We start from the raw sequence: 56587 nt of genomic DNA on the forward strand, positions 1-56587 counted from the left end.
ATTTCAGCGAAGAAATAGTGCGAGCCTTGCAGCATTTCCCTACGTTCCCAAATGCATTCAGTCTTACTTCTCTTGTTCTCCATTGATTAAAGGACGCCGCCTTCCAAACACTATTCCCTGCAAAGCGAACACCCTCAAAAGCACATTAAAAGGAATAACCGGTGCGTAAAAAAAATCTTACTCTGCTGACCGGGTTATGCCTGCTTGCCAGCAGTTCACTGGCGTTGGCCGGCACCATTGAAGCCATCAATCACACCAAATGGGCCATTAACCGCTTTAGCGTGGACGGCCAGTCCGGTATCGATGTGATCAGCCCCTTTCAGGGCGGCGGCGGCGGATGTTGCTATATGGCCCCTACCCAATGGAAACCCGGCATGACCGTCCGCGTGGACTGGGAAACCGGCGTGGCCTTTGCCGATGATGTACCGGAAATACCTAAACCTAAAAGACCGATTGAAAATGGACAGACTCGCGAAACCTGGCATCAGGAATGGATGATTTACCATGAAAAAATGCAAGTTTGGAATGCAAAAATTAAGGCAATGAGCAGAAAACATACCCAGCTGGTGCCGCTTCCTCCCTACACTTCGGGCCAGAAAAAGTGTGGCATTACCGTCCACTTCCTGCCCTGCGATGCCGTCAAGGTCACAACCAGTTGCGCTGACTATGGCTCCCCTGACTACCCAATTAAAGAGCCCGTCTATATGAAGGAGCCGGCCGTATGTCCGAAATAACGCTTAGTCGGGTTTGGTACCCGCCCGAATTCCCAGAGCAAGGACGGCTGCCGTCCGATGCCGAGCTTATCATCCAGAACTACGCGAAGCAGGAGAGCCTTGAGCGGGCCTACCACAATGCCCTGTGTCTGGCCGCAAACCGCCGGGTGGCACCCCCCTGCTGCAAGACCCTGCATATCAGCCTGTTTTTTGATGGCACCGGCAATAACCTGAACCATGACCTCTATCAGGCCGTTCCGCCCCATCCCACCAATATTGCCCGCCTGTTCCGGGCCACCATTGGTCAGGGCTACGCTGCCGGGCTGGGCAAACTGAACGAGGCCTTGACGGATCTGCCCGACAGCGGCGGCAACCGGTTCTACAAATATTACATCCCGGGTGTCGGCACTCCCTGCCCGGAGATCATGGATCTTGATTTCAGCCTGACCGGACTGGCCTTTGCTGCCCACGGTGAAGAGCGGATCAACTGGGGCCTGCTGCGCATTATTGATGCGCTGCGGCGGACGACCGGGTTGGGCAGGCTTGATGATGGCGTATGTTGGGCGTCACTCAAAAAGATGACCAACTTAGGGATCATGCCCGCCATGAGTGGCTACTGGAACCGACAGGAAATGTTTGAGCGCCAGCTGAAACAACCGGATCTGTATGACCGGCTGCGCGTTGCCCTCAACCCGGCCGAGCCGGGCAAAATCAGGCTGCTGGGTATCAAACTCTATGTCTATGGCTTCTCACGCGGCGCGGCCGCGGCCCGGGCGTTTGTTAACTGGCTCGGCGAGCTGTTCTTGGAGCCGTTTGCTGGCGCAGAGAAACCAGAGCAGTGCCTGCGCGTTGGCGACCTGAAAATCCCCCTCAGCATCGAGTTTCTGGGCCTGCTGGATACGGTGGCGTCGGTGGGCGTGCCGCATATGGCCCCGGTGGCGGAGGGCCATATGGGCTGGGCCGATGGCAATCAGGAGCTGCCGGCGGAGGAGACCTACGGCGGCCTGATAAAGCGTTGCGTGCATCTGGTGTCGTCCCATGAACAGCGCCTCTGTTTTCCGCTGGACTCTATTCGGCGCACGGATGGCACCTACCCGGCCCACAGCCTGGAGGTGATCTACCCTGGTATGCACTCGGATATCGGCGGCGGCTACCCGCCGGGCGATCAGGGCAAAGCCAATGGAAAAGATGACAGCCTGCTGCTATCGCAGATTGCGCTGCACGAGCTGTATGCCGCGGCCTTTACCGCCGGCGCTCCGCTCAAGGTCAGTCGGGATGCGCTGCCAGAAGATCTGAGAAGAGAGACATGGCGCGTGCTGCCGGAAGATGTCAGACAGGAATATGAAATATCACCAACCCTTGTCACCCGTTTTAATGCATGGCGGGCATTGACGCTCAATCTCCCGCCGTCAGCAGAAAACATCAGTGCAAAAGAGGCGACCACCTATCAGCCTATCCAGGCTGCCGACACCCTGGAGGCCGCGTTAGACGCACAGCTGGGCTGGCTTACGGCCTGGCGTATCCACCGCTATGCCAACGGCACCTGCCAGACCCAGCGTTTCTTTATCGATGCGGCCGCCGACGGGCTGGACCGGCACCGTGACCCGGCCATTCGCCAGGCCGATGAGGCGGCGCGTGAAAGCCGACAGGACGACATTGAACGCACGCGCCAGCAGCTGCTGGCGAGCGCGCCGCCAAAACAGTTTGTCTTGCTGCCGCCGGGTGAAAAAGATTTTGATGCCGCCCTCGGTCAGACCCAGCTGCGGCAGGCTGCCGTCGAATTCAGGCAGGACTATCTTGGCCTCGCGCGTGACCATACCCAGACCTGGTACGTCGAGCCGCTCTATGCCCTAAAAAGCACCATGTTTCTGCTGAACACCGATGACGAATATAGCGAGTGGCTGCGGATGAAAACCGCCGGTGAAAGCCGGCTGCGCGTGCTGTTCCCCGCCGCCGGGGAGGCCAGCAATGCCGCCCAGCCTGGTGGCCTGGTGCGGGCGCTGTTCGATGACCAGGTGCATGACTCCCGGGCCTGGTTCATGCACAGCGCGCTGGGGGCACGTGAACCCTGGGGCAGTTACTTCCGCTACCGGATGGTCTACTTCGGCGAGCGGTGCAGTAAGCCGCTATCGCCGCTGATGGTGGCCGGTGTCGTGGTGGGTGCCGCCACGCTGGTCGAAGGCATCACGTTTATCATCAAGCAGAAAAAAGTCCCGCAGGCAGTGCTGGGCGCAGCGGGCATGCTCGGCGCCCTCACCCTGGAGGTCGAGGCCATCGAGGTGCTCTCCGGGCAGCCTGTTCCCTTACTGCCGGAGGCCGCCCAGTTGCAGGCCTTTACGCAGCAGCCCGGTGCCGTGGTGATACAGCAGAAAAAGGCGATCAGCGACCTGTGGATTGCGCGTGCGAAGCAGGTGATCCGGGCAATCTGCAATACCTCTCAAGTTTCTTGAGATCTCAGAACTGGCGCAAAGAGGCCATTCGTGGTCTCTTCTGCTTATGCCCCTACTATCCTGTTGAATTCTTTTGTTAACACCTAAGCCAAACATTACACTTGTTAATATAATGTTAAGTTTGTTGTAACTAATATCGGTGGGTGAATAAGGCGCCTTGCGGCGCCTGAGTTATTTGAAGTCGGCGTAGGGGGTCAGTGGATTAGGCGGGAGATCCAGGTCGCCCTGCCAGCCGCCGGCGGAGTAGCGGATGTAGATCTGGGCGTGGCTGGGGGTGTAGTCCTCCGCCTGCTGGATGTCGATGCCGGCACCGAGCGTCCAGTGGGAGGTGAGCCGGCGCTCTACAATCGCCTGCACCGTATAACCAAAGCCGGTGCTGCTGCTGCCCTGCTCGATGGCGTCGCGGTCGGCGTAGCTGGCGGGCACCAGTCCCTGTAACGGGTAGCGTGCCTGATCCTTGGTCTTCGAGTAAGACCAGGAGACCGAGCCGCCCAGTTGCCATGACCAGTTGTCACTGCGCTGGCGATAGTTGACCGGCACCGCCAGCGAGAAGTACTGCTGCGGGCTGTAGTAGCCGCCCTGTCCCAGCGAGTAGCCGCTCAAATCCTTCTGGTAGTGCCATAACATGCTGTTCAGGCCGATGGTCGCCCGGCGGTTGTCTTCGTTGATCACCTTGTAGTAGTAGCCGCCCATCAGCCGGGTGCGCTGGTTGTCCGCAACGTTCTTGCCGGTGATCTGGTGGTAGCTCAGGTCAGTCCAAACGCCGTTCGCCCCGCCCTGATCATAGCTGCCGCTGAGGCTGACGCCGGTGGCGCGCACCCCGCCCCAGGTGGTGCCGGTGTTCGGGTCTTTGGTGCCAGCGAAAGAGAGCAGCGAGCTGGAGATGGGTCGCCGCGAGGCGCTGGCCGTCCAGCCAATCTGCCGCCAGTCGCCGCTGTAACTCAGGCCGCCGACCCAATCGACCACCTCAAAACCGAGTGGCGTGGTGCCGATGTCAGCGTTCCAGCGATCGTTGCGCCAGCCAGCGGCGAGGCTGGCACCGCGGGCGGTCTGGTGCTCATCGCCCTGACAGGAGACGCTGTCACAGGTGCCGAAATCCTCGCTGTAGCGGCCATCGCTGGTGTCAAAGGTGCCAGCGTCCATCTGCACGTAGTCGCTGCGCAGGAAGGCGCGGCCATCGCCGAGCGGCATATCGGCCTGCAACATGGTGGTGTTGGCCGATAGGTCTGAGTAGCCGCCGGTGCCGCTGGAACCCCAGTAGTCATGGCCGAGGGTGAGCGTTACCTCCTGCTGGCGGTAGGCGTCGGCAGCATCGGCACGGATGCCGCGCTTCAGCCAGTCATCCCCGGCGTGGTTGCGCGTCAGGCGGGTGTAACCCTCGTTGTCACGCGGGGTGGCGGGCGTGATGCCGCTGGAGACCATCGCCTCACCGAAATCCTCACGCGCCTGCGGGTAGTCGCCCCGCTGCTGCGCCAACCGCGCGCTGTCGCGGAAAATCAGTGCGCTGGTCAGCCCCGGCCCCGCCTGACGGGCGGCGGGCTTGAGGCGGGCGAGCAGTGTGGCGGCACGCTCCGGCTCGCCAACGCCCTGCCAGGCGGTGGCGATGCGCCGCTGCTGGTTGAGGGTCAGGCTCTCCGCTGGCATCTTGCCCAGCGGCTCCAGTTGGCGGCGCGCGGCCGCCAGATCGCCGGTGGTTAGCGCCGTCTCGGCCAGCCCCAGTCGGGCATCGGCATTCGTCGGATCCTGTGCCAGCACGCGGTTAAAACCGGTACGCGCCGCCGTATAGTCGCCATCCTCCTGCGCCCACTCCGCCAACGTCAGTTCAATGCGTGGCTGGGGCGGCAGGCTGCGCAACAGCCGCGCCGCACCGGCCTTGTCACCCCGTTCGCGCAGCGCCAGCGCCCGGTTGATCGCCTGCTCCTGCTGCAACCGCTGCGCCAGTTCACGCATATTGTCCGACCACTGGTCGCGCGGCAGTTGGTTGAGCACCGCAATCGCCTGATTGTCACGATCGCGGGAGGAGAGGTAGAGCGCATAGGCGTAGTTCTCCTGTGCGCCGGGCGGATGGGCAGCGATAAAGTCGCGGAACAGCCGGTCGCCCTGCGCACCCTGCCCGATCTGTTGCAGCGCGCCCGCCTGACGGTAGACCAGCCAGACATCATCCGGCGCATAGCGGCGGGCGGCGGCATAGGCCTCCGCCGCCTCACGCCAGCGCTGCTGTTGGTTAAGCTGGTCAGCTTGCGCGCTGAGCAGATCGCCCTGCAAGCGGTTGAGGGTGTCGGTCAATCCCTTGCGCTGGCTGGCAGGCAGGCTGTTGAGGAAGGCCAGCGCCCGCTCCGGGGACTGCTTCTGGTAGACGTTGGTCAGCCCGCGTAGCGCGCTGCCGTTGTCCGGCTCAATGCGCCGCGCCTGCTGGTAGAAGCGCTCTGCCGCCGGCAGGTCGTTGCGCGCCAGCGCCACATCACCCCGGCCAAGCAGCGCGTAGGGGTCGTCGCTCTCCAGCGGCACCGCCTGCTGGTAGAAGGTGTCGGCCGCCGCAAAATTATTGGCTTTAAGGGCCTTATCGCCCTGCTCAATCAACAGCCAGTAGCGGTTGCTGTTGATTAGGCTGGTCCACTTGCCGCTGTGGAAGCCGTCGGTGTCCACCTTCTGCGCCTGCTCGAACAATCCGATCGCCTTGGCACGGTCGCCGGAGCGCGCCCACGCCACGCCGAGCGCACCGAGCAGATCCGGGTCATTGGGGGTGGCACGCAGCGCCTGCTCCAGCACCGGGATCGCCTCGCGGCTGCCGCCCTGATCAACCTGCGCCAGCCCACGCAACCGCGCCTGATAGGCCGGGTCGGCCAGCTGGGTCTGCTGGCGTGCCAGCTCCTGCCGACCGGCGGTGGCGGCATTGCCGCTGTCAAACACCGTCAGGAAGCGGTTGAGCGCCGCCACGCTCTCTGGCGTCACCGTCATGCGTTTGATGCGGTTGAGCCAGATATCGCCAGCGGCCTCGCGGGAGGCGGCATCCTTCGCCACCTGCTCCAGCATCGCGTAGCCCTCCGGCTCGCGGTTTTGGCTGAAGAAGAGTTGGGCCAGCGCCATTCGCACCTGGGTGTCACCGGGCGTGGCGCGATCGATGGCCTGTAACTGGCGGGTGGCCTCCGGCGCCTGCTGTGGCATCCGCGCCACCAGTTGCCAGTACTCCACCGCCAGCTCCGTGCTCGGCGGCGGCCCCTTGAACACCGAGTCATAGGCGGCGCGCGCATCGTCGAGTCGACCAGCGGTCGCCAGCAGCCGCGCCTGTTGCAATTGCTGGCGCTGGTCAGGCTGGGTCAGCCCCACCAGCACCTCCGCCTGACGAAACAGCGCCGAGCCGGGCGCGACCTGTTGCAGCCGCGCCAGCTGTTGCTGTGCCAGCGTGGCGTTGCCCTGACGCAGCGCCAGCCGCAACCGCGCCATGATCACCTGCGGGTTGGCCGGTGACATCAGCTCCAGCCGGTGCAGCGACTGCTCCACCAGCGCATCCTGATGAGTGGCCTCACCCAGCCGCACCTGGCCCAGCAGCCATGCCTCGGGTGACACTGCCTCACCGGCTGGCGGCGAGAGCGCCTGCTCCACCGCCGGTGCCAGGGGGGAGAGCGTCAGGCTCAGGGCCAGCGGCAGCGCTGGCCGCAGAAAGGTTTTACGCATGGTCAGTCCTGATGGTCATCATGGGTCATCACACGACGGCGGCTCAGGCTGCGCAAGGCCATCCACAGCAGCAGCGCCACAATCACCACCAGCACCGCAGCCATCACCGCCAGCCAGCCGGGATGGTTCGCCAGCGTGCTCCATGCCTGCTCCCACCACGGCAAATGGCCCACGTAGTAGACGTCGCCGACGCGCAGGCTATTGACACCCGAGGCGCGCACCACCGCCACCGAGCCACTCATCGCCGCGCGTTTGCCGCTATCCTGCAAGGCATCGTTCATCAGGCCCTGCCCCTCGGCGTTATTCGCCAGCAGCGCCACAATGCTGCGTTGATCGTTATTGGGCGACTGCACCCCAACAATCGCCGCCATCGGCGCGGACGCCGTGATGGTCGTGCGGCTATCGGCGGTGGTATCGCCCTCCCCGGCCACGCTATCCGGCAGCGGCAGCGGGCGGCGCGGTTGGGTCACCCAACTCTGGGTGGCGTCCACCAGCACATTGAGCTGTTTGTCATTCTGCAAGTCAGGCGGAATGGCACCAATCATCAGGATATCGTCATCGCTCTGTTTGGCCTGCTGCCAGTTATCACTGATCTTCACCCCCAGCGCCGGATAGCCGGTCAGGGAGCCGATGCGCCCGAGCGTATCGAACAAGGTGGTCAGCTGCACCGGCTGGGGCTGCGGGTTGACCAGCACCAGCGTCTGCGACAGGTCGGCCATGCGGCTGAATGGGAAACCGGCATTGACGAAGGCGCGCAGGTCAGGCATCGGCATATAGTGGCGATAGCCCGAGAAGTCGATGGTGGAGCTATCGTCAATCACCACATGGTTATTGACGGTGGTAAAGGTTTCACAGCGATCGGTACGGCTACTGGCGATCAGCGAGGCGTACTCGAAATCGAAGCGCATCTGGTTGATGGCACCGAGTTTCAGTGCCGGGATATTGACCTGTTGCCCATCGTCAAACAGCCCCAGCAGCGGCAGGCGCAGCAGCTGTGCCCCCTCGCGGGTATCGGGCTTCAGCGGGAAGGCGTGGGCAAACTGGTTATTGAGGTTAATGCTCAGGTGCGAGGTGCTCGCCTGTGCCGGTGGCGTATAGCGATACTTCAGCTGCATGGTAATACCGGCATTGCGCACCAGATAGAGATCGGGCGGCAGGTTGAGGTTCACCGAGATCGGATAGGGCTGGATGCCGTCGGCCTGTAGCTGCTCCGGGAAGGTCTTCAATTCGCCGAAGGTGGTCGGCCGATCCGTATGCACCCAGAATGGCGCGTCATAGGGCTGGCGTGGCGCGAGCTGGTCAACCTTGGTCACTGCCACCTGTTGGCCGCGGAACAGAATATTGCCCTGCGCGATGCCGGTTACCGCCTGCACCAGATCCTTGTCATCGCGTCCCTGTACCACCAGCAGCTTCACATAGGGGTTATCCGGGTGGGTGATCATCTGCACCGTTGGCCCGGTAGCGGGCGGCAGGTCGCGCAGGAAGTCCGGGCGACGGTCATTGGTGGCGAACACCACCGCATGGCGATCCGGCAGTTGGTTATAGAGCACCGGGAAGTGCTGGCCGCGCCATTGGGCCTGTGTACCAAACCAGGAGGCCAGTTTGGCGGCCGCCTGCTGCATCCCGAGATCCGGCTGGCCAGCAAACACCATCGGCAGCGTCAGCGGCTGGTTGTCCCGTTTGTCGAAGAACGGCTCCGGGAAGTGCGCGAGATCGTTATCCACCGGCAGTTTCTGGACGCGCAGGTCGAGCGAGCTGGCCTTGCCGATATCCACCCACAGCGTGGTATTCGCCGGATTCTCACAGATGCGCTGATAGTGGCCAATGAACGACAGCTTCAGCCGGTTGAAGTCGCTGATGTAGCGCGGGTCAATCGGCAGCTGGATCTGGTTGGCCTTGCCGAGCTGGTCGGCGGCGATGGACACCACCCCCATTAGCTGGTCATTCAGGTAGACCTTGATCTGTGACTCCACCGGGATCAGCGAGGGCGACGGCGTATATTGGAGGTTAAGGGTCGCCTGTGTCACCACCTCATCGCTGCGCACGCCAAACTCAATCTGCCCCTCCGGGGCGAGGCCACGCAGGGTAAAGGTGCCGGGGGGTGGCGCCAGTTGGGGAAAGCCCAGCTGCATGTCGCGCACCGGGGCCGACGGGTTGCTGGCCGCCGGGGCATCCGGGGTGACCAGCGGCGTCACGGGCAACTGGGCCTGAGCGTTCATGCTGACCAGCGTGGTCAGGCTAAGGGCAACGGCGGTATAGCAGGTCAATAGTCTAATCATCGGTGTCATCATCTTGGTGAGTTCACAGCCTGGGGCGCCCCATGCGCCGCAGGAAGGGCCGTTACGCTACGGGGGGCCAATGAGATCAACCCGGCAAGCAGCGCATTGATCAGCCGCACGGGCGATCTGATCACTGCCGGCAAGTGGTCGGCCATCCGCACATAGCCGCGGATGCCCAGCAGCATCACTTCCCGCAGGCTGGCGAGTGGCCGGTCTTCCGGGAAGCTGTCCCCCTGCACCACCCAGGTATCGGCGCGCGCGAAGGTACACTGCACGAAGTCAATTTGCTGGCGCACGCTAAGGTTGTCGGTGCGCATCCCCAGCCGGTTGCCGAACTGGCGGGTAATGACGCAGGGGAAACTGAACTCCTGATTGCCGCGCCGTAACAGCAGATGCAGGCTATCGTCGCGGCGGAAGTGGTCGGCGGCGTTCTCCAACTCGACGCCCACGCCGCCGTCGGAGTAGTCCACCAGCGTACAGGGGAAGAGGTGCCCGTCGGCGCGCATCAGGGCGGCGGGCAGCGCGATCTCCACACGGTGCGCCTGGCGAACCTGTTTCGCCTCAAAGGCCACCGCCGTCGCGCCGCCGAGGATAATCATGTTGTAGAGCACCCACAGCAAACTGACCACCACGGTGAGGCGCTCATCAGGGATGCCATCCACCAGCCGCCAGATCCCCACCAGCAGGCCAAACAGGTTGAGCAGCATCAGTACGCGGTAGGGTTTGGAGATATTCCAGTCCACATAGGACTCCTCCACCAGCCCTCCCTTGGCGGTGACGTCAAACACGCCGCCGTGCGGGCGGAACAGCGCCACCGTGGTGGGCCGGGCGATATACCACGCCAGCACCGTCTCGTAGATCTCGCTCCAGAAGGAGTGGCGGTATTTCCCTTGGATGCGCGAGTTGGTCAGGCCAGCGTGCACCATATGCGGGAAGACGTAGAGCACAATCGCCAGCGCGGGCGCATAGATGATGTAGGCGTGGAACAGCAGGAAGGCCAGCGGCGCAAGCAGGAAGATCAGCCGCGGCACGCCCGCGAGGAAGTGCATCATCGCATTGACGTAGCAGAGCCGCTGCGCCAGCTTCAGCCCTTTGCCAAACAGCGGGTTGTCGAGCCGGAAGATCTGCACCATGCCGCGCGCCCAGCGGATGCGCTGGCGGATATGCGAGGAGAGGCTCTCGGTCGCCAGCCCCGCCGCCTGCGGGATGCGGATATAGGCGGAGGTGTAACCATGCCGGTGCATACGCAGCGAGGTGTGCGCATCCTCAGTCACCGTCTCCACCGCAATGCCGCCAATCTCATTCAGCACGTCGCGGCGCAGCACCGCACAGGAGCCGCAGAAGAAGGTGGCGTCCCACAGGTCGTTGCCATCCTGTACCAGCCCATAGAACAGCGCGCCCTCATTGGGGGCCTGACGGAACCGCCCCAGATTGCGCTCAAACGGGTCAGGCGAGAAGAAGTGGTGCGGCGTCTGCAACATGCTGAGCTGCTTATCCTTGAAGAACCAGCCCACCGTCATCTGGAGGAAGGAGCGGGTCGGCACGTGGTCGCAGTCAAAAATCGCCACCAGATCGCCGGTCGCCTGCTTCAGGGCGTTATTGATGTTCCCCGCCTTGGCGTGCTCATGGGTCGGCCGGGCGATGTAGCGGATGCCAATCTCCTCGGCAAAGGCACGGAAGGCCGGGCGGTTGCCATCATCCAGCAGCCAGACATCCAGTTTGTCCTTCGGCCAGTCCATTCCCAGCGCCGCATAGAGGGTCGGCTTCACCACGCTAAGGTCTTCGTTATAGGTCGGCACCATCACATCGACGTGCGGCCAGGTGGAGATGTCCTCTGGCATCGGCACCGGCTTGCGGTTCAGCGGCCAGATGGTCTGGAAGTACCCGAGCACCAGCACCAGCCAGGCATAGGTCTCCGCCACCAGCAGCGTGACGCCAAAGAACAGGCTCAGGGGATCGTCCCAGTTCAGCGTTTCGGTATAGCGCCACCACAGGTAGCGGCAGGAGACGGTCAGCGACAGCACAATCAGCATCAGCGTCGGCAAACGGCCGGGGATGTTGCGCACCACCATCGCGATGCCCCACAGCAGCAGCACAAACACAAACTGGGAGAACAAACCAAACGGCTGGGAGATACAGAACCACGCCAGCACCAGCGCCACCGCGCAGCAGGCCAGATAGAGCACGCGCCGCAGCAGGCGGTTCATGCGTGCCAGCCGACGGATGGCCTGACGTTCCAACTGGCTGGAGGCCACGCGCGTCGGCAGGTGCGCCAGTTGGGCAATCATCTTCTGCCGCCAGCGCGACAGAATCGGCACCACGCGCCGCTCACGGGGGGTGCGCACCCGCCGGCCCGGCAGGGTCAGCAGCAGCCACCCGGCCTGCAACAGGTAGCGCAGGCCATCCAGCAGCCGTGGCTTGTGCGGCGCGATGTGCGGGAACCAGTGGCGCGGATGGGCGCGCAGCGGCTGCCAGGCGGGCGACTCCAGCCGCAGAAACAGCCAGGCCAGCGCCACCCACATGGTCATCAGCGCGCTCGCCAGCACCCCGGCGCGATGGCGGCGGTAGTCCTGATAGCGCTCGCGCAACGCCTGCGTCACCGGCGGCAGCAGAAACAGCCTCAGCAGCGCACTCATGCCGTGCCCCCCTTCAGGTTGATCAGGCACCAGTTTGCCAATATCACCATCTCATTGGCCGCCAGACTCTGCGGGCGGTACTCCCCCACCGGCTGCTTGGCGGCCAGCGCCTCGCTCACCGCCTCATCGCGGTGAAGGGTCACCGGCACCAGCCCGGTCAGGCTGTGCTGCCACAGCAGCAGCAGATCCTGTTGCAGCTGGCTGGTGGGACTGAATTGGTTGACCAACAGCACGCTCTGGGGCGCGGTCGGTTGCTGGTGCAGGCGGGCATGGCAGTTGGCATCGGGAGCCAGCACCCGCAGCAGCCGGTCAGGCTGCGCCAGCGCCTGCCAGACCAGCGGGTCACTGCCGCTGGGGGTATCCAGCAACACCCACTGGTAGTGCCCGGCGCGGGCCAGCGCAGCGACGTCCGGCAGTGTGCCGGTATCACTGTGGCCGAAGGGCAGCAGATCCAGCCCCGGCAGGTAGCGCAATGCCGCCTGTTGCCAGGGGCGGCCCGCCTGCCCGGCCTCGGCCCAGCCGCGGCCGTCATCAAAGGGGACGTTGAAGTGCAGGCGCAGCAGGTTACTGGGGCTGGCGTCCACCACCAGCACCCGCTCCCCCAGACTTTGCAGCGCCCAGGCCAGCCCGGCGGTCACCGCACTGGCCCCCACGCCGCCGCGTATCCCCTGTATGGCAATCACCGGCATCTAGACGGACTCCCCATCATCTGGCCGGGCGCTCAGCTCACTGAGCAGCGGCCAGCGCGCCAGCAGTTCCGGGATACGTGCCTGCCGGGCAATATCCACATAGTGGAAGGCCGGTAGCCCGAAGGTGCGGTGCAGCGCTAAAAAATCATCACTGATGGGTGGGATAGCCGAAATGGGCTTATGTTGATCGCTGTTATCCATGCCTCATCCCTTAAACGGATCATTACCGATAACTCACTAAAAAATAGGAATTCCAGCCGTTATCACGCGCCGTCATCCACTATTTTTTATGTGTAAAGTTTGTGTTTACAAATGCCAATGTTAGACTGACTTATAGGTTTTTTCCTAGTTTTCACTGGCAAACTTACTCACTAAGCAGAAAATTTCATGGCGCTATCATTTCCCTTTGGCATTGCCCATCTTTGGGATGAATTATCCGTAATGCAGGCACGGGGCGGTTACTGGGTAAATGTGGATACCCAGGAAAATGCGCGCCAATTATGCCGGCAAGTGCTGCGGATGCAGCCGGAGAATAACCCTATCTCACTGATTTGTAGCGAAAATGACCCAGACGTGGTGATTGGTGAGCTGCCGGGCGCGGCCCTGCGCCGCCTGCCGTTATATACCTTCCCGGCAGAGGCAAAGGCATTACGCCACCTGCCGCGCGATCTGTGGAAAATAATCGCCCGCCGCCCATCACTGGTTATTATTTACTTCCCTGCCGCGCTGGCGCTGCAATTGCCAGCCGATGAGTGGGTGGAGTGGCTGAAACAATTGCGGCAGGTGATTAATAAGGCCGGTAGCACAGTTCTTATTATTTGCCACGGTACGGGAATAAATAAAATAAAAGGCCAGCTTATGTCACAACATCGCCTTTTATTTGGCTTTGCCTCCCTCGCCCATGAGGTGGAGAGACCGGCCTACCAAGTGGCATGGTGGGCGGCAGATCTCGGTATTATCACCAACCAATCCTTTACCCTGCGGCCCCTGCCCGAAGGGGGCTGGACGCTGCATGAGGAGCAACAGATCGGCGGCCAGCACGGGGGCGACGAGGGGTGGTATCTGGCGGAGCGCAGTGTGCTGGAGGGCGCGCCGCCGCTCTCTTCCCAGTGGCAGCTATTTGATGACAACACGCTGCTGGCGCAACGGGGCGCGGTGCTACAGGCCGCCACGCTGATCTTTGCCCTGCACAGCAATCAGGAAGTACCAGCGCTGGCGCGGGAGATCCACCAGGTACGCCGTCAGGGCGGCAATGGGCTGAAGATTGCGGTGCGGGAGATGACCTCCAGCCTGCGCTATACCGATGAAAAGCTGTTGCAGGCCAGCGGTGCCAATCTGGTGGTGCCGCACGCCGCTTCGCTCTCCGCCTTCCTGACCCTGTTGGAGGGCATTCAGGGCAGCCGCTACGCGCGCCCACTGCCGGATGACATCGACCGGCTGATCGCTGGGATGCGCCCGATGCAGGTGCGCGGGCCGATGGCGCGCCTGCCGTTCTGCAATACGGTGGATACGCTGCTGGCGTCGAGCCTGCTGCCGGAGGATGCACGGGGCATTTTGCTCTCGCTGCGGCCGGTGCCGGGGCTGTTGCCGCGTCAGGCGCTATCGCTCTGCACCCTGCGGCGCGACGGCGATCTGGTGACGGTAGATGCCCATCACCTGCACCTGTTCCTCTCCAACTGCCGACTGGCGGATCTGGAGATCGCGCTGCGCTCGGTCTTCCCGTTGCCCGTGACGGATGCCTTCACCAGCCGCCGCGAGTGGCATGAGGACACGGCGATTCTGGAGCAGCTGCACCGCATCGCCCAGGACGCGCCCGACAGCGAGGAGCCACCCTTGCCGGTGACCGAGACCGACAGCGTGGCGGCCTCCGCGCCTGCGCCGGAGCGCCGCCTGCCCACGCCACTGACGCTGCCAATGGTGGAGGGAACGCCATGAGTGACCTGCTTCAGGTGGCGCTGATCGCCGCCATTCTATTTTTTATCCTTGGTTGGCTGGCGTGCCGCAGCCTGCCCGCCCTTTGGCGCCGCTTTCAGGCCCGACTCTTCCCCACCCGCTACCTAAAATCGGCTGGCGTGTGGGTGCGTAATGGAACCAGCAAAGAGAAACGAACCCCATGAGCGAACACCTCTCCGCGCGGCAGACGCCCGCCGACCGCCCCTCACTCTGGCGTCACTGGCGCGGGCTGGGCGCGTGGAACTACTACTACCTGCTGAAATTCGCCCTGCTGTGGCATGGCTACCTGAACTTTGACCTGATCAGCAACCTGATCTTCGTGGCGTTCCTGCTCTGCCCGCTGCCCTCGGCGCGGCTGCACCGGATACGCATGTGGGTGGCGATCCCGATTGGGCTGGGGCTGTTCTACCACGACACCTGGCTGCCAAGTTACCAGTCCATCCTGTCGGAGGGATCGCAGGTCGCCGGTTTCTCGCCCGCCTACCTGCTCGATCTGGCCAACCGCTTTATCAACTGGCAGTGGGTGGGCATCGCCTTCGCCATGCTGGTGGCTTACCTGTTTGTGTCGCAGTGGATCCGTGTGACCACCTTTACGCTGGTGGCGCTGGTCTGGCTGACCGCGGTGCAGGTGCTGCCGGAGCGGGTCACCAGTGCCGCGCCCAATGCCGCCGTGGTGACCACCGCCCCGGCGGGCGGCGCGCCTGCGGTAGGTGCCGGGGCAGCACCGGGTGCCGCGGGTGCCGGGCCAGCGCAGACCCTGCCGCCGACCAATGCCAACCTGACCGCCTACCTCAACCAGTTCTACGATCAGGAGCGCTCGCGCGCCACCAGCTTCCCGGCCCAGTTGCCAGCGGATGCCCAACCGTTTGACGTGCTGGTGATCAACATCTGCTCGCTGGCCTGGGCAGACATGCAGGCAGTGGGTCAGGACAGCTCGCCCTTCTGGTCGCGGTTTGACATCAAGTTCGACAACTTCAACTCCGCCACCGCCTACAGCGGCCCGGCTTCCATCCGCCTGCTGCGCGCCAGCTGCGGCCAGCCATCGCACCACGATCTCTACCAACCAGCCGGCCAGCAGTGCTACCTGTTCGACAATCTGGCGAAACTGGGCTTCACCTCCCAGCTGATGATGGACCACTCCGGGGTGTTTGGCGGCTACATCGATGATCTGCGCAAAGAGGCCAACATGCAGGCACCGTTGATGTCGCAACAGGGCATCGGCCATGAGATGACCTCCTTTGACGGCGAGCCGATCTACAACGATCTGGAGATCCTTAACCGCTGGCTGAACACCAAGCAGGAGACGCCGCGCAGCGCTACCTTCTTCAACCTGATTGCGCTGCACGACGGCAACCGCTTCATTGGCGAGAACAAATCTGCCGACTACAAAACCCGCGCCACCACCCTGCTCAACCAGCTCAACACCTTCTTTGACGAGCTGGAGAAGTCCGGGCGCAAGGTGATGGTGGTGTTTGTGCCGGAGCATGGTGCGGCGGTGACCGGCGACAAGATGCAGATGTCTGGCCTGCGTGACATCCCCAGCCCGAGCATCACCCACATCCCGGCGGGCATCCGCTTCTTCGGGATGCAGGCCCCGCACCAGAGCACGCCGCTGACCATCACGGCGCCGAGCAGCTACCTGGCGGTGTCGGAGCTGGTGGCGCGCTCGGTGGATGGCAAAGTCTTCACCGCGCCGACCGTGGACTGGTCAACGCTGGCGCAGAACCTGCCGCAAACGGCGGTGGTCTCCGAAAACGCCAACGCCATCGTGATGCAGTACCAAGGCAAGCCCTACATCCGCCTCAACGGCGGCGACTGGGTACCCTATCCACAGTGACGTTTCAGCCCACAAAAAAGCCGGCGGATGCCGGCTTTTTTTATGCCTACCCTCTGGCAGAATAGGCACTGTGGTAAAGAATAGGAGCGTCATCATGAGATCAAGAGAAGAGCTTTTGCAGTCGCTTTCTCCAGAAATGCAGGCCAACTATAAAAATAGCCAGCATGAATTGCAGACATTGAGTGCGGCAATGCGCCATGTCAATGAGCCCGCTGAGCCGGTTCTGGCAGGAAAGGAGCGCGTAGCTGAAGACCCCATTCACCATCGGCGTTATGCCTGACACACAAAAAAGCCGGCGGATGCCGGCTTTTTTTATGCTTGGGAGAACAGTGCAGCAATCTCCTCCTTGCCCAGTTCATTGAATTCATCCGGAACACGCATATCCCGCATAAATCCCAAACGTGGGCGCGTGTGGGTTGGCTGGGTCACAGGGCGGGAATGCTTATTGGCTGAACGTCTTTTTTTCATACTTGTCCCTTAATTTCCGAAAAAAATCAATTTCCTGCCGCGCGCAAGCCAGGTCAATTTATCTTTATCACACCCACACTTCACGCCCCCTACACATCCCGTGCGGCGAGGCTGTCAACGCGGGCGATGGCTTCGTGCAACTGGCCCACGTCGATGCTAAAGGGCATGTTCGCCATGTCTGAGGAGAGCACCGCGCGTTGCAGGATGTGCTGCAACTGTGCTGGCTCCAGATCCGGGGCGATCTCTGTGAGCTGTACCGGGATGGCGCAGGCGCGTGCCAGTGCAATCGCGGCCAGTAGCTCCTCATCGGGGCGCTGCTCCAGCGCCAGCAGGCAGAGGTTGCCGTAGCCCACCAGCAGGCCGTGCGCCACGTGGCGGGTCAGCGGGCAGCCGGTGAATCCCTCATAGAGGGCGTGGGCCGCGCCGGTGTGGCCGCCGTTGCTCATCACCGAGGTCAGCCCGGCGTAGAGAAACACCGCGTCCAGCACCTGCTCCAGCGCGGCGTTCGCCTGCCCGGCGCGTACCGCGTGGCAGGCCGCCTCGCCGTGCGTCACAATCAGTGAGCGGCAGAGCGCGCTGTTGGTGCGCACCACCGCCGCCAGCCCCTGACGCGTCGGGTCGCCGCTGATGGCGCGAAACTCATACCACTTCGCCAGCGTGTCGCCCAATCCGGCGGCAAAGCCGGTCAGCGGCGTGCGCGCCAGAATGTCCGCGTCAATCACCGCGGCCGCTGGCCCCTCCGGCAGCGCCAGCATGTCGCGGTACTGGCCATCATCATGGTAGCGGAAGGCCATCGGCGTCACGGCCGCGCAGGTGGAGGCGACGGTCGGCAGCGTCACCACTGGCACCTGGCACTGCGCCGCCGCGGCCTTGGCGGTGTCCAGCGCCCGGCCACCGCCGGCCGCCACCAGCACCTCCACTCCCTGCCGCGCCAGCAGGTCGGCCAGCCGGCGGATCTGCGTCTCGCTGCACTCGCCGCCATACCACTCACTGCCAAGGTAACAGAGCGCGCTCTCCTCCAGTTGCCGCGCCACCAGCGGCTCGGCAAAGGCCAGCGCCCGTTTGCCGCCCACCAACAGCGCGCGCTGGCCGAGCCGCCCGCACATTCGCCCAAGATGGGCAATCGCCCCGCGCCCACGCAGGACGCTGGCAGGAAAAACCAACCGGTGTGTATACATAGGCTTCGCCTTGCGTAACAAGAGTGCCGGATAAGTATGGCGGAAAAGCAGCGGGGGCTACGGAGGGCGTGCCGATTTTGTGAGGCGGGGCGGATCGCGCGCGGGGAAACAAAAGGCCGCGCCAGGCGCGGCGCGTCAGGTCACTTGAAGATACGGAAACGTTGCTCATCCGGCATGAAGGTCTTCTCGCCCGGCGGCTGGACGATGTTGCCGAACGGCATCTGGGCGCGCAGCCGCCAGCTCTCCGGCAGCTCCCAGCGCTGCTGCACCGCCTCATCAATCAGCGGGTTGTAGTGTTGCAGCGAGGCACCGATCTGCACCTGCGCCAGCGTCGACCAGACGGAGAACTGGGCGATGCCGGTAGAGTGTTCCGACCAGACCGGAAAGTTATCGGCGTAGAGCGCGTACTGTTTCTGCAACTCCTCCACCACCTGGGTATCCTCATAGAACAGTACGGTGCCGGCGCCCGCGGCAAAAGCATTGATCTTGTTCTCGGTGCTGAAAAAGGCGTCTGGCGGCACAATCTCGCGCAGTGATTGCATGACAATCTCCCAGAACGCCTGATGCTGCTCATCAAAAAGGATCACCACCCGCGAACTCTGTGAATTGAACGCTGAGGGGCTGAGTTTTACCGCCGAGGTCACCAGCTCAATCACCTCCTCCTGGGAACGCGGCAGCTCATTGCCCAGCGCATAGATGCTGCGCCGGGGGGTGATGGCTTCGAGAAACGCATTACTCATGTGTGGCTCCTGTCTGAAAAGGGGTACCGCCATTGCGCCAAGGGGGCGCACACCAAAGTATGGGTGAAATCCGGCATTTGCCAAACCGCCGTGTCGCGCCCCACCCCTGCGCCGCTACAGCTATTCTGATTCTGGCGGGAAAATGGCCCCGGCTTTCAACCGCCTGCCCGGCCCGTCGCCCGTGCCACGCACACCCGGTTTACTTCGCCCAAAAATTGACCAACACTTAAGCGAAAAGGCACGACATCCGCGCGCCAAGGTGCGGATTGCCGCTCAACCACCCGTCCCAGTGGGGGATGCACCATGTCCTACTATCAAGATCTCGACTGCATTCTGGCAGAAACCGCCTATCCCGGCCCCCTCCAGCAGCATGACCACTCGGTTGCCGTCAAACGGCTTCAAGAGTGGCTCACCTTCCACCAGTATGGTCTGGTGATTGACGGCGACTACGGCCCCGCCACCCATCAGGCCCTGACGCGCTTTCGCCAGCACGCTGGCCTGCCCACCGACGGCCCAGTGAGCCTCGAAGATTGGCAGCAGCTGGTGCTCCCGATGACCGAGGCCCTACAGTGCCCGCCGCCGGATACCACCCTGCCGGAGACGGTGCTGAAAATTGCCCTCCAGCATCTGCGCCCGCACCCGGTGGAGCTGGGCGGCGAGAACCGTGGCCCCTGGGTGCGGCTCTACTGCAACGGCCAGGAGGGCAAAGAGATGCTCTGGTGCGCGGGCTTCGTCAGCTTCGTGTTGAAACAGGCGTGCGCGGTACAGGGGGTGGAGTTGCCACTGCCGGGGTCGTTGAGCTGTGATACGTTGGCACAGCAAGCGAAACAGCGCGGGCGCTTTGTCTTCGGCGGCGACATTGACAGCGGCAACTCGCCGTGGAGCGATCTGGACATCGCCTGGATCTTCCTGTGGCGCGGCAAAAACGCCGATGACTGGACGCACACCGGCATCGGCTTTGAGGGGGTGGATCACACCTTCCGCACCGTGGAGGGCAACACCAACCACGAGGGGTTTACCAACGGCTATGAGGTCTGCTCGCGGGATCGCGCTGTTATCCATTGCGACTTCATCAGTTTACGCTGAGTGCTCATAATGCTTCGGCCTGATAGGCCGGGAGAAAGATCATGTCTGAACAACCTCTTTGGCAGCAAAAAATATGGCTTTGCATGACAATAGGATTAGGGATAATTACATTAAGCATGATTGGTTTAATTGGTTTTATTTCATATAAAACACTCGACAGAGTTTTCTCTTTGAGAACTGAAGATATGAAATTTTTTGTGGCAGGGATCGGGATAATTATTACATCTCTTATTAAGCTTCTATCTATCCTAATCGGCGGAGCTATTGTCTTTGGCGGGCTTGCTATCTCATTCCATACACATGACAAAATCACAACCTTAACAGGAGATGTCAATGATGAAAAAACACCAAAGATAGGTGCAAACATATCAACCTACTCACCGGGCATTGTAGGGATTATTATCGGGGGAGTTATTATAGTTAGCACCATTTATAAAGAGAACAGGATTAACTATGAACCTACAACCTCACAATCAACAGGAAATTCCTTTGATTTTAGCATGCCCCCTCCTCCTAAAAAATAGAGGTGTATAACAAATGAAATCAACACGCAAGCTCACAAAAAAATCATTAGTATTTCAGTTAATTTTAACGCTCACAGCATTGCCAGCCTATTCTAAAGCTGCCTCTAATACGGAAAGCAAAATAAGCTGTGATTTATCACGCGGCCAATACATAGATATATATGCAGCAATCAAAACAGATTTAGAAAAATGCAGAATCGATAACGCAATAATAGGCATGAATGAATTTAAAGAAGTTTATAATAAAACAGAAACGTGTAAAGAACTAATAGAGCTTAACGCTTTTATAGAAAATGCGAAAAGAATATTAGAACAAAACAAAAAGGAAACTTGCTATGCTAAAAAAATCTATACCGAACCCAATTCATCAGTCACAATTATATTCAAAACACCCATGGACGAGGATAGAATATACAATTTAAACCTCCCAAATGTTATTCCTGAAATTAGTGACATTAAAAACAAACAAACCATAACCACAAATAATAGAGAACACATTATAGATTCAAAAAAACCCGGTTTAGAAAAAAATTTGGAATTACCTATCCAAAATAACCATAACTAATCCGCATGCAAAGTATAAAAAAAGGGCGCACGCTGCGCCCTTTGGGATGTGGGAGGGGAAAACTCAGGGTTTCCAGCCGCCGCCCAGTGCCTTGTAGAGGGTGATGGTCTGGTTGAGCTGGCCGAGGCGGGTGGTGATCTCCGCCTGCTGCGCGCTGTAGAGCGAGCGCTGGGCCACCAGCACGTTCAGGTAGTTGTCCACGCCCTGCTTGTAGCGCAGTTGCGAGACGTCGTAGTTGCGCTGGTTAGCGGCGGTGTCCAGTTCGCGCGCCTGCAACTCATCCTGATAGGTGCTCTGGCCAGCCAGACCGTCCGCCACCTCCTCAAACGCCTGCTGGATCGCCTTCTCATACTGGGCGACCTCCACCTTCTTCGACACCTCGGCCAGGGTGAGGTTGGCGCGGTTCACGCCGCCGTCAAAGATCGGCAGGTTGATGGAGGGCATGAACGACCAGGAGCCGGTGCCGCCGGAGAAGAGATCGCCAAGGCGGGCGCTGGTGGTGCCGCCCTGCCCGGTCAGCGTGATGCTCGGGAAGAAGGCCGCGCGCGCCGCGCCGATGTTGGCGTTGGCCGCTTTCAGCGCATGTTCCGCCGCGACGATATCCGGGCGGCGGGTCAGCAGGTCAGACGGCAGCCCCGCCGGGATGGCCGGGAAACGCCAGTCGCGCTTGAGCGTCGCGCCCTCAATCAGGCTCTGCGGCACGGTGGTGCCAGCCAGCAGGTTGAGCGCGTTGATGTCCTGACGCACCTGACGGCTGTAGCTCGCCACGTCAGCCTGGGCGGTGCGCACCGTGGTCTCGGCCTGCGCCAGATCCTGGGTGGTGGCGACGCCCTGCTCATAGCTCACCTTGGTCAGGTTGTAGGAGTCCATCTGGCTGGCGACGGTCTGTTGCGCCAGCGCCAGCAGATCACGGTCAGCACACAGCGACAGGTAACCGGAGACGGTCTCCGCCACCAGACTGATCTGGGTGGCGCGCTGCGTTGCTTCGGTCTGGAGGTAGGTCTCCAGCCCTTGGTCGCGCAGGCTGCGCACCCGGCCAAACAGGTCCAGCTCATAGGAGGTGACGCCCAAATTGGCCTGATACTGGTGGTAGGTCACCGGGCCGGTGCTGCGGGTGTTGTACAGCCCGCCCGGCAGGTGCGCGGCGGTGCTGCCCGCGCCCGCCGAAATGGTCGGCAGCAGCGCGGCGCGATCGATGTCAAACTGCGCCTGCGCCGACTCCACGTTCAGCGCCGCGACCCGCAGGTCACGGTTGTTGGCCAGCGTCAGGTTGACCAGCTGTTGCAGTGCCGCGTCGTTGAAGAAGGCTTTCCAGCCAATGTCCGCGCCAGTGGCGGTTGACGCGCCCTGCTCGGGCGCGTTCCAGTTGGCGGGAACCGGCATGGCGGGCCGGTCATAGTGGGGTTCCAGCGTACACCCGCTCAGGGTCGCGAGGGTCACCAACGCCAGCAAAGAGAGGCGGAGTGGCTTAGTCATGGTTCGTAGTCTCACTAGCGTGGCCGTTGGCGGTCACGGGTTGGTTCTGGCCCGCCTTGCGACGGGAAAACAGGCGCACCACCGCCACGTAGAACATCGGCACGAAGAAGATCGCCAGGAAGGTGGCGGTCAGCATCCCGCCGGCCACCGCGGTGCCGATCGAGTGCTGGCTGCCTGCCCCCGCGCCGTGCGAGATGGTCAGCGGCAGTACGCCGAGGATAAACGCCATCGAGGTCATGATGATCGGGCGGATACGCAGGCGGGCGGCCTCAACCGCGGCCTCCGCGATGCCCATCCCCTCACGCTCATGCAGCTCTTTGGCGAACTCAACAATCAGGATGGCGTTCTTCGCCGCCAGACCGACGGTGGTCAGCAGGCCGACCTGGAAGAAGACGTCATTTTGCAGGCCACGCATCAGCACCGCGCCGATGGTGCCCAGCACGCCGAGCGGTACCACCAGCAGCACCGAGAACGGGATGCTCCAGCTCTCATACAGCGCCGCCAGACAGAGGAACACCACCAGCACCGACAGGCCGTAGAGCGCCGGGGCCTGCGAGCCAGACATCTGCTCCTCATAGGAGATGCCGTGCCACTGCACGCGGAAGCCCGCTGGCAGCTTGGCCGCAATCTCCATCACCGCCTTGGTGGCGTCGCCGGAGCTATAGCCGCTGGCCGGGGAGCCCATGATCTCTACCGAGGAGACGCCGTTGAAGCGCTCGAAGCGTGGTGAGCCGTAGCCCCACTTGCCGCTGCCGAAGGAGGAGTAAGGCACCATCTGGCCGCTGCTGTTGCGGAAGTACCACTTGTCGAGATCTTCCGGCGTCACGCGCGAGGCGGCGCGGCCCTGGATGTAGACCTTCTTCACGCGATCCTGGTACATGAACTGGTTGACGTAGCTGGAGCCCCAGGCCGCCGAGAGCGTGTCGTTGATATCTTCCAGACTCAGGCCAAGGGCGCGGGCGCGTTCGTCATCAATCATCAGCTCATACTGCGGCTCATCATCCATGCCGTTCGGGCGCACCGCCATCAGGCGTTTGTCCTTCGCCGCCATGCCAAGGAACTGGTTGCGTGCGGCAATCAGCGCCTCATGGCCGGCGTTGTTGGTGTCCTGAAGGTAGAAGTCAAAGCCGGTGGCGTTGCCCAACTCCATCACCGCTGGCGGCACCAGCGCATAGATCTTGGCGTCTTTTACCTGCGAGAAGCGCGCCATCGAGCGGCCCGCCAGCGCCTGCACCGTCAGGTCACTGCCCTCACGATCTTTCCAGTCCTTCAGCAGCACGAAGGCGATGCCGACGTTGGTGCCACGGCCAGAGAAGCTGAAGCCGTTGGCGGTAAACACCGACCGCACCGAGGCGCCCTCTTTGTCCAGCAGGTAGCTGCGCATGTCATCCAGCACTTTCTGGGTGCGCTCGGAGGAGGCGTTCGGCGGCAGCGTGACCTGCACCAGCATCACGCCCTGATCCTCATCCGGCAGGAAGGAGGTAGGCACGCGGGTGAACAGGAAGCCGGTCAGCAGCACGATGCCCAGATAGATGACCAGGAACAGGTTGCGGCGCGAGATCACGCCCTTCACGCTGCGGGTGTAGTGCAGCGTACCGGCGTCAAACTGGCGGTTGAACCAGCCAGCAAAGCCGGTGTGCGCCTTCTCCTCGTCATACTGCTTGAGGATGGTGGCACAGAGCGCCGGGGTGAAGATCAGCGCCATCAGCACCGACAGCGCCATCGCCGACACAATGGTGATGGAGAACTGACGGTAGATGATGCCGGTGGAGCCACCGAAGAAGGCCATCGGGATCAGTACCGCGGAGAGCACCAGCGCGATGCCGAACAGCGCGCCCTGAATCTGCTCCATCGACTTGATGGTCGCCTCTTTCGGGCTGAGCTTCTCCTCGTGCATCACGCGTTCGACGTTCTCCACCACCACAATGGCGTCATCCACCAGCAGGCCGATGGCGAGCACCATGCCGAACATCGTCAGGGTGTTGATGGAGTACCCGCAGGCGGACAGGATGCCAAAGGTGCCGAGCAGCACCACCGGCACCACCAGCGTGGTCACCAGCGTCGCGCGCAGGTTTTGCAGGAACAGCAGCATCACGCAGAACACCAGCACGATCGCTTCCAGCAGGGTCTTCACCACCTCTTCAATTGAGGCGCTGACCACCGGCGAGGTGTCATACGGGAACTCGATGCGCACGCCCTCCGGCAGGGAGGATTTCAGGCCATCCAGCGTGGCGCGTACCGCCTTGGCGGTGTCGAGGATGTTCGCCCCGCTCGCCAGACGCAGTGCGATACCGGTGGAGGGCTTGCCATTCAGGGTGGAGGCGATGCTGTAGTTCTCCGGCCCCAGATCGATGTTGGCGACATCGCTCAGGCGTACCTGCGAGCCGTCCGCATTGACCTTCAACAGCACGTCCTTGAACTGCTGCACCGTGGTGAAGCGGGTCTTGCCGATGATGGTGGCGCTCAGCTTGGTGTCCTTCACCGTCGGCAGGCCGCCCAGCTTACCGGAGGAGACCTGCACGTTCTGCTGGTTGATGGCCGTGGTGACGTCGCTGGGGATCAGCTGGTACTTGTAGAGCTTGGCCGGGTCGAGCCAGATACGCATTGCGTACTCTGAGCCCATCATCAGGAAGTCGCCGACGCCCTTGGTACGGGTGATCGGGTCTTCCAGCTTGGTCACCAACAGGTTGCTCAGATCCGAGTTGGACATTGAGCCGCTGTCGGCAATCAGGCTGACCACCATCATAAAGTTGGACTGGTACTTGGCGACGCGCATCCCTTGGTTGACCACCTCGGTGGGCAACTGGGATTCGGCCAGCGAGACCTTGTTCTGCACCTGCACCTGCGCGATGTCCGGGTCGGTGCCCTGATCGAAGGTGGCGATGATGGAGGCGCTGCCGTCGCTGTTGCTCTGCGACTCAATGTAGCGCAGGTTGTCCAGCCCGTTGAGCTGCTGCTCAATCACCTGCACCACGGTGTTCTGCACGGTCTGTGCGGAGGCGCCCGGATAGGTGACGGAGACCGAAATCGCCGGCGGGGCGATGTTCGGGTATTGGTTAATCGGCAGGTGCAAAATGGAGAGCGCACCCGCCAGCATCACGACAATTGCCACTACCCAGGCAAAGATCGGACGCTCGACGAAAAATTTCGACATGACGTGGCCTTTATTGTGCGGACGGATCGGTCAGGGAGAGGTTTTTGGTGGCATCCGCGTAAGCCTGCGGCTGGCGCTCTTTCGCCACCACCTTGACGCCATTGCGCACGCTTTGCAGGCCGTTGGTGACCACGCGATCGCCCTCACCCAAGCCGCTGTTGACCAGCCACTCACCCTTGATCATCTCACCGGTCTCAATCTGGCGCTGCTCGGCGGTGTTGTCCGCCTTCACCAGATAGACGTAGGGGTGGCCCTTGGTGTCATGGCCGACCGCCTCTTGCGGCACCAGAATTCCCTTCTGCTGTACGCCCTGTTGCAGCGTGGCGTGGACAAACATCCCCGGCAGCAGTTCGTTGTGCGGGTTCGGGAAGGCGGCGCGCAGCGTCACTGAGCCGGTGCCTTGGTCAACGGTCACTTCCGAGAACTCCAGACGGCCCGGCTGCGCGTAGTGCGAGCCATCTTCCAGCGTCAGGGTCGCCTTGGCGGCGTTCTCCCCGGCGGAGGCCAGCTGGCCGGACGCCAACGCGCGGCGCAGGCGCAGCAGATCCTGCGAGGACTCGCTGACATCGACATAGATCGGGTCGAGCTGCTGGATGGTGGTCAGGTAAGCGCTCTGGCCGTTGGTCACCAGCGCCCCTTCGGTGTAGAGGGTACGGCCAATGTGGCCGCTGATCGGCGCGGTGATGCGGGTGTAGTTCAGGTTGACGCGGGCCGCTTCCAGATCTGCCTCGGCCTCTTTTTGCGCCGCCACGGCGTCCTCATACTGCTGGCTACTGACGGCGTGCGCCTCGGCCAGCGGCTTGTAACGCTTCGCCAGTGCGGTGGCGTTGCGCAGGGTGGCCTGTGCCTTGTCGTAGGCTGCCTGATAGGTGGCCGGGTCGATCTGGTAGAGCGGCTGGCCAGCTTTCACCTCGCTGCCCTGGGTGAAGTAGCGTTTCTGGATGATGCCGCTGACCTGCGGGCGCACCTCGGCGGTACGCACGGCGGTGGTGCGGCCGGGCAGTTCAGTGGTCAGGCTGACGGCCTGGGCGTGCAGTGTGACCACATCAACAGCCGGGTCTTGTGCGGGCGCGCCGGCCTGCGAAGAGGCCGCCTGATCACACGCGGAGAGAAGCATCACAATGCTCAATGAGAGAAGTTTGCGGCGCATAGTTTCCACTCTGGTTAAAAGCGAGAACAGTCGTTCTCAAAATAAGAGGGGTACTATACGAGAAGCGTTTTCTTAACTCATGTAAGGGTATCGTTAAGAGAAATACTAAAATAATTCACTCTGCTTGACCCAACCTGACCCACTGCCCGGAAAAACTGACAAAGCATTGACAGAAATATTCAATGATCTGGGTCACGTTTCACTTAAGTAAACATGATATTTCTGCAAGAAAAACCTGCCCAGCACAATATTCCATGCGAAGTGTAACTATCACGCCGCTCAACACTGAAATATTTTGATATACCTGTTCGAGGTCTTCACAACTCCTCACAATTACTTAGCAATTGTCTTTACCCATTAGCAACATCAAACAGTTATGCTAGGGGCCGAGGAAGAGCAGTTCCTCTTTGTTGCCCGTTGCAACCATGCCCACTGTCCGATGTGGGTTTTTTTTCGCCTTTTTTCCGCGCCGCCCTAAGGCGACGCGGTGTCCCGTTGCCAGCCGCCGCCCATGCCCTGCCACAGGTCAATCTGCGCCAGCATCACGTTGGTTTTCAGCTGGATCACCGTCAGCTGGGTGCTGTAGAGCGCCCGCTGGGCGTCCAGCTCCTCCAGATAGGAAGCGTAACCGTTGCTGTAGCGGTTGTGCGCGATGCGCAAGGCGTCCGAGAGCGCCTGCTGTTGCTGCTCCGCTTCCGCCAGCTGCTCACCGAGGCGGTTGATGGCATCAATGCTGTTGTTCACCTGCGCAAAGGCGTTGCGCACCACCGACTCATACTGGTAGAGCGCCTGATTGCGCGCCGCCATCGAGACATCCACCTGCGCGTTGAGCGCCTCGCGGTTGATGATCGGGGCCAGCACGCTGCCGCCCAGTGACCAGAGGCGGAACGGGCTGGCCAGCACCTCGGCCAGCGTGTCATCTTGCAGGGTGCCGCTGGCGGTCAGGTTGAGCGACGGCAACAGGTTGGCGCGCGAAACCGCCAGCGAGGCGTCCGCCGCCACCAGCAGCCGCTCCGCCTGCACGATGTCCGGTCGGCGGTTGAGCAGCGCGGAGGGCAGATAGCGCGGCAGCGGTGGCGCGCGCAGGCTGTCGAGCGCCGGGCCACGGGCAATCGGGCCGGGGTTGCCAGCCAGCAGCAGGTTCAGGGCATTCTCCTGCTCGGTGATCTGGTGGCGCAGCGCCGGGATCTGGGCGCGGGTGGCGCGGTACTCCGACTCCGCCTGCACCCACTCCAGCCGCGAGCTGTAGCCAGTCTCATACTGCCGCTGTGCCAGTTTCAGCGAATTCTCACGCGAGGTGAGCGTCGCCTCGGTCAGCGCCAGTTGGGCGTCCAGCCCGCGCAGGGTCAGGTAGCCGGAGGCTACCGCCGCCGAGACCTGCAACACTGCGGCCTCGGCGGCGGCCTGTTGCGCCTCGGCGCTGGCGCGCGCCGCCTCGGTGGCGCTGCGCTGGCCGCCCCAGAGATCGACGTTGTAGTTGAGTTGCAGCGTGCCCTGATAGACAGTGCTGCGCGCCTGCTGGCCGGTGACTGAAGAGATCGTGCGCTGACGCGCGGCGTTCGCGCCGATGTCCAGCGTCGGCAACTGCTCGCCAAAGGCGGCGCGCAGCCGGGCCTGATACTCCTCTACCCGTGCGCGCGCCACCAAAATGTCGGTGTTGGCGACCAGCGCCCGGTTCACCAACTGGTTGAGCTGCGGATCGCCAAAGCCGCGCCACCACGCCCCACCGGCGGCGGAGGCTGGCCCCAGCGTCTCCCGCCACTGCGACGGGATGGTCAAGGAGGGGGCGGCCTGCTCCACCTGCCGCCCGCCACAGGCCGCCAGCAGCAGGGCCAGCGGCAACAGCGCCATGCGCCGCCTCATCGTACCGGCTCCAGCGGCGGCAGCGCCTCGGTCGGCCGGTCGGTGTGGATGGTCACCACCACCGACATCCCCGGCCGCAGGCGCGCGCGCGTCGCCTCATCCGCCTTGATGCGGATGCGCACCGGGATGCGCTGGGCGATCTTGACGAAGTTGCCGGTGGCGTTGTCAGCGACAATGGTGCTGAACTCCGAGCCGGTGGCCGGTGAGAGGTTCTCCACCACGCCGCTGTAGACCGCGCCATCCAGTGCATCGACGCTGAAGGTCACTGGCAGGCCGACGCGCACCTGCGCCATCTGCGTCTCCTTCATGTTGGCGACCACCCACAGCTGTTGCGGCACCAGCGCCGTCAGATGGGTGCCAGCGCTGACATAGGCCCCCTGCCGCACGCTCACCTGCCCAAGCTGGCCGTCACGCGGCGCGGTGATGCGGGTGTTCGCCACATCAATCTCCGCCAGTTCCACCGCCGCCGCGGCGTTGGCGACATCCGCCTCCAGCGAGGCGCGGTTGACGATCACCGTCTGTTTGTCCTGCTTCGCCATCTCCAGCGCCGCCTTGCCCTGTGCCACGTCGGCCTCGGCCTGCGCCGCCGCCGCGCGGCTGGCGTCACGCTCGCGCACCGACAGCGAGCCGTCGGAGACCAGATCCTCCACCCGTTTCAGATCGAGCCGCGCCTTCAGCGCCTGCGCGCTGGCGTTCTGCACCGCCGCCTCGCTGCGGGCTATCGACGCCTCGGCGCTGCGCCGCTGCTGGATATTGTTCGCCAGCGCCGCCTTTTTCATCGCATATTGCGCCTGCGCCTGATGCAGGCGCTGCTGGTAGATGCGGTCATCGATGGTCATGATCAGGTCGCCCTTGCGCACGTGGTCGAAGTCATTCACCCGCACCGAGGTGATATAGCCGTTGAGCTGCGGGCTGATGATGGTGACCTGCCCGCGCACATAGGCGTTCTCCGTGGCTTGGCGGGTTGGTGAGAACGGCGGCAGTTGCCAGGCATAGAGCACCACCAGCACGCCAAGAAGGGCAATCACCACTGGCAACGCGATGGTAAGGTAACGTTTGGCCCGACGCGGTTGCGCCGGGGTGACCACTTCACTCATGAACCCTCCGGGGAGTTGGCGCGCGGTGGCGCCGATGTTGCTTTGTTCTGTTCCGCCTGCCGCTCACGGCGCGCGCGTAACTGTTTCAGGAAATAGCGGCCCAGCATCCACACCAGCGTGACCGCCGCGATGGCGGCGGTCAGCAGGTAGACGTCGTTGTAGGCCAGCACGTTGGCTTCGCGGGTGGCGGCGGCCTGCAACAGCACCGAGCCTTCCGCGCCACGTAGCGTGGGGTCATTCAGCACGCCGTTGAGGCCAGCGCTGTAGCTGTTGATGCGCTCCATCACCAGCGGGTCAAGATTGCTGAGGTTGTCAGCGATGATGCTGGAGTGGTACTTCTCGCGCACGATCTGGAAGGTGCCGAGCAGTGCCGAGCCAATCAGCCCGCCGAGGTTCTGGCTCATGCCAAACACCGCCACGAAGCTCACCAGATTGCGCGGCTCCGCCACCACGCTGCCGATGATCGACAGCATCGCCGGGGCGAGGAAGAAGGCCCCGCCAAAGCCCATCAAAAACTGGCTGAACACCATCTGTGACGCGCGCGTCAGGTTGTTGGCCTGCGCATCGATCAGCGCGGAGATGATCATCAGTACCAGCGAAATCACCACCGGCACCTCCAGCTGGCCGGGTTTGACGGTCAACGCGCTGGCGGCCATGCCCGCGATCACCCCCATCAGCACCGCCAGCGAGAGCGCCTGCATCTGGTCATTCTGCAAGCCGATATACTGCAAAAAGCCTATCGGCCCGACGTTCTGCTCCGACAGCACGATGCGCATCAGCAGCATGGTGAGGCCGAGCCGCAGCACGTTGCCGCTGCTCAGCCAGCGAATGTTGAGCAACGGGTTGGTGCGCCGGTGCTCCACCAGCACCGCGGCGGTGATCAGCACAATCGCGGCGGCCAGCGCCGCCCCCAGCCACGGGGTGCTCGTCCACCAGTCATAGCGGCCAAGCGAGATCACCGCGCACAGCAGCCCCATGCCGGGGGCCATCAGGAAGAAGGTGACGAAATCCATCTTCTCGAACACTTTGTAGCGGTCGCTGGGCGGCAGTTTCAGCATCAGCACGCAGCCAAGGCAGAGCAGCGCCAGCCCCAGCTCAAACAGGTAGAGGCCGCGCCACTCATTCAGCTCCAGCAGCTCAGCGGAGAAGAGCCGCGCCAGCGGGATCGCCAGCTGTGACGCGCCGATGCCAATCACCAGCCCCTTTAGCCGGTGCTTGGCCGGGAACGCCTGAATCAGGTAGTAGATGCCCAGCGAGGAGAGCGCCGCCCCCACCGCGCCGTGGGCGGCACGCACCGCAATCGCCGAGGCCAGGTCGTTGACGAACAGGTGGAAGAAGGTGATCAGCGCATAGAGCACCAAAAACGCCTCGCAGAACAGCCGCAGGCCGAACTGCAGGCGGAACTTCACCAGCAGCAGGTTGATGGAGATGTTGGTCATCACATAGACCGCTGGCAGCCAGGCGATCTCATTGCTGAACGCGCCCAGCACCCCTTGCAGGTTGGTGAGGTTGGCGCTGACCAGCGCGTTGCCGAGGCCGCCGGTGATGGCGACCAGGATACCCACTATCCCAAACGCCAGCCGCTTGTGCCACGGGTGCAGCGGCGTCGAGGGGGAGCCGGGCAGCATCGGGCGCTCATGGGGCGCCCACTCCCGCACAATATAGGGTTTCATTCGCTCTGCTCGGACGCCTCGCGCAGCGCGTCCAGTACCCGCACCGCCGCGGCCAACTCCGCTGGGTCCAGTTTGGACATCAGTGACTTATGCAGCGCGTCGGCCTCGCCCTTCGCCTGCTCATAGAGCGCGAAGCCAGCCTCGGTCGCCACCACCAGCCGTTTGCGGCGATCTTCTGGCGTCACTTGCCGCCGTACCAGTCCCTGGCGCGCCAGCTTGTCAATCATGCTGACCACGCTGGCCCCCTCCAGCCCAAGCCGGGCCGCCAGCTCCCCCTGACACAGCGGGGGTTCTGACATCGCAATGGTGGAGACCGCGACCCAACTGGCCTGATTCAGCCCTTGCGCCTTCAATCGACGGTCAATGGCCTGCCGTAGGGCGCGGGAGGTAAAGTGCAACGCACGGATAAAATTCTGCTCTGGCGGGATAATCAGGCTCTCTGGCATAAAATGACGGTCTTACGTTATGAATCCGGCTAAAAGTAACATGTAATTTACATTGTAAATGACACAATCCAACACTTGCTAATCGCCGGATAAATAATATGGAAAATTATTAACGTTTCTGTACAAAAAAGGCGGGAAACTGACGGGCATAAAATAGGCGAGAACCTGACGCCCCAACCGGGCGCCAGGGGCAACATCAGGTGCGGGTGGCCTGCACCTTGCGGCTGTAGTTGGCCACGCGGCGGGCGTCCTGATGGTTATAGTCGGGATCGATATAGGTGTGCATCCGGCAGATCAGGTCGCCGTCGAACTCAAACACGGTACAGAACAGGTGGTAGCTGTCATCACCGACCGGGAAGCGGTCGCCGTTCTGCATCACCCCCTTTACTCCGCCCTCGATCACCATGGTATCGCCGTGGCAGACGTAGCGGAAATTCTCGGTGTCGTGCTCAAAGCGCACCACCTCTTTACCCAGCCGTTTGCCGAGGTTGCCCAGTTCGGCCTTGCCCCGGCTGACACCATATTTCGGAAAGAACAATGCGACATCATCGCTGAACAGATCCAGCAACGTGGCATCCTGCGCGTCCAGTTTCGAGTAGTAGGTCTTGATTACGTCGAAGCGCGCATGTTGGCGTTCAGTTTCTGTCATAAATCCCCCTCTGCTGAACAGTGTCGCCACCGGTTCCTGTACAAAATCACAATGGTGTAGACCGCTAAGTGTTGTTGTCCGCCGTATAACGGCATTAAGAACATTCTCAAATGTAGCAGCACATTGATGTGCGGGAGGCCTTTTCCGGCCATGTGGCTTCTTTCGGCAAGGGTCCTGATGAGATAGACCGCAGCCGGTTAAAAAGATTCAGGTTATTTATTGATTTGCATCAATTTATAATTATTGCAAATAATCAGCGGTTGGTTATCCTGAATCACGTGCTGAATTGCTCCCCCATTTGCGCGCCTTGAGAGCCTGCACCAGCAATAACAAAAACTTATCTTGCGCCCGTTGCCACAGGCACCTGGCCGCCCCCGCTTTGCCGCGCCCTTTCGCGCGACCTTCCCCAGGGAAGCCGGCACCGCTGGCGTACCACCGCGTGTGACGCCCGGCCACTTCTGTCGTTGTATTAATGGAGGTCTTCAATGGATAACCACTGCGAACTGCAACAGCCGTTTGAGAACGCCTATGGCAGCGCGATACCTGCCGATAGCGCCCCGAAATGGGTCATGTCATGGGATGAGGGCGGCAAGCTCCATTTTGCTGAGGGCATCAGCAAGATGGAGAAGCTGCACTCCATCGACCAGGCGATTAACGATATGCTCACCTACCGGGACGCCCTGGCCAAGTGTGACTGATTGCGGCCTGAACTGACGGCGGGACGAGGCCCCCGCCGCCCTTCTCTTTACGCCAGGATGGCCGCGGCAATGACAGTATCCCCGCCGCGCGCCTCCCACTGTTTGCCAATGGTGGCTGGCTCATTCAGGGCCGCCACCACCAGCGCCGCCACATCCGCCCGCGGGATTTCGCCGCGACCGGTGCGTTCGGCCAGCGTCACGCGCCCGGTGCCCGGATCGTCCGTCAACGGCCCCGGCCGCAGGATGGTCCATTGCAGGCCGCTCATGCGCAGCTCCCGGTCGGCGTCACGTTTCGCTTCCACGTAGGCGCGCCACACCGCATCCACATCGGCTGGCAAGGGATCATCGGCCCCTATCGCAGAGACCATGACGTAGCGGCTGACGCCCGCCAGCTTCGCGGCGGCGATCAGCTTCACCGCCCCGCCGTAGTCCACGGTGCGCTTGCGCTCCGCGCCTGAACCGGCCCCGGCCCCGGCGGTGAACACCACCGCATCGACGCCCTCCAGCGCGGTCGCCAGCTGCTCGGCGGTCGCCTGCTCCACATCCAGCAGGATCGGCTCGGCCCCCAGCCCACGCAGCGCTGCCACCTGCTCCTCTTTACGCACAATCGCCACCGCCCGGCGGCCCTGCGCCACCAAGTTCTGTACCACAAGCTGCCCGATTTTGCCGTGGGCGCCCAAAATAGCCACACTGTTCATTCGTGCTCCTTCTCTGATGGTCGTGCCACTAACCTTAGCACAGAACCACCCACCCACCGGGAGAGGCAGGGTAACGGCCACAGATGACGCGGATGTGACAGGCTAATGCCCTTCGCTCCACTGGTCGCTAAACAGGATATTGCCCTCGAGGTAGTGCCAGGTGATACGTTCATACATGAGCGAGAAACTCTCATAGGGCGGTGAATGGCGATCGCAAGCAGCGTGATGTACATGGGGCAAGGTGGCCTGCATATTGATGACCACGACATTTTCCATCTGTGTAATCAGAAACGCCTGCTCCTGACCAGCGTGGTTAATTTGATACCATTTTAGCGTGGCAGATTTTAATTTTTGGTTAATACAAGAGGCGCGATAAAGATAGGCTGGGATTGCCATTACCTCCCCCTTACTTTGTTCATTAATAATTTAATTATTAAAATAAGCAATTATTTTATTGCCCATCGACTGTTACAGCCTGCTGATGATGATCAATCACCACATCAACACGCCTTTTGGATTGGTTATTTCCCCGGCCAACGACATAAAAGAGCGTATATGGCACGGTGGGTTCCATGTCCTGTGTAGAGAAACAGGTGTCCGGCCATGACAAGTTGACGTTCCTGTGCCACTTTTCGCCGTGATACCCAGGTGTCTTGAGCAACCAGTAGTGCATCACTTTTTCACCTGGCTCTACCACCATGCAAATCTGCCCATCAACATGCTTTACTTCGCCAGCATCAGGGAACGGCACCGGGTCGCCCAGACACCCAGCCAGCAGCAGTGAACCCAGCATGGCCCAAAGTGCTCGGTTAAATCGTGCACCAAGGAAAGTTTCCAAGAAGCTTTTCATAAGAAGAACAGGCCATGCAGCCTGACGTTATAGCTCTTTTGGAATTGCCAGACATGTGTCATCTCATGCATGAAAAGGTGCTGCCTGACAATATCGGCAAGGGAAAAGTCAGCGCAATAGTTGTACGACCTGAAATAGATTTCGCCATTCGGCGCCATGACCCGTTGTGGTTGTTGCAAACCAAAAGGCAAATAGCTGTCGCAATGGATCCAGACTTTCGCATAATTAATGGCATCATGAAATAATTCACGCGCCAGCCTCAACTCGCCGGATGTCAATAGCCGAAGCGTGCCCTCTTGCATTATTTCCCCTGCCCGTTTAACCCAAGGCAATCAGCATAACCGAGAAGATTAAGAAAGTAGGGAATGACTTTCTAAAAATGGAATGCTTTTCACAAAAGGGAGAGGGGGATGATATGCAGCGAAAAAGCTATTTTCTGTCAATTTATCTTTGATGAAAGATAATATTAAAATTACAGCAGATTCACCGGGTCGCCTTTCTGGCGCGCGTGCTGTATGGCTGCTTCCCGGCCCATTGCGGGCCGGGGAATGGCGTCAGAAGCCGGTCAGGGCGTGACGCAGGTTGATCTCGGCGGTGCTGCGATCGGAGAGGTCAAGCTGGCCCTCCAGCTCATCCAGGTGCGCCAGCATGGCGGTGGCGGCGGCCTGCTGGTTGCCCTGCTCCAGCGCGTCCAGGATCGCCTGATGCTCGCCGGAGGCGCAGGCGGGCACGTCGTTGCGCTGGTAGAGCGCGACAATCAGCGAGCTGCGCATCATCAGGTTGGTGAGGATCTCCTTCAGCACTGCGTTGCCGCTCACCTCGCCCAGCACCAGATGGAAGTTGCTTAGCTCACGGACAATCGCGCGCCGGTCGGCGGCAGCAATCGCCGCCTGCTCGTGGCGCATGTGCTCTTCAAGCTGCTGGCGGTGGCAGCGCATCCTCTCTGGCGTGATCTCCTCCACCACTGCCCGCTCGATGGCGCGCCGGGCGATGAAGATCTCACGCGCCTCCAGGGCGCTGGGCTGGGCCACCATCGCGCCACGGTTTGGCTCAATGGTGACGATGCGCTGCATCGCCAGACGCTGGAGCGCCACCTGGACGTGGTTACGGTTGGCGCCGAGCGCCTCGACAATCTGGGCCTCAATCAGCCGGGTTCCCGGCCGCAGGCGGTGCTGTGCAATGGCTTGCGCTAAAATGTCAACAATGCGCTTCACCTCAAGCTGTTTGGCTGTGGCAGTTTTATTCATTTTTTGTCGTAATCCTGTTCCGTGCTGCCAGCCTGCATCAACGGCAGTGCCCGCCACCCCGCTGGCGGCGGATCTCCGGCATTATCCCCAGCCCTGCCAATCCGGTCAAACGCTGTGCAAAAAAAGTCGCGGCGTCAACGGCATCATTAATATAACGATCATTAAATTAATAATTGACAGCGTCAGGACGAAACAATAAATTGAGCCGACGCCGATCGTTCAGGTTAATGAACCCTCGCGGATTCTGTGCCAATAATGAAGAGTATCTCCCCCCATGATGGAATATAATAAAGATCGCGCCTTGATTGACGAATTAATCCACTGGATTGAAGAGCATCTGGAGAGTGCGCCGCGCATTGAGACAGTGGCGCAGAAATCCGGGTACTCGAAATGGCATCTGCAACGGAAATTCACCGCGCTGACCGGCATGAACATCGCCGCCTACATGCGCAACCGCCGCCTCTCGAAGGCCGCGATCGCGCTGAAAACCAGCAACGACTCGATTATCGACATCGCCACCCACTACAGCTTTGATTCGCAGCAGACCTTTACCCGCACCTTCAAAAAGCGGTTTGGCGTGACGCCGCACCAGTACCGCGTCTCCGATGAGTGGCATGTGGAGTTGCTGACGCCCCACTTCCGCTTTGGCGATCCGTTCCAGCTCAACATTGAGTGCATCAAGGTGCCTGACCTGCAACTGAAACGGCTGCGTGACGACGTCACGTTGTTTGACCGCAGCAGCGCGCCCGAGGGCAAGTCGCACTTTTTGGCGATGCGTGACCAGCTGATGTGTGACGCCTTCCGCCGTGGCCCCACGCGCAATACGCCGATCTTCAGCATCATGAGCGGCAAAAATGAGGCGCGTGACGGCAGTTCGGTGCGCTTTACCCTGGCGGAGAGCGCCAGCGGCAGCACCCATGACGCCCAGCGAGTGTCGATTGATGGCGGCTGCTACATGTCGATCCGCTTCTCCGGCACCATGACGGAGACGAACCAGCTGACCAGCTTCCTGTTTGACAGCGTGCTGCCAGAACTGCGCAAACAGGTGGGGGCCAGCCAGGAGATTGAACAGATTGAGGTGGATGAGACGGGCGTGAATGCCAAGTGGGGGCAGTCACAGGTGAACTACCACTATATGCTCTCGTTGAATTGATCGCGCAACCGGGCCGGGCGCCCTGCCCGCGCCATGATGCCAGACCCGCTCCCGCGGGTCGGCATGGGCCATCACGCCGCGCCGCGCAACTCCGCGCACAGCGTTTCCATATAGCCCTGCAAAAAGATTGAGCGCTTCTCTGCCAGCACCCGGCCCGCCGTGGTCTGCATGGTTGAGGGCAGCCGCAACAGCTTTTGCTGGAAGTGATCGAGGGTGAAGCGCCGGTCGTCCAGCTCACGCCGCTCCGCCAGCGGGTCATCCGGGTCCACCAGATCGCGCCCCAGCGCGCCAGAGACATAGAACACCCGCGCCAGCCCTATCGCGCCCAGCGTGTCCAGCCGGTCGGCGTCCTGCACGATTTTCGCTTCCAGCGTCTGCGGCGGGATGTTGGCGCTGAAACTGTGGGTACGGATGGCATGGGCCACCGCGTCATACAGCTCGTGCGGAAAATCGGGGAAGTCGTCCTGCAACAGGCTGAGGGTCTCTTGCGCGGCCATGGTCGAGGCCAGATGGCGCTGCGGGTGGTTTTTGGGCAGATTGACAAAATCGTGGAAGTAACAGGCGGCCAGCACAACCAGGCGGTTCGCTTCCAGCCCTTGCATGATTAACTGCGCGTTCTGCCATACGCGATGTAAGTGATTGATATCGTGAGCCTTGTCCGCTTCAGGACGGGAGGCCATATAGTGTTGGAACCGGGTTTCCCATTCACTTATCACCATCGTTTACTCCTTGCGGCCCGGAAAGCGGCCGATGTTGCAGAATAATTCAGTGTGAAATCAAGGGTTAGCGCAGGCCTTCTTCGCTGGCATCTTACCCCCTGTTGCGTTACAACAGTTTTACAAGCTGTGCATCAGTACGCTTTTTTTATTTCACCTTTTGTTTGCATTAAGTTTTGGTTTTTTTGGGGTGGATCACGGCACAGGAGATATCACCCGTAATCAACAGTGTAGCCGTAAAACGCCAAGGGAGTGAAGGATGAGACTTGCCACCGTAAGTTGGCCGCTCGGCGTCAACAACGTCGATGCCATGATGGCCCATGCCGCCACGCTGCGCCTGCCGGGCGTACAATATTGCGGCGACCCGCGCGCCTGCCCGGCTGAGCGCGTGCGCAAGGCCGCCGCCATGCACCATATTCAGATAATCGCCATCGATCCGCTCAACGCCGCGCCCGCCCGGACGGAACAGGCGACGCCAGAGCAGGCGATCGCCCACTACCGCACGCTGGTGGAGTATGCGCAGGCCACCGGGGCCGGGACATTGACCCTACAGGGGCTGGCGCAGTGGACTAAGCAGGCCGCCAACAAAACGGAGGCCTATGCGCAACTGCTGGAGTGTGTGCGCGAGGTGGATGCCTATGCGCGCGAGTGCGGGGTAACGTTACTGTATGAGGTGTGCAACCACTATGAGGTGCCGCTGATCCACACCGCCCGCGAGGGGCTGGCGCTGCTGGACGCGGTCGGCAGTGACAATATCCGCCTGATCCTCGACAGCTTCCATATGAACATCAATGAACCCTCGCCGGTGCAGGCCATTCTGGCTGCGGGCGACCGGCTGGGGGTGTACCACATTTCGGACTCCAACCGCGCGGGCATTGGCAGCGGCAACATCGACTTCCTCGCCCAGTACCGGGCATTGCGGCAGATTGGCTTCACCGGCGACGTGGCAATTGAGCTGGTGCTGCCGCACCTGACGCCGATGACGCCGCCCCAGACCGAGGCAGACCGCCGCCGACTGGATGCGGAGATCCGCCGCAGCGCCGCCGTCTGGCAGGCGCTCTCGATCAGCGCCTAGCAGACGCCGAAGTCACCCTCTTCATGGTAGGGGGAGAGATCCTGCGCCTTAAAGGTGCGCTTGTCCCCCTCCTCGCCCAGAATGCCCCAGACGCACTCCACCTCATCGCCATTGACGGCGGTGACGGTCATTTTGCGGCCGCCAGTCTTCGGCTGTACGCTGTCGCCGACGTTAAATGCCATGTTGCTCTCTTCCATCCTGATCTCCTCGTGGGTCAAATGTGGTGGGTTGGCCGCTCAGTGCCGGGTTCCGCTGGTGGCCTGCGGCACGATGCTCAGCGCCTCACGCCACAGGCGCTGTGGCACATAACTCTGCAACAGGTCGATGGCGCACGCCAGCAGTTCCGCATTCAGTTCATGCCCCGCCTCCCAGGCGATGTCCAGCGTGGCATCCGCGCCCAGCGCCTCCAGCCGTGAAAAGGCGGACTGCGCGTGGCGCACCTCAATGACCGGGTCTGCGCCGCCGTGCAGCAGATGCAGTGTGGCGGCGGGCGCGGCCTGCGTTGGCAGGGTGGCGAAACGGCCGGAGAAGGCCACCACCCGCCCGGCGATGTCATGTTCGCGGGCGCTCGCCTCCAGCGCCATGATGGCGCCCTGATCCATGCCAATCAAGGCGGTCTGCGTGCCGGTCAGCGCCAGCCGACGCTGCGCCTCGCGGATATAGTCCAGCAGCGGCGGCAGGGCAGCGCCGACCCGTGCCACCAGATCATGCTCGCTCATGTCGCGGCCGGAGAACCACTGTCGGCCACCGGGGTCGGCATCCTCCGCGTCAAAGATCTCTGGCGCTTCCGGCACCACAATGGCCGCCGCTGGCCAGTGCTGGCGCAGCATGATCACCAGCGCGCCCACATCGTCCGGTTGGCCACCTGCCCCGTGCAGCAGCACCATCAGCTGCTGTGGCGGGCCAGCATGCGCCTCATCCGGCAAGAATTCCTGTACGTGCATAAGTACCCCTCTGTCTGGCCGCCCCGGCCGCAGTAGCACAACCGGGGCTGCTCTCCCAAGGATAGACCATCACACAGGGGTTCACGCGTGGCGGCTACTTGCCAGCGGCGTTGGGCGCGGCGGGCGCGGGCGGCTCCTCATCCGGCGTCAGGCCACGCGCCTTGAGCATCGGGCCAATCTCTGGGTCTTTGCCGCGCCAGTCGCGGTAGAGCTGCTCGAGATCCTCACTGTTGCCGCGTGACAGCACCTGATCGCGGAAGCGCTGGCCGTTCTTCGCCGTCAGGCCGCCCTGCTCCTTGAACGCCTCAAAGGCATCATCGGCCAGCATCTGCGTCCAGAGGTAGGCGTAGTAGCCCGCCGCGTAGCCGTTGCCCCAGATGTGCTGGAAGTAGCTGGAGCGGTAGCGCGGCGGCACATACGGAATGTCCAGCCCATCCTGCTTCAGCGCCGCCGCCTCAAAGGCGTCGGCGTCTTGCAGCGGCCCGCCAGCCGCCAGCGCGTGCCAGTGCATGTCCAGCAGCGCCGCCGCCAGCAGCTCGGTCATCTCATAGCCCTTGTTAAAGGTGGTGGCGCGCTCAATCTTATCGCGCAACTCCTGCGGCATCGGTTTCTTGGTCTGGTAGTGGCGGGCATAGTGGTTGAACACCTTGGGATCGTCCGCCCAGTGCTCATTGAACTGGGAGGGGAACTCCACGAAGTCGCGCGCGGTGTTGGTGCCGGAGAGCGACACATACTGCTGGGCGGCGAAGATGCCGTGCAGCGCGTGGCCGAACTCGTGGAACATGGTGATCACGTCATCCCAAGCCAGCAACGCTGGCTGTCCCTCCGCCGGTTTGGGGAAGTTGGCGACGTTGTAGACCACTGGCCGGGTACCGAGCAGCGTTGACTGGTCAACAAAGTTGCTCATCCACGCGCCGCCGCTCTTGTTGTCGCGCTTGAAGTAGTCGGTGTAGAACAGCGCCAGCGACTTGCCCTTCTTGTCGAACACCTCATACACCTTGACGTCCGGGTGGTAGACCGGCAGATCCGGGCGCGCCTTGAAGGTGATGCCATAGAGCAGCGTGGCGGCATAGAACACGCCATCCTCCAGCACGTTATCCAGCTCAAAGTAGGGTTTGATCTGGCTCTCATCCAGATCATATTTGGCCTTGCGCACCTGTTCGGCATAGTGCTGCCAGTCCCATGCCTCCAGCGTCATGTCCGGCTGCTGGCTCGCCATCTGCGCCTGAATATCCTGCGCCTCGCGTTTCACCCGGTCGGTGGCGGCTGGCACGATGTTGTGCATGAACGCCAGCGCCGCCTCCGGGGTTTTCGCCATCTGGTCCTGCAATTTCCACGCGGCATAGGTCGGGAAGCCGAGCAGCTTCGCCTGCTGGCTGCGCACCTGCGCCAGCCGGGCGATCAGCAATCGGGTGTCGTTGGCATCGCCCCGCTCCGCGCGGTTCCAGGAGGCCTCAAACAGCGCCTGCCGGGTGGCGCGATCCTCCAGCGACTGCAACGCCGGCTGTTGGGTGGTGTTTTGCAGCACCAGTACCCACTGACCCTCCAGGTTACGCGCCTTGGCCGCCTCCGCTGCCGCGGCCAGCTCCGCCTCGCTCAGCCCCGCCAGTTGCGCGGGGTCAGTCAACGCCAGCGCCCCGGCCTTGGTCGCCGCCAACAGCCGCTGGGTGAAGCGGGTGCTGAGGGTGGCCGCCTCCTGATTAAGCTGCTTGAGCTGCGCCTTGTCCGCATCGGAGAGTTGCGCGCCCGCCAGCACGAAGGATTGGCGCGTTACCTCCAGCAGGCGCAAATCCTCCGGCGCCAGCGACAGGCTCTCCCGCTGCTGGTAGAGGGTGTCGATGCGCTGGAACAGCGCGCTGTTGAGTTTGATGGTGTCATCCAGCGCCGCCAGCTGGGGCGAGATCTCCTCGTCCAGCGTTTGCAGGGCGTCACTGGTGTTGGCGGAGGTCATGGCGCTGAACACATTGTTCACCCGCCGCAGCAGTACGCCGCTGCGCTCCAGCGCCACCAGCGTGTTGTCGAAGGTGGGCGCGTCCGGGTTGCTGGCAATCTTCTCCACCTCCTCGGTTTTCTGGCGGATGCCCTCCAGCAGCGCCGGGCGGAAGTCGCCCTCTTTGATCTTGTCAAACAGCGGCGCTTCCATCGGCAACGTGCTGGCGCTGAAGAACGGATTCTCCAGCCGTTGCAGCACGGCGGTGGGCGACGAGGGGCTGGGCTGGTCGGTTGGCATGGCGGGCTCCTGTGGTGTGCTGGGGGCCGCCCCGGCCGGCAAGGCGCTGGTTCCCCAGCTTACCGCCAGCGCCAGCAGCGCCAGCCGGAAGCGGGAAACGGGACGGCAGAAGGTGGATGACAGCCGACGGCGCGGCAGATGGATAGATGGCCTGGACATGCGGATGACGCCTCCCTGTGGGCCGGCCACGCGCCGGCTAAGCTGCTGATTCACGACCCCCTGAGCATAGGCGGCATTGCCCCGGTCGGCAAAATGGCGTGCTGTTTTTTGCGAGGCATTACCCAGTAATCGTGGGCGGCGTGGGCGCGCCGGACTGGTAGCAGGCGATGATCTCACCGGCGATGGCGACGGCGATCTCCGCCGGCAGTTTGCCCGTCACGTCCGGCAGCCCGACCGGGCAGCGCATCCGCTGCAACTGCGCCGCGCTGAACCCCTTGCCGCTGAGGCGGTAGTCAAAGCGCTTGCGCTTGGTGGCCGAGCCAATCAGGCCGAAGTAGCGGAAATCGCCGCGCCGCAAAATCTGTTCGCTGAGCGCCAGATCGAGCTGGTGGTCATGGGTCAGCACCACGATGTAGCTCTCCGGCGGCAGCAGCCGCACCTCATCCAGCGGCTCCTCCGCCACCCGCTGCTCCACGCCGGGCAGCGGCGGCGGGAATTCCGCCGCGCGCCCATCGATCCAGCGGATGCGGCACGGCAGGGTCGCGAGGATCGACACCAGCGCGCGGCCCACGTGCCCGGCTCCAAACACCGCCACCAGCGGCTGGGGGCGCAGCAGTGGCTCAAACAGCAGTGTGGCACTGCCGCCGCAGCACTGCCCGAGCCGCGCCCCGAGCGGGAAGCGCTCGAGCCGGCTCTCCGCCTGCCCGGCCTGCAACAGCTCGCGCGCAATGGCGATGGCGCGGAACTCCAGATTGCCGCCGCCAATGGTGTGGTAGTGGCGTTCCGCCGTGATCAGCATCTTGCTGCCGCTATCACGCGGCGTGGAGCCAAGATGCTCCGCCACCGTCACCAGCACGCAGGATTCGCCGCGCCGTTGCAGTTCGCTTAGGGTGGTGATCCACTCATCGTGTCGCATCGGCTGGCTCCCCTTCCGTGACGTTGTCACGCTGCTGTTGCATCGCCATCACGCCCATCAGTACCCGCTCTGGCGTGGCCGGGGCATCCACTGGCGGCTGGTGGCGGTAATCAGCCACCGAGGCGACCGCATCCTTCAGCGCGCACCAGACGGCGATGCCGAGCATAAAGGGCGGTTCGCCGACCGCCTTGGAGTGGAACACCGTCTCCTCCGGGTTTTTGCGGTTCTCCACCAGCCGGACGCGCAGATCCGCCGGTACATCGCCCATTGCCGGAATTTTGTAGCTGGCCGGGCCGCGCGTCAGCAACTGCCCCTGTTCGCCCCACACCAGCTCTTCACAAGTGAGCCAGCCCATGCCCTGCACAAAGCCGCCCTCCACCTGGCCGATGTCTATCGCCGGGTTAAGCGAGTCGCCGACGTCATGCAGCAGGTCGGCGCGCAGCAGCCGGTACTCGCCGGTCAGGGTGTCAATCACCACTTCGGCACAGGCCATGCCGTAGCTGTAGTAGTAGAACGGGTGACCAGCGGCCTTGCTGCGGTCGTAGAAGATTTTTGGCGTGCGGTAGTAGCCGGTGCTGGCCAGCGATACCTGATGGAAGTGCGCCAGCCGCGCCACCTCGGCGAAGCTGTAGTAGTGGCCTTTGGCGCACACCACGCCGTTGCGGAACACAATCTCCGCCTCTTGCGCCTGATGGATCGCCATCAGCATCGTCACCAGCCGCTGCTTGATGGTCTCGGCGGCATTCTGCGCCGCCTTGCCGTTGAGATCGGTGCCGGAGGAGGCGGCGGTCGGCGAGGTGTTCGGCACCTTGCCGGTGTCAGTCGCCGTCACCTGGATGGTGCTGATATCTACCTGGAACACCTCGGCCACCACCTGCGCCACCTTGGTGTTCAGCCCTTGCCCCATCTCCGTGCCGCCGTGGTTGAGCTGGATGCTGCCATCGGTGTAGACCAGCACCAGCGCCCCGCCCTGATTGAGGAAACTGGCAGTGAAGGAGATGCCGAACTTGACCGGCGTCAGCGCCAGCCCGCGCTTGAGCACCGGGCTGACGGCGTTGAAGGCGCTGATCTCGGCGCGGCGCGCGGCATAGCCAGCGCTGAGCGCCAGCTCATCGGTCATCTCATGCAGCAGGTTCTGCTCCACGGTCTGGTAGTAGGGCGTGACGTCGCGCCCCGGCCCGCCGTAGTAGTTGGTGCGGCGCACCGCCAGCGGGTCGAGGCCGGTTTCGCGCGCGAGGTGATCCATGATGTTCTCAATCGCCAGCATCCCCTGTGGGCCGCCAAAGCCACGGTAGGCGGTGTTGGAGGCGAGGTGGGTTTTGCAGCGGTGGCCGGTGATGGTGACGTCGCCCAGATAGTAGGCGTTGTCGGCGTGGAACATCGCCCGATCCACGATCGAGCCGGAGAGGTCGAGCGAGTAGCCGCAGTTGGCGGCCAACTCAATTTCGATGCCGTGGATCAGGCCACGGTCGTCAAAGCCCACCTCATAGCGCACATAGAACGGGTGGCGTTTGCCGGTCATTAGCATGTCATCCTCACGCGCCAGCCGCATCTTGGCGGGCCGGCCGGTGAGCCGCGCCGCCAGCGCCGCGTGGCAGGCGGTGGCGGCGGCCTGCGTCTCCTTGCCACCGAAGCCGCCGCCCATCCGCCGCATGTCAATCACCACTTTGTGCATCGGCAGGTTGAGCACCGAGCCGACCAGTTTCTGCACCTCGGTCGGGTTCTGGGTCGAGCTATAGACCAGCACGCTGCCATCCTCGCCCGGCATCACCGAGGCGATCTGCGTCTCCAGGTAGAAGTGCTCCTGCCCACCAATGTGCAGCTCACCGCTCAGGCGACGTGGCGCGGCGGCCAGCGCCGCCGCCGAGTCACCGCGCCGGTGCTGGTGGCTCTCCTCCACCAGATGCCCCTGCGCCAGCGCCTGCCGGACGTCAAAAATCGCCGGCAGCGCGCGGTACTCAACAACCGCCGCCGCGGCGGCCTGCCGCGCCACCTGCGGATCCTCTGCCGCCACCACCAGCACCACCTGGCCGAGGTACTCCACCTTGCCCTCGGCATAGAGCGGATCGCCGTGGGTCAGCGGCGCGATGTCATTGTCGCCCGGCACATCCTCGGCGGTGAAGACCCGCACCACGCCGGGGAAGGCGTAGCACGGCGTCACGTCGATGCGCACAATCTCGGCGTGCGCCATCTCGCTCAGCCGCGGCGCAAGGTGCAACTGGTGGGGAAACTCCGGGCGGTCATCGATGTAGACCGCCTCGCCGGTGACGTGCTTCTCGGCGCTCTCATGCTTGTGGCTGCGCCCGACGCCACGGTTCAGATCGGCGCGGAAGCGCGCCTCCATCTCCTGCTGGCTCATCGCCGGTTTGATTTTAGACATAGTCAGTCACCGTGATTGGCTGCTGGGGCGCAGCGAGTTCGAAGAAGTAACGGCGCAGCAAATTTTGCGCCACCTGCAACCGGTAGCCACTGCCAGCGCGGAAATCGCTGATCGGGGTGAAGTCCTGCGCCAGCGCGCGGCAGGCCAGCTCGACGGTCGCGGCCCGCCACGGCTGCCCCACCAGCGCCTGTTCGGCGGCGCGCGCCCGTGCCGGGGTGGCGGCCATGCCGCCGTAGGCCAGCCGCGCGCCCTGCACCATGCCCTCGCGGATGTCGAGGCAGAGGGCGGCGCACACCGTGGAGATGTCATCCTCCAGCCGTTTCGAGACTTTATAGACGCGCAGTGCTGGCGGGTGCGCGGCGGGCGGCAGTGGGATCTCGATGCGTTCAATGAATTCGCCGGGTTGCAGCGCGGTCTGGCGGTAGCCAAGGAAGAACGCCTCCAGCGGCAATACGCGTGCCACCGCCCCACGCCGCAGGTGCAGCGACGCGCCGAGCGCCAGCAGCACCGGGGCGGCATCGCCAATCGGTGAGGCGTTCGCCAGACTGCCGCCAAGGGTGCCAAGGTTGCGGATCTGCTGTGAGGCGAAGCGCCCAAGCAGCGCGGCGAAGGCCGGGAAGTGGCCCGCCAGCGCTGGCTGGCAATCAGTGAGCGACGCGGCCGCGCCCAGAGAGAGGTGGGTGGCTGAGCAGCTAATGGCGCGCAGTTCCGCCACCTGCCCCAGCGCAATCAAGCGCGGAAAACGCCGGTTGCGCTGGGTGATCTCCAGCACCAGATCGGTGCCGCCCGCCACCAGCCGCGCTTCCGGGTCAGCCTGATAGGCGGCGGCCAGCGCCGCCAGCGAGGTGGGCATGTCGCAGCGCGCCGCACTTGATGCCAGCTCGCGAGCGGGCTGAGCGGCCAGCGCCTGCAATTGCGCCAGCGTCTGCGCCTCCGCGCGGTCAAACTGATCCTCCAGCGCCCGCTGGGCCGGGCGCATCGCGCGCTCGGCGGCGTCAGCAATCGGCCGGTAGCCGGTGCAGCGGCAGAGGTTGCCCGCCAGTGCTTCCTTCGGTTCGCCCCCCTGCTTTTGCAGCGCAAACAGCGACATCACAAAACCCGGCGTACAGAAGCCGCACTGGGAGGCGTGGCAATCGACCATCGCCTGCTGCACCGGGTGCAGGCGGTCACGCTGCTTCAAGTCCTCCACGGTGATCAGTTGCTTGCCATCCAGCGCGGACATCAGCGTCATGCAGGCGTTGGCGGTGCGGTAGCGCAGCCGGTCGCCCGCCGGTTCCGCCAGCACCACGGTACAGGCACCACAGTCGCCGGAGGCGCAGCCCTCTTTGGTGCCGCAGCGCTGCTGGCTGCGGCGCAGCCAGGTCAGCACCGTGGTGTTGGGGTCCAGCTGCTCGGTATGCAGGCGTTGGTTTAGCAGGAATTGAATCATGGTGGCGATCCTCGGCACGGTGCGCCGCCTGTGCGGCGCTTACCTAGTAAGCATGGCTGACCATTTGATTTGTACAACTGGTCAAATAATGCTGATTAACTAAGCAAGTTCAGTGCCAGAATCGCCGGTACTAGGAGGCCGTGGTGGGCAGGCAGCCGCGCAGCACCAGTTCGGTCACTTCGCGGATGATGTGCTCCTGGGTGGCGGGAGCCGCGTCGGTGTCGTGGTACATGTGTTTCACCTGCACCGCGAAGTCGGCGTAGTACTGGGTGATCGCCCAGATGTGCATGATGAACAGCCGCGCATCCAGCGGGCGTAGCGCCCCCTGCGCAATCCACTGGTTGATCAGCTGCTCCTTGCGCAGGATGTTCTCGCGCGCCTGCGGCCAGTACTTTTCCAGATAGTGGCCGCCCGCCAGCACCTCGCTGGTGAAGATGCGCGACAGCGCTGGCTGGGTGAAGGAGAAGTGCAGCTTGTTGCGGATGTAGCGGCTGAGCACCGCCTGCGGCTCGGTCAGGGCGTCGTCGAAGCGGATGATCTCCGCCCAGGCCGCCAGCACCCGTTGCAGCAGCTCCTCATACAGCTCCTCCTTGCCCTGGATGTAGTAGTGGAGCTGGGTCTTTTTCATTCCGGCGCGCTGGGCGATGGCTTGGGTGGTCGCCCCGGCAAAGCCCTTCTCACTGAATTCGCTGATGGCCGCGTGGCGGATCGCCTCCAGCATCTGCTCGCGCCGCCCACGGCCATTGGTTTCACTGTTCATTGGTGGTGCGTGATCCCTGCAAGTTGCCTCATGGTGGGGCGAACCGGCTGCGCACCCCTGCCGGCAGTGTAGCGGGGATTATTCACCGGCGCGATAGACCGGCGCGCCATTCACCCAGGTGGCGTGAATGTTGCGATCATCACCGAGCGTCATCAGCACAAACAGTTTCTCCGCCAGGGTGCCGCTGTTGGCGGCGCGCAGCCGTTGCAGCGGCGTCGCCTGGCTGTCGAGCACCACGAAATCCGCCTCCTTGCCCGGCTCGAAGTTCCCGATCTTCTCCTCCAGATGCAGGGCGCGTGCGCCGCCCAGCGTGGCGTGGTAGAACGCCTCAAAGGCCGACAGCCGGTACTGCTGCAACTGCCCCACCTTGTACGCCTCCCCCAGCGTCGAGAGGATGCTGAAGGTGGTGCCCGCGCCGATATCACTGCCGATGCCCACCCGCACCTGCATTTCCCACGCCTTTTTCAGCCGGAACAGCCCACTGCCGAGGAACAGGTTGGAGGTGGGACAGAAAGCAATCGAGGAGCCAGTGTGCGCCATGCAGGCCCACTCATGCTCATCCAGATGCAGGCAGTGGGCAAACACGCTCTTTTTGCCGGTCAGCCCGTAGTCATGGTAGACGCCGAGGTAGTGGGCATGATCCGGGTAGAGCGCGCGCACCCACGCCACTTCATCACTGTTCTCACTGAGGTGGGTGTGCACCCAGGTATCCGGGAACTCCTCGCGCAGCCGGCGCACGGCGGTCAGCAACTCCGGGGAAGAGGTCGGCACAAAGCGTGGCGTCAGGGCGTAGCCAAGCCGCCCGCGCCCATGCCAGCGGCGGATCAGTTCACGCGTCTGCTGGTAACTGGTGTCGGCATCCTCCAGCAACCCCTCCGGCGCGTTGCGATCCATCATCACCTTGCCAGCGATCAGGCGCATCTGGTGGGCGTCCGCCTCGGTAAACAGCGCCTCCACCGACTGCGGGTGGACGGTGCCGAACACCAGCGCGGTGGTGGTGCCATTCGCCAGCAATTGGCGGATGAAGAAGCGCGACATCTCCGCCGAGTGCGTTGGGCAGTGGTACTGCGCCTCCGTTGGGAAGGTGTAGCTCTTCAGCCACTCCAGCAACTGCTCGCCATAGGCCCCGACCATCTCGGTCTGCGGGTAGTGGATGTGGGTGTCGATAAAACCGGGCACAATCAGTTTCCCGCGGTAATCCTCCACCGGCGTGCCGGCTGGCAGCCGCGCCTGCGCCGCCTGCCACGGGCCGAGCCAGACAATCCGCCCCTCCTCCAGCAGCAGCGCGCCATCCTCGATATAGCGCACCCGGTCAGCGATCTCTTCGGGTCGGCTGGCGCAGCCGGTCAGGTCAAAAAAGTTGCCGCGAATGGCGCGGGTGACAGTCTGGTTCATGATGACGCCCTTCTTGTTGTTATGGTCATGGTTGAGTATGGTTCATCTTTCCCCAGCAAGCGTTATGCCACCTCCGCCCTTCTCTTTTCATCTCATTGAAAAACAAGCTTTAACTGCCTGAACGCCGGTGCGGCCGGAGGCACTTTTCAGACAAGCTGGGCAATGGATGGGAATCAACCATAAACGCAACCGTTTGCAATTTGGCGCGGGCCGCGCTGCCCGCTTAATGCTGCACCATCAGTGAGCAAGGATGAGAAATTAAGATTTTGGCGGAGGCTAAAATTTTTTCGGCATAATCCGACACATTTTTACTGCCGTCCGTTGGCGGTGGCGCATCTCTTGCTGGCCGGCTTTCTGGTGGAAAAATAAAGCTCTGCCGCGGGCTGGCCGGGGCGCAGTATGGGCGGCGGTGCACCGGTTGACGCAAAAGGCGGATCGGCTATGCTCAAGGCTCTTTTTTACCCTTCCACTCTATAAAAGGCGGTGCTATGTCCGGTGAACGCAAGGCGTGGTTAGCGGGGTGGCGGCAATGAGAGGCCGAGTGTCCGGGGAGTTGGCCCTGCCGCTGCTGGTTGCCGGTGCCTTTTTTATGGAAAACCTCGACGCCACGGTGATCGTCACCGCGCTGCCGCAGATGGCACAGGCGTTCGGCGTGCGGGCGGTTGACCTGAACATTGGCGTCTCCGCCTATATCCTGACGCTGACGGTGTTTATTCCCGCCAGCGGCTGGATCGCCAACCGCTTTGGCGCGCGCCGGGTGTTCAGCTGTGCGCTGCTGCTGTTTACCTTCGCTTCGATCCTGTGCGCCCTGAGCGCCAGCCTGATGACCTTTACCGCCGCCCGCATGGTGCAGGGCTTCGCCGGCGCGCTGATGGTGCCGGTCGGCCGGCTGGTGGTGCTGCGCAATACGCCAAAGTCAGGGCTGATCCGCGCCATCGCCACCATCACCTGGCCGGGGCTGGTGGCACCGATACTGGGGCCAGCGGTCGGCGGCTTCTTTACCACCTACGCCTCCTGGCACTGGATCTTCCTGCTCAATGTGCCGCTCGGGCTGGTGGCATTCTGGCTGAGCCTGCGGCTGGTGCCCAACGAGGCGGGCGATCGCTCGGTGCCCTTTGATGTGCGCGGCTTTATGCTGTGCGGGCTGGCCTGCTTTGGGCTGATGTTTGGGCTGGATCTCTTCAACCACGCTGCCGAGCGGCTGTGGCTGCCGGTGGCCTGTCTGGCGGGCAGTGCGTTGCTGGGAGTACTGGCGGTGCGCCACGCCCGTAGCGCGCCCTTCCCGCTGCTCGATCTGTGGGCGCTGCGGTTGAAAAGTTACGCTGTCACACTGTACGGCGGCACCCTGTTCCGCATCGCGATTGGCGCGGTGCCCTTCCTGCTGCCGCTGATGTTCCAGCTGGCCTTTGGCATGAGCGCCTTTAGCGCCGGGCTGCTGGTGCTGGCGGTATTTGCTGGCAATCTGGCGATGAAGCCCTTTACCTCTGCCATTCTTTACCGCTTCCCGTTCCGCACCACCCTGTGGGTCAATGGCACGCTCAACGCCCTGACCATCTTTGCCTGCGCGCTGCTGACACCGGAGACGCCGACGCTGCTGGTGGTGCTGCTGCTGTTCGTCAGCGGCCTGACGCGCTCAATGCAGTTCACCGCGCTCAATACCCTGGCCTTCGCCGAAGTGCCGCAGCCGCACATGAGCGGGGCCAATACCCTGCTGAATATGGCGCAACAGCTCGGCAGTGGGCTGGGGATCGCCATCGGCGCGCTGGCGCTGCGCAGCGGCGAGTGGCTGACGCCCGCCGCCACCGGAGAGGCGTTGACCGCCTTCCACTTCGCCTTTATGGTGATTGGCCTGCTGGCACTGTTGGCGGTGGCGGATGCCTTTACCCTCAGCCCGGCCGCCGGGAATGAGGTGCGACAGAAAAAATTGCAGGAGGCCAGCGCCGGGGAGACCAAAAACCCGTGCAACACCCCGGCCTCCAAATAAGCCGTACGCGCCCTGTAGCGGGTATGATGAGACGTTGCCTGCCAAGGCGAATAACTTGTTGAGGAATATGGATATGATCATTCTGGTTACCGGCGCGACCGCCGGGTTTGGGGAAGCCATCACACGCCGTTTCATCCGCGAAGGCCACAAGGTGATCGCCACTGGCCGCCGTCAGGAGCGTCTGGATGCGCTGAAGGAGGCACTGGGGGATCAGGTGCATGTGGTGCAGCTCGACGTGCGTGATCGCGCCGCCATCGATGAGATGCTGGCCAGCCTGCCCGAGGCGTGGCGCGAAGTGGACGTGCTGGTGAACAACGCCGGTCTGGCGCTGGGGCTGGAGCCAGCGCACCGCGCCAATAGCGATGACTGGGAGACGATGATTGACACCAACACCAAGGGGCTGGTGTTCATGACCCGCGCCCTGCTGCCGGGCATGGTGGAGCGCCAGCGCGGCCACGTGATCAACATGGGTTCGATTGCCGGTAGCTGGCCCTATCCGGGCGGCAACGTCTATGGCGCGACCAAGGCGTTTGTTAAGCAGTTCAGCCTCAACCTGCGCGCCGATCTGGCGGGCACCGCAGTGCGCGTGACCGACATCGAGCCGGGTCTGGTGGGCGGCACCGAGTTCTCCAACGTCCGTTTCAAGGGCGATGATGAGAAAGCCAGCAAGACCTACGACAATGCCAACCCGCTGATGCCGGATGACATTGCCGAGTCTGTCTACTGGTGCAGCACCCTGCCAGCGCACGTCAATATCAACCGGCTGGAGATCATGCCAGTCAGCCAATCCTTCTCCGCGCTGAATATCCACCGCGAAGGGTAACGCCGGTGCGGGGCCTCACCGCCCCGCGCTTTACGCGCCGCGCCAGCCGGAGACGATGATCAGCATCCCGGCCAGCGCCACCAGCGCGCCCAGCCAGTCCGTCACCCCCAGCCGCACCCCATCCACCAGCCGCAGCCAGACCAGCGCCGTACAGACGTAGACCCCGCCATAGGCGGCATAAACCCGCCCGCTGGCCGCCGGGTGCAGCGTCAACAGCCAGACAAACAGCATCAGGCTGAGCGCCGCCGGTAGCAGTAGCCAGACACTGGCCGCTTTTTTTAACCAGAGGTAGGGCAAAAAACAGCCCACAATCTCCGCCAGTGCGGTGGCGAAGAACAGCAATGTGGTTTTGAGCACCCGATTTCTCCTTCAATCATCCCTAAACCCGCAGGCAGCGCCACTGCCCAGCAGGAGGTGGAGTGTTATAATTAAGGCGTGCCCCGGATCTGTGGGGCACCCTGTTGACCGCACGGGCGAAGCCTGCGGCGAATCACTGATAAGGATATGAAAATGACTGAACCCATGATCCCTCGGTGGCGACTCCTCGCGCCGATTGCGCTGGCAGCCCTGTTTGCCGTCTGGCAGGCACCGGCCGTGGCTGCGACCAACTGCGCCAGCGGCACCTGTATTTTCAACGGCAATGGCGATAATGCCCTCTCCAATGAGGAGGCGCGCCAGAACAAAGAGCAGTGGGATGATACCCGGATGTTGCGCAAAAAGGTCAACAACCGTGCCGAGAAGGAGTTCGACAAGTTCGACACCGCCATTGACCAGCGCGAAAGCTGTGACAAGAGCATGAACCTGAATGCCTATTGGGAACCGAACACCGAGCGCTGTCTGGATCGCCGCACTGGCCGCCAGATTCTGCCGTAAGGCCCCGGTTGGGCAACTTTTCGATGGCGGGGGCATTGGCTGCGAGCGCGATACCCCGGACTGGCTTTGCTAAAGGATGGAATGATGAAGAGATCACCACTGATTGCCGCGGCCCTGCTGGCCATGTTACCCCTGGCGGCGCAAGCCTCATGCGAGAGCGTGAAAGCGGACATTACCCAAAAGATCATCAATAACGGCGTGCCTGAGTCGGGCTTTACTCTGGATATTGTCCCGAACGATCAGGTCGAGCAGGCTGGCGGACAGGTTGTCGGCCATTGTGAGAACGACACACAGAAAATTGTTTACAGCAAGACCGGCGATGGCAGCAGCGATGCGGCCGCCACCGCCAACCCGCAGACCGGCACCAGCCAGGATGCCGCGCCCGCCCAGTAATGAAGCGAGGGCGCCGCAGGGCGCCCTCGCTTTTTCTCTGCTCAGGGGCGGCTCCCCTGCGCCTCCGGCTCGGCCGGTCGCTGACTGGCTGGCATCAGCCACACCGCCAGCAGCGTCAGCAACGCCATTCCCGCCGACACCATAAACACCCCATGCAACGCCGTCGCCACGCCCTCCACCAGCCCCTGCAACTGGCCGTTGCCCAGCGCGTCACGCTGTGGCCCCTCCATCAACTGCTGCACCGGGTCGGCCACCCCCGGCAACTGCCGTTGCAGGCTGAGATTGAGCGTCGCGCCCAACAACGCGGTGCCAAGCGCTGAGCCAATCAGCCGTGAAAACATGGTGGAGGCGGTGGCGATGCCCCGGATCGAGGCGTCGGCGGCATTCTGCACCGCCACCAAAAAGGTGGTGTTGCTCAGCCCCATGCCCGCCCCGAGGGTGAAGGCCGCCAGCCGCGCCCACCATAGCGTCTGCTCTGGCTGCACCAACAGCAGCAGCAGGCTGCCCGCGATCATCAGCAGCGCGCCGCACAGCGCGGTAAAGCGGTAGGAGGTGACCAGCATCAGCCGACCACTGAGGGCGCTGGCGAGCGGCCAGCCAATCGACACCAGCGCCAGCGTCGAGCCAGCCTCCAGCGGCGATCCGCCCATCACCCCCTGCACAAAGGTCGGCAGGAAGGCGCTGATGCCCATCAGTACCGCGCCCATCACCAGCCCGCCAATGTTGCCCGCGACAATCACCCGGCTGCGCCACAGCGCCAGCGGGAACAGCGGCTCGGCGGTGCGCCGCTCCTGCCGCACCAGCATCACCGCGCTGCCGATGGCCACCAGCAGCAGCGCCCCGGCCATCCAGCCCAGCGCCTCCGCCTGCAACAGCGCCAACAGCAGCGCCGAGACCGCCAGCGTCAGCCAGCCGGTGCCCGCCAGATCGAGGCTGTGTTGCCGCCCGGCCTGCGCCGCGGGCAGATAGCGCGCCAGCATCGCCATCGCCACCACGCCAATCGGCACGTTGATCCAGAACACCAGCGCCCAGTTGAAGTGCTCGACAATAAATGCCCCCATCAGCGGCCCGACAATCGCCGAGATGCCCCAGACGCTCGACAGGTAACCCTGTACCTTGGCGCGCTCCACCGGGGAGTAGACGTTGGCAATGATGGTCGAGGCAATCGGCATGATCGCCCCACCCCCCAGCCCCTGCAACGCGCGGAAGACGATCAGCCAGATCATTGAGGGCGCGAAGCCGCACAGCACCGAGCCAAGCAGGAAGACCAGCGTACCGATGAAGAACATCCGTCGGCAGCCATAGAGATCGGCCAGCCGGCCATAGATCGGTACGCTGACCGCCTGGGTCAGTAGGTAGACGGCAAACACCCAGCCCAGCAGCGGGAAGCCGCCCAGCTCGCCGATGATGGTGGGCATGGCGGTGGCGACGATGGTCACTTCAATCGCCGCCATGAACATCGCCAGCATACAGGCAATCAAGATAAGGGAACGATGGGGAACCCGATCCGGTGGGAGAGTCTGTTTCATACACCTTCGCAATTTGCTGTTTTGTTTACTGTCTGAGTATATCAGCCCGCCGCCCACCCGGCGGGGCGTGCGGCGATTTTTGCGAAGGGTATGCCAAAATGGCGATCAGCGTGGCACGGCGAGCCGGCTGAGGTCGAGCAGATGGCCCAGCTCGCGGCGCTCCGCGTGCGGCAGGTAGGGAATTTCGCCCAGCAGCGGCGCGTCGATGTTGCGGCTCAGCAGGTGGATGGTTTCGGCATAGTGCGCCAGACAGGGGTTGATGCGGTTCGCCACCCAGCCCACCAGCGGCAGGCCATCCCGCACGATCGCCTCGGCGGTCAGCAGCGCGTGGCTGATGCAGCCCTGCTTGATGCCCACCACCAGCACTACCGGCAACTGTTGCGCCCGCACCCAATCCGCGTAGCAGCGCGTCTCGTCCAGCATCAGCCGCCAGCCGCCGCACCCCTCCACCACCACGCTGTCGGCCAGCGCCTCCCGCGCGGCCAGCCCGGCGCTGAAGCGCTCAAACAGCGCCGGTTCTGGCGGGTGGGCGTAGATCTCCTCGCCATCCAGCACCAGCAGCGGCTGCGCCTCCTCCGGTTGCGCGGTGCTGGCGGCCAGGCCACGCGCGGCGGCACTCAGCGCCAGCGGCGTGTAGCTCACCGCACGCTGCCCTTGCGCCGTCAGCGCCTGAACCAGCGCACGTGAAACAATGGTTTTGCCGACATCCCTGTCGGTGCCGGTGACAAAAAGTGCTGTCATGAGTTCTCGCTCCCTTGAGCAGTAAAGCGGCACAGGCCGCGCTATCGAGCCAGTCTAGGGGGCGGCGGTGGGGAGACCTTGAGATAGCTCAAGGTTTTGTTTGGTGAGTATCCATAACTGAGACAAATATGATCCGGGTGGGGTCAGCCCTGCAACAGCTTGACCAGCAGCGAGCCGTTGTAGAGCGCATCCTTGATCAGCGCCGCGCCCGGCATGGTGCCCTGATTCTGGAATCGGGTCGCCTCCAGCGCCAGCGGCGCGCTGTAGGCTGGCAGGGATTGCTGGCGGATGCAGCCCATGATCGCCGGGTGCAGGATGGCCGCGGCGCGGTTCAGCGGCGAGCCAATCAGGATTTTGTCCGGGTTGAACAGGTTGACCATGATCGCCAGAATGCGGCCGACGCTGTTGCCGACGTCAAGAATCACGTCGCGCGCCAGCTGGTCGCCCGCCATCGCCGCGTCGCACAGCGACTCCACCGTCAGCGGCATGGCGTGCAGCTGCGAACTCATCGAGACACTCAGCCGCTGGCGCGCCAGCTCCAGCATGTTCTCAATGCTCGCCACCGTCTCCAGACAGCCGTGGTTGCCGCAGTAGCAGCGCTTGCCGTAGGGATCGACCTGCACATGCCCAATCTCCGCCACGCTGCGGCTGCCGCTATGTAGCACCCGCCCGCCGGTGATCACGCCCGCGCCGACGTTATGGTCAATCACCAACTGAATCACATTCTGCGAGCCGCGCGAGGCACCATACAGCGCCTCGGCCATCGTCCAGGCGCCGATGTCATGCTGCAAATAGACCGGCACCCCGGTGCGCTGCGCCAGCGCCGGGCCGAGCGGCAGCTCCATCTCCGAGTAGAACGGCATACGGTGGATTACCCCGGCCGGGGCGTCGATGATGCCCGGTGTGGTGATGGCGATGGCGGTCAGGCGCTCCAGCCGCGGCTGGTGGCGGATAAAGAAGTGATCGATGGCGCACAGCAGGCGCTCCAGCAGCGGCAAATCGCCGGTGGCTGGCAGGGAGACCTGCTCCTCCACCACCAGTCGACTGCTCAGGTCGCGCAGCGCCAGCGTCAGGTGGCCGGGGCCAATGCGCCCGGACAGGAAGTGCCACGCCTCGGTGTCCAACATCAGCCCTACCGCGGGCCGCCCGCGGCTACCCGGCTCCTGGAACTCCGTCTCCTGTACCAGATGGGCCTCCAGCAGCTCGCGGACGATTTTGGTGATGCTGGCTGGCGCGAGTTGCGCCCGTTTGGAGAGTTCAATGCGTGAAATGGGGCCAAACTGGTCTATCAGC

Annotated in this window: 50 protein-coding genes (1 of these 50 only partly in view); 16 read left to right on the forward strand and 34 right to left on the reverse strand. The window is 62.7% G+C overall.

Annotation, left to right across the window (positions count from 1 at the left end):
* Window positions 1–161: 161 nt before the first annotated feature.
* Both C1N62_RS08385 and C1N62_RS08390 read left to right on the forward strand, forming a co-directional pair.
* Complete coding sequence (locus C1N62_RS08385; protein ID WP_137763201.1) at window positions 162–734, forward strand: DUF3304 domain-containing protein; 573 nt, start codon at window positions 162–164, stop codon at window positions 732–734.
* The gene (locus C1N62_RS08390; protein WP_137763202.1) at window positions 722–3163 is read left to right on the forward strand and encodes a DUF2235 domain-containing protein; all 2442 of its coding nucleotides are present in this window, start codon (window positions 722–724) and stop codon (window positions 3161–3163) included. Before C1N62_RS08385 ends, C1N62_RS08390 begins: the two co-directional genes overlap by 13 nt.
* 171 nt (window positions 3164–3334) lie before the next feature.
* Here C1N62_RS08390 and bcsC read toward each other — a convergent pair whose 3' ends face one another.
* Genes bcsC through bcsR form a run of 5 tightly spaced genes read right to left on the reverse strand, consistent with a single transcriptional unit; the run spans window position 3335 to window position 12643 of the window.
* Entirely contained in the window at window positions 3335–6838 is a 3504-nt protein-coding gene (gene bcsC / locus C1N62_RS08395; protein ID WP_137763203.1) for a cellulose synthase complex outer membrane protein BcsC, read from the reverse strand.
* Window positions 6839–6840: 2 nt separating this feature from the next.
* Entirely contained in the window at window positions 6841–9117 is a 2277-nt protein-coding gene (gene bcsB, locus C1N62_RS08400; RefSeq protein ID WP_137763204.1) for a cellulose biosynthesis cyclic di-GMP-binding regulatory protein BcsB, read from the reverse strand.
* An 8-nt stretch (window positions 9118–9125) separates the two neighbouring features.
* The gene (gene bcsA / locus C1N62_RS08405) at window positions 9126–11753 is read right to left on the reverse strand and encodes a UDP-forming cellulose synthase catalytic subunit (RefSeq protein WP_137763205.1); all 2628 of its coding nucleotides are present in this window, start codon (window positions 11751–11753) and stop codon (window positions 9126–9128) included.
* Window positions 11750–12442 carry a cellulose biosynthesis protein BcsQ gene (gene bcsQ, locus C1N62_RS08410; RefSeq protein WP_137763206.1) on the reverse strand — a complete coding sequence of 231 codons (693 nt, stop codon included), beginning with the start codon at window positions 12440–12442 and terminating at the stop codon, window positions 11750–11752. The genes bcsA and bcsQ overlap by 4 nt, the downstream gene beginning before the upstream one ends.
* Window positions 12443–12643, reverse strand: a complete 201-nt coding sequence (gene bcsR, locus C1N62_RS08415) for a cellulose biosynthesis protein BcsR (protein ID WP_137763207.1) — start codon at window positions 12641–12643, stop codon at window positions 12443–12445.
* Between the two features lie 186 nt (window positions 12644–12829).
* Between bcsR and bcsE the strand changes: the two genes are divergently transcribed.
* The 4 genes from bcsE to C1N62_RS08435 all read left to right on the forward strand — a co-directional run bounded on the left by bcsE (window position 12830) and on the right by C1N62_RS08435 (window position 16512).
* Window positions 12830–14377 carry a cellulose biosynthesis protein BcsE gene (gene bcsE / locus C1N62_RS08420; protein ID WP_137763208.1) on the forward strand — a complete coding sequence of 516 codons (1548 nt, stop codon included), beginning with the start codon at window positions 12830–12832 and terminating at the stop codon, window positions 14375–14377.
* Window positions 14374–14559 (forward strand): cellulose biosynthesis protein BcsF, encoded by a 186-nt coding sequence (bcsF, locus tag C1N62_RS08425; RefSeq protein ID WP_137763209.1) that lies wholly within the window; start codon window positions 14374–14376, stop codon window positions 14557–14559. Before bcsE ends, bcsF begins: the two co-directional genes overlap by 4 nt.
* A complete protein-coding gene (bcsG, locus tag C1N62_RS08430; protein ID WP_137763210.1) occupies window positions 14556–16232 on the forward strand; it encodes a cellulose biosynthesis protein BcsG in 1677 nt (558 codons plus the stop codon). The genes bcsF and bcsG overlap by 4 nt, the downstream gene beginning before the upstream one ends.
* A 94-nt stretch (window positions 16233–16326) precedes the next feature.
* Window positions 16327–16512, forward strand: a complete 186-nt coding sequence (locus tag C1N62_RS08435; RefSeq protein ID WP_137763211.1) for a hypothetical protein — start codon at window positions 16327–16329, stop codon at window positions 16510–16512.
* Between the two features lie 32 nt (window positions 16513–16544).
* Here C1N62_RS08435 and C1N62_RS23175 read toward each other — a convergent pair whose 3' ends face one another.
* From C1N62_RS23175 to C1N62_RS08445, 3 genes are all read right to left on the reverse strand, one after another.
* Complete coding sequence (locus C1N62_RS23175) at window positions 16545–16700, reverse strand: hypothetical protein (RefSeq protein WP_168195842.1); 156 nt, start codon at window positions 16698–16700, stop codon at window positions 16545–16547.
* A gap of 89 nt (window positions 16701–16789) precedes the next feature.
* Complete coding sequence (locus tag C1N62_RS08440; RefSeq protein ID WP_137763212.1) at window positions 16790–17878, reverse strand: iron-containing alcohol dehydrogenase family protein; 1089 nt, start codon at window positions 17876–17878, stop codon at window positions 16790–16792.
* A gap of 140 nt (window positions 17879–18018) precedes the next feature.
* Window positions 18019–18618 (reverse strand): nitroreductase family protein, encoded by a 600-nt coding sequence (locus C1N62_RS08445; protein WP_137763213.1) that lies wholly within the window; start codon window positions 18616–18618, stop codon window positions 18019–18021.
* A gap of 303 nt (window positions 18619–18921) precedes the next feature.
* On the opposite strand from C1N62_RS08445, the gene C1N62_RS08450 reads away from it, so the two are divergent.
* From C1N62_RS08450 to C1N62_RS08460, 3 genes are read left to right on the forward strand one after another with little or no spacing between them, the layout of a single operon-like run.
* Complete coding sequence (locus C1N62_RS08450) at window positions 18922–19704, forward strand: peptidoglycan-binding protein (RefSeq protein ID WP_137763214.1); 783 nt, start codon at window positions 18922–18924, stop codon at window positions 19702–19704.
* Between the two features lie 41 nt (window positions 19705–19745).
* On the forward strand, window positions 19746–20228 hold the full coding sequence (locus tag C1N62_RS08455) for a hypothetical protein (RefSeq protein WP_137763215.1): 483 nt from the start codon (window positions 19746–19748) through the stop codon (window positions 20226–20228).
* 13 nt (window positions 20229–20241) lie between these two features.
* On the forward strand, window positions 20242–20793 hold the full coding sequence (locus C1N62_RS08460; RefSeq protein ID WP_137763216.1) for a hypothetical protein: 552 nt from the start codon (window positions 20242–20244) through the stop codon (window positions 20791–20793).
* A gap of 63 nt (window positions 20794–20856) precedes the next feature.
* Here the strand turns inward: C1N62_RS08460 and C1N62_RS08465 are convergent, their stop codons facing one another.
* The 8 genes from C1N62_RS08465 to C1N62_RS08500 form a co-directional block, all read right to left on the reverse strand.
* The gene (locus tag C1N62_RS08465; RefSeq protein ID WP_137763217.1) at window positions 20857–22269 is read right to left on the reverse strand and encodes an efflux transporter outer membrane subunit; all 1413 of its coding nucleotides are present in this window, start codon (window positions 22267–22269) and stop codon (window positions 20857–20859) included.
* Window positions 22262–25423: an efflux RND transporter permease subunit gene (locus tag C1N62_RS08470; protein WP_137763218.1), complete on the reverse strand. Its 3162-nt coding sequence runs from the start codon at window positions 25421–25423 to the stop codon at window positions 22262–22264. Before C1N62_RS08470 ends, C1N62_RS08465 begins: the two co-directional genes overlap by 8 nt.
* 10 nt (window positions 25424–25433) lie before the next feature.
* Window positions 25434–26573, reverse strand: a complete 1140-nt coding sequence (locus C1N62_RS08475; RefSeq protein WP_137763219.1) for an efflux RND transporter periplasmic adaptor subunit — start codon at window positions 26571–26573, stop codon at window positions 25434–25436.
* 474 nt (window positions 26574–27047) lie between these two features.
* Window positions 27048–28436, reverse strand: coding sequence for an efflux transporter outer membrane subunit (locus C1N62_RS08480; RefSeq protein WP_137763220.1), 1389 nt, complete (start codon window positions 28434–28436; stop codon window positions 27048–27050).
* Entirely contained in the window at window positions 28433–29533 is a 1101-nt protein-coding gene (locus C1N62_RS08485) for an HlyD family secretion protein (RefSeq protein WP_137763221.1), read from the reverse strand. Before C1N62_RS08485 ends, C1N62_RS08480 begins: the two co-directional genes overlap by 4 nt.
* Window positions 29530–31206 (reverse strand): MFS transporter, encoded by a 1677-nt coding sequence (locus tag C1N62_RS08490; protein WP_137763222.1) that lies wholly within the window; start codon window positions 31204–31206, stop codon window positions 29530–29532. Before C1N62_RS08490 ends, C1N62_RS08485 begins: the two co-directional genes overlap by 4 nt.
* A complete protein-coding gene (locus tag C1N62_RS08495; RefSeq protein WP_370465553.1) occupies window positions 31203–31652 on the reverse strand; it encodes a MarR family winged helix-turn-helix transcriptional regulator in 450 nt (149 codons plus the stop codon). Before C1N62_RS08495 ends, C1N62_RS08490 begins: the two co-directional genes overlap by 4 nt.
* 196 nt (window positions 31653–31848) lie before the next feature.
* Entirely contained in the window at window positions 31849–32301 is a 453-nt protein-coding gene (locus tag C1N62_RS08500) for a nuclear transport factor 2 family protein (protein ID WP_137763223.1), read from the reverse strand.
* A gap of 485 nt (window positions 32302–32786) precedes the next feature.
* Between C1N62_RS08500 and C1N62_RS08505 the strand changes: the two genes are divergently transcribed.
* A complete protein-coding gene (locus tag C1N62_RS08505) occupies window positions 32787–32999 on the forward strand; it encodes a hypothetical protein (protein WP_137763224.1) in 213 nt (70 codons plus the stop codon).
* Between the two features lie 47 nt (window positions 33000–33046).
* Here the strand turns inward: C1N62_RS08505 and C1N62_RS08510 are convergent, their stop codons facing one another.
* The 5 genes from C1N62_RS08510 to C1N62_RS08530 all read right to left on the reverse strand — a co-directional run bounded on the left by C1N62_RS08510 (window position 33047) and on the right by C1N62_RS08530 (window position 35794).
* Window positions 33047–33697, reverse strand: coding sequence for an SDR family oxidoreductase (locus C1N62_RS08510; protein WP_137763225.1), 651 nt, complete (start codon window positions 33695–33697; stop codon window positions 33047–33049).
* Window positions 33698–33799: 102 nt separating this feature from the next.
* Window positions 33800–34093, reverse strand: a complete 294-nt coding sequence (gene tssD / locus C1N62_RS08515) for a type VI secretion system tube protein TssD (RefSeq protein WP_137763226.1) — start codon at window positions 34091–34093, stop codon at window positions 33800–33802.
* Between the two features lie 55 nt (window positions 34094–34148).
* Complete coding sequence (locus C1N62_RS08520) at window positions 34149–34547, reverse strand: hypothetical protein (RefSeq protein WP_137763227.1); 399 nt, start codon at window positions 34545–34547, stop codon at window positions 34149–34151.
* Window positions 34544–34849 carry a hypothetical protein gene (locus C1N62_RS08525; protein WP_137763228.1) on the reverse strand — a complete coding sequence of 102 codons (306 nt, stop codon included), beginning with the start codon at window positions 34847–34849 and terminating at the stop codon, window positions 34544–34546. Before C1N62_RS08525 ends, C1N62_RS08520 begins: the two co-directional genes overlap by 4 nt.
* Before the next feature lie 252 nt (window positions 34850–35101).
* Window positions 35102–35794 (reverse strand): GntR family transcriptional regulator, encoded by a 693-nt coding sequence (locus C1N62_RS08530; RefSeq protein WP_137763229.1) that lies wholly within the window; start codon window positions 35792–35794, stop codon window positions 35102–35104.
* A 274-nt stretch (window positions 35795–36068) separates the two neighbouring features.
* On the opposite strand from C1N62_RS08530, the gene C1N62_RS08535 reads away from it, so the two are divergent.
* On the forward strand, window positions 36069–36947 hold the full coding sequence (locus C1N62_RS08535; RefSeq protein ID WP_137763230.1) for a helix-turn-helix domain-containing protein: 879 nt from the start codon (window positions 36069–36071) through the stop codon (window positions 36945–36947).
* Window positions 36948–37018: 71 nt separating this feature from the next.
* Here the strand turns inward: C1N62_RS08535 and C1N62_RS08540 are convergent, their stop codons facing one another.
* Complete coding sequence (locus tag C1N62_RS08540) at window positions 37019–37666, reverse strand: phosphohydrolase (protein ID WP_137763231.1); 648 nt, start codon at window positions 37664–37666, stop codon at window positions 37019–37021.
* Between the two features lie 256 nt (window positions 37667–37922).
* On the opposite strand from C1N62_RS08540, the gene C1N62_RS08545 reads away from it, so the two are divergent.
* Window positions 37923–38738: a sugar phosphate isomerase/epimerase gene (locus tag C1N62_RS08545; protein ID WP_137763232.1), complete on the forward strand. Its 816-nt coding sequence runs from the start codon at window positions 37923–37925 to the stop codon at window positions 38736–38738.
* Here C1N62_RS08545 and C1N62_RS08550 read toward each other — a convergent pair.
* The 8 genes from C1N62_RS08550 to guaD form a co-directional block, all read right to left on the reverse strand.
* Complete coding sequence (locus tag C1N62_RS08550; protein ID WP_370465554.1) at window positions 38735–38935, reverse strand: YodC family protein; 201 nt, start codon at window positions 38933–38935, stop codon at window positions 38735–38737. The genes C1N62_RS08545 and C1N62_RS08550 overlap by 4 nt on opposite strands.
* Before the next feature lie 39 nt (window positions 38936–38974).
* On the reverse strand, window positions 38975–39682 hold the full coding sequence (ypfH, locus tag C1N62_RS08555; RefSeq protein ID WP_137763233.1) for an esterase: 708 nt from the start codon (window positions 39680–39682) through the stop codon (window positions 38975–38977).
* 94 nt (window positions 39683–39776) lie between these two features.
* Window positions 39777–41912 carry a peptidyl-dipeptidase Dcp gene (dcp, locus tag C1N62_RS08560; protein WP_137764959.1) on the reverse strand — a complete coding sequence of 712 codons (2136 nt, stop codon included), beginning with the start codon at window positions 41910–41912 and terminating at the stop codon, window positions 39777–39779.
* 277 nt (window positions 41913–42189) lie between these two features.
* A complete protein-coding gene (gene xdhC / locus C1N62_RS08565) occupies window positions 42190–42987 on the reverse strand; it encodes a xanthine dehydrogenase accessory protein XdhC (protein ID WP_137763234.1) in 798 nt (265 codons plus the stop codon).
* Entirely contained in the window at window positions 42974–45367 is a 2394-nt protein-coding gene (gene xdhB, locus C1N62_RS08570) for a xanthine dehydrogenase molybdopterin binding subunit (RefSeq protein WP_137763235.1), read from the reverse strand. The genes xdhC and xdhB overlap by 14 nt, the downstream gene beginning before the upstream one ends.
* A complete protein-coding gene (gene xdhA / locus C1N62_RS08575) occupies window positions 45360–46796 on the reverse strand; it encodes a xanthine dehydrogenase small subunit (RefSeq protein WP_137763236.1) in 1437 nt (478 codons plus the stop codon). Before xdhA ends, xdhB begins: the two co-directional genes overlap by 8 nt.
* 130 nt (window positions 46797–46926) lie before the next feature.
* Window positions 46927–47556: a TetR family transcriptional regulator C-terminal domain-containing protein gene (locus tag C1N62_RS08580; protein WP_137763237.1), complete on the reverse strand. Its 630-nt coding sequence runs from the start codon at window positions 47554–47556 to the stop codon at window positions 46927–46929.
* 78 nt (window positions 47557–47634) lie between these two features.
* Window positions 47635–48951 carry a guanine deaminase gene (gene guaD, locus C1N62_RS08585; RefSeq protein WP_137763238.1) on the reverse strand — a complete coding sequence of 439 codons (1317 nt, stop codon included), beginning with the start codon at window positions 48949–48951 and terminating at the stop codon, window positions 47635–47637.
* Between the two features lie 529 nt (window positions 48952–49480).
* On the opposite strand from guaD, the gene C1N62_RS08590 reads away from it, so the two are divergent.
* Complete coding sequence (locus C1N62_RS08590; RefSeq protein ID WP_137763239.1) at window positions 49481–50935, forward strand: MFS transporter; 1455 nt, start codon at window positions 49481–49483, stop codon at window positions 50933–50935.
* A gap of 73 nt (window positions 50936–51008) precedes the next feature.
* Entirely contained in the window at window positions 51009–51758 is a 750-nt protein-coding gene (ydfG, locus tag C1N62_RS08595) for a bifunctional NADP-dependent 3-hydroxy acid dehydrogenase/3-hydroxypropionate dehydrogenase YdfG (RefSeq protein ID WP_137763240.1), read from the forward strand.
* Between the two features lie 30 nt (window positions 51759–51788).
* Here the strand turns inward: ydfG and C1N62_RS08600 are convergent, their stop codons facing one another.
* Entirely contained in the window at window positions 51789–52115 is a 327-nt protein-coding gene (locus C1N62_RS08600; RefSeq protein ID WP_137763241.1) for a YnfA family protein, read from the reverse strand.
* 147 nt (window positions 52116–52262) lie between these two features.
* On the opposite strand from C1N62_RS08600, the gene C1N62_RS08605 reads away from it, so the two are divergent.
* A complete protein-coding gene (locus C1N62_RS08605) occupies window positions 52263–52631 on the forward strand; it encodes a DUF1283 family protein (RefSeq protein ID WP_137763242.1) in 369 nt (122 codons plus the stop codon).
* An 84-nt stretch (window positions 52632–52715) separates the two neighbouring features.
* Window positions 52716–53024 carry a DUF1161 domain-containing protein gene (locus C1N62_RS08610; protein WP_137763243.1) on the forward strand — a complete coding sequence of 103 codons (309 nt, stop codon included), beginning with the start codon at window positions 52716–52718 and terminating at the stop codon, window positions 53022–53024.
* 41 nt (window positions 53025–53065) lie between these two features.
* Here C1N62_RS08610 and C1N62_RS08615 read toward each other — a convergent pair whose 3' ends face one another.
* The 3 genes from C1N62_RS08615 to C1N62_RS08625 form a co-directional block, all read right to left on the reverse strand.
* A complete protein-coding gene (locus C1N62_RS08615; RefSeq protein ID WP_240775677.1) occupies window positions 53066–54553 on the reverse strand; it encodes an MDR family MFS transporter in 1488 nt (495 codons plus the stop codon).
* Window positions 54554–54658: 105 nt separating this feature from the next.
* The gene (bioD, locus tag C1N62_RS08620) at window positions 54659–55294 is read right to left on the reverse strand and encodes an ATP-dependent dethiobiotin synthetase BioD (protein WP_137763244.1); all 636 of its coding nucleotides are present in this window, start codon (window positions 55292–55294) and stop codon (window positions 54659–54661) included.
* Between the two features lie 143 nt (window positions 55295–55437).
* Window positions 55438–56587, reverse strand: partial view of an ROK family transcriptional regulator gene (locus C1N62_RS08625; RefSeq protein WP_137763245.1) — the 3' portion only. 68 nt of this gene lie beyond the right edge of the window; only the last 1150 of its 1218 coding nucleotides appear in the window; the start codon falls outside the window, past its right edge — the gene reads right to left on this strand; the stop codon is at window positions 55438–55440.

Origin of the sequence: Nissabacter sp. SGAir0207 (genome assembly GCF_005491205.1) — a bacterium.
Lineage (GTDB): Bacteria > Pseudomonadota > Gammaproteobacteria > Enterobacterales > Enterobacteriaceae > Chimaeribacter.

Excerpts from the sequence above, each read along its gene's own strand:
- C1N62_RS08390 (WP_137763202.1), top strand. The coding sequence starts at position 722 with ATGTCCGAAATAACGCTTAGTCGGGTTTGGTACCCGCCCGAATTCCCA.
- bcsC (WP_137763203.1), bottom strand. The coding sequence starts at position 6,838 with ATGCGTAAAACCTTTCTGCGGCCAGCGCTGCCGCTGGCCCTGAGCCTG.
- bcsB (WP_137763204.1), bottom strand. The coding sequence starts at position 9,117 with ATGATTAGACTATTGACCTGCTATACCGCCGTTGCCCTTAGCCTGACC.
- bcsA (WP_137763205.1), bottom strand. The coding sequence starts at position 11,753 with ATGAGTGCGCTGCTGAGGCTGTTTCTGCTGCCGCCGGTGACGCAGGCG.
- bcsQ (WP_137763206.1), bottom strand. The coding sequence starts at position 12,442 with ATGCCGGTGATTGCCATACAGGGGATACGCGGCGGCGTGGGGGCCAGT.
- bcsR (WP_137763207.1), bottom strand. The coding sequence starts at position 12,643 with ATGGATAACAGCGATCAACATAAGCCCATTTCGGCTATCCCACCCATC.
- bcsE (WP_137763208.1), top strand. The coding sequence starts at position 12,830 with ATGGCGCTATCATTTCCCTTTGGCATTGCCCATCTTTGGGATGAATTA.
- bcsF (WP_137763209.1), top strand. The coding sequence starts at position 14,374 with ATGAGTGACCTGCTTCAGGTGGCGCTGATCGCCGCCATTCTATTTTTT.
- bcsG (WP_137763210.1), top strand. The coding sequence starts at position 14,556 with ATGAGCGAACACCTCTCCGCGCGGCAGACGCCCGCCGACCGCCCCTCA.
- C1N62_RS08435 (WP_137763211.1), top strand. The coding sequence starts at position 16,327 with ATGAGATCAAGAGAAGAGCTTTTGCAGTCGCTTTCTCCAGAAATGCAG.
- C1N62_RS23175 (WP_168195842.1), bottom strand. The coding sequence starts at position 16,700 with ATGAAAAAAAGACGTTCAGCCAATAAGCATTCCCGCCCTGTGACCCAG.
- C1N62_RS08440 (WP_137763212.1), bottom strand. The coding sequence starts at position 17,878 with ATGTATACACACCGGTTGGTTTTTCCTGCCAGCGTCCTGCGTGGGCGC.
- C1N62_RS08445 (WP_137763213.1), bottom strand. The coding sequence starts at position 18,618 with ATGAGTAATGCGTTTCTCGAAGCCATCACCCCCCGGCGCAGCATCTAT.
- C1N62_RS08450 (WP_137763214.1), top strand. The coding sequence starts at position 18,922 with ATGTCCTACTATCAAGATCTCGACTGCATTCTGGCAGAAACCGCCTAT.
- C1N62_RS08455 (WP_137763215.1), top strand. The coding sequence starts at position 19,746 with ATGTCTGAACAACCTCTTTGGCAGCAAAAAATATGGCTTTGCATGACA.
- C1N62_RS08460 (WP_137763216.1), top strand. The coding sequence starts at position 20,242 with ATGAAATCAACACGCAAGCTCACAAAAAAATCATTAGTATTTCAGTTA.
- C1N62_RS08465 (WP_137763217.1), bottom strand. The coding sequence starts at position 22,269 with ATGACTAAGCCACTCCGCCTCTCTTTGCTGGCGTTGGTGACCCTCGCG.
- C1N62_RS08470 (WP_137763218.1), bottom strand. The coding sequence starts at position 25,423 with ATGTCGAAATTTTTCGTCGAGCGTCCGATCTTTGCCTGGGTAGTGGCA.
- C1N62_RS08475 (WP_137763219.1), bottom strand. The coding sequence starts at position 26,573 with ATGCGCCGCAAACTTCTCTCATTGAGCATTGTGATGCTTCTCTCCGCG.
- C1N62_RS08480 (WP_137763220.1), bottom strand. The coding sequence starts at position 28,436 with ATGAGGCGGCGCATGGCGCTGTTGCCGCTGGCCCTGCTGCTGGCGGCC.
- C1N62_RS08485 (WP_137763221.1), bottom strand. The coding sequence starts at position 29,533 with ATGAGTGAAGTGGTCACCCCGGCGCAACCGCGTCGGGCCAAACGTTAC.
- C1N62_RS08490 (WP_137763222.1), bottom strand. The coding sequence starts at position 31,206 with ATGAAACCCTATATTGTGCGGGAGTGGGCGCCCCATGAGCGCCCGATG.
- C1N62_RS08495 (WP_370465553.1), bottom strand. The coding sequence starts at position 31,652 with ATGCCAGAGAGCCTGATTATCCCGCCAGAGCAGAATTTTATCCGTGCG.
- C1N62_RS08500 (WP_137763223.1), bottom strand. The coding sequence starts at position 32,301 with ATGACAGAAACTGAACGCCAACATGCGCGCTTCGACGTAATCAAGACC.
- C1N62_RS08505 (WP_137763224.1), top strand. The coding sequence starts at position 32,787 with ATGGATAACCACTGCGAACTGCAACAGCCGTTTGAGAACGCCTATGGC.
- C1N62_RS08510 (WP_137763225.1), bottom strand. The coding sequence starts at position 33,697 with ATGAACAGTGTGGCTATTTTGGGCGCCCACGGCAAAATCGGGCAGCTT.
- tssD (WP_137763226.1), bottom strand. The coding sequence starts at position 34,093 with ATGGCAATCCCAGCCTATCTTTATCGCGCCTCTTGTATTAACCAAAAA.
- C1N62_RS08520 (WP_137763227.1), bottom strand. The coding sequence starts at position 34,547 with ATGAAAAGCTTCTTGGAAACTTTCCTTGGTGCACGATTTAACCGAGCA.
- C1N62_RS08525 (WP_137763228.1), bottom strand. The coding sequence starts at position 34,849 with ATGCAAGAGGGCACGCTTCGGCTATTGACATCCGGCGAGTTGAGGCTG.
- C1N62_RS08530 (WP_137763229.1), bottom strand. The coding sequence starts at position 35,794 with ATGAATAAAACTGCCACAGCCAAACAGCTTGAGGTGAAGCGCATTGTT.
- C1N62_RS08535 (WP_137763230.1), top strand. The coding sequence starts at position 36,069 with ATGATGGAATATAATAAAGATCGCGCCTTGATTGACGAATTAATCCAC.
- C1N62_RS08540 (WP_137763231.1), bottom strand. The coding sequence starts at position 37,666 with ATGGTGATAAGTGAATGGGAAACCCGGTTCCAACACTATATGGCCTCC.
- C1N62_RS08545 (WP_137763232.1), top strand. The coding sequence starts at position 37,923 with ATGAGACTTGCCACCGTAAGTTGGCCGCTCGGCGTCAACAACGTCGAT.
- C1N62_RS08550 (WP_370465554.1), bottom strand. The coding sequence starts at position 38,935 with ATGGAAGAGAGCAACATGGCATTTAACGTCGGCGACAGCGTACAGCCG.
- ypfH (WP_137763233.1), bottom strand. The coding sequence starts at position 39,682 with ATGCACGTACAGGAATTCTTGCCGGATGAGGCGCATGCTGGCCCGCCA.
- dcp (WP_137764959.1), bottom strand. The coding sequence starts at position 41,912 with ATGCCAACCGACCAGCCCAGCCCCTCGTCGCCCACCGCCGTGCTGCAA.
- xdhC (WP_137763234.1), bottom strand. The coding sequence starts at position 42,987 with ATGCGACACGATGAGTGGATCACCACCCTAAGCGAACTGCAACGGCGC.
- xdhB (WP_137763235.1), bottom strand. The coding sequence starts at position 45,367 with ATGTCTAAAATCAAACCGGCGATGAGCCAGCAGGAGATGGAGGCGCGC.
- xdhA (WP_137763236.1), bottom strand. The coding sequence starts at position 46,796 with ATGATTCAATTCCTGCTAAACCAACGCCTGCATACCGAGCAGCTGGAC.
- C1N62_RS08580 (WP_137763237.1), bottom strand. The coding sequence starts at position 47,556 with ATGAACAGTGAAACCAATGGCCGTGGGCGGCGCGAGCAGATGCTGGAG.
- guaD (WP_137763238.1), bottom strand. The coding sequence starts at position 48,951 with ATGAACCAGACTGTCACCCGCGCCATTCGCGGCAACTTTTTTGACCTG.
- C1N62_RS08590 (WP_137763239.1), top strand. The coding sequence starts at position 49,481 with ATGAGAGGCCGAGTGTCCGGGGAGTTGGCCCTGCCGCTGCTGGTTGCC.
- ydfG (WP_137763240.1), top strand. The coding sequence starts at position 51,009 with ATGATCATTCTGGTTACCGGCGCGACCGCCGGGTTTGGGGAAGCCATC.
- C1N62_RS08605 (WP_137763242.1), top strand. The coding sequence starts at position 52,263 with ATGAAAATGACTGAACCCATGATCCCTCGGTGGCGACTCCTCGCGCCG.
- C1N62_RS08610 (WP_137763243.1), top strand. The coding sequence starts at position 52,716 with ATGAAGAGATCACCACTGATTGCCGCGGCCCTGCTGGCCATGTTACCC.
- C1N62_RS08615 (WP_240775677.1), bottom strand. The coding sequence starts at position 54,553 with ATGAAACAGACTCTCCCACCGGATCGGGTTCCCCATCGTTCCCTTATC.
- bioD (WP_137763244.1), bottom strand. The coding sequence starts at position 55,294 with ATGACAGCACTTTTTGTCACCGGCACCGACAGGGATGTCGGCAAAACC.